This window comes from Clostridium sp. NkU-1, assembly GCA_001312405.1.
The window spans coordinates 1-57671 of the sequence record BBDR01000024.1 but is presented as its reverse complement, the minus strand read 5'-3'; the positions used below and the strand labels follow the sequence as shown (position 1 = coordinate 57671).

Below are 57671 nucleotides of genomic sequence, written 5' to 3'. Positions count from 1 at the left end.
GAGGGCTCACAACTTTGCATCCTTATCTTTCTTTCTTGTTACACAAAGTTATTTTATCATGAATCTGTCAGCTGATCAAATCTTTTTACATATAAAAACACCCCTTATTCTTTCAGTTCCCAGCAGTATAATAAACTCCCAGTCCTTGATTTATCCGTCTTTAAAATTATTTTTACTAAAGCCCCTTTTTGTTGATTTATCAAGAAAATATCAAGGCTTCCACAGGTGCAAGTTCTCCCGCAGAAGCCCTGACAGCACTCCTACATTACCTTGTTACATCAGAAGCCTCTCCACATCAAGCATCCCCCAGCCCTGCTGATTCATGGGAAGCCCAAGATCCACTGCCCGCTCCCTTAACATCAGCTTCACATCCCGGTTGCTCATATAGGGATATTTCTGAAGAAGAAGTGCAATTGCCCCGGAGACCAGAGGCGTCGACATGGAGGTCCCGCTTTTGGCAAGGTACTGCCCCGCTTCATTGGCACAGCTAATGATCCCCGCCCCCGGTGCGATAATTTCCGGCTTGCAGATACAGGCACCGGTGGGACCTCTGCCGGAATAGTCAATCATCCGGTTTCCCATTACATTGACCTCTTTATAATCGTCTGAGCACCCTACCGTGATCACTTTCCGGCTGATCCCCGGAGTTGTGATCGTGTTCATGCCCGGTCCCATGTTTCCTGCAGCCACACAGACCACCAGCCCGTCATCCCATGCCGCATTTACCCCCCGCACAAGAACAGAATTCTCTGTCATTCCTTTTTTTCGAAAAGGAACCAACGGAAATATTTACAATCCTGATCCCATACCTTTCTTTGTTGTCACGAATCCATTTAAGTCCGGCAAGCACATCGGAAGCATAGCCGTTCCCTTTTTTATCCAATACCTTAAGCATGATGATATGGCACTCCGGTGCAACGCCCATATACATTCCGTTAGAAGCGCCGCCGCTCCCTGCGATGATTCCTGAAATATGGGTTCCATGACCGTTATCGTCATAGGTATCCCTTCTGCGGTGTACAATATCTACAAACGCCGCCATTCTATGTTCAAAGTCCTCATGAAGATAAATCCCCGTATCGAGAACTGCAACTCCAATTCCACGTCCTGTAAAGCCCATACGCTGGGCAGCATCACAGTGTATTGCTTCTCTTACTTGATTCACAGTCCATTACCTGATTCCTTTTTTATTAGGATATTCCGGTTTGGCCCTAGTGGTTTCTTTTCCTCAGAAATACAATGGAAGATTTTAGCCAAATACCATTTACTTTCTGCCTGTCCCTTCCTATAATGGAGATAAAATAACAAATAAGGAGATTATTATCATGGAAAATCATCGATCCGATGCCACTTTGCTGACACAGAACCTGATCCGCATTGACAGTACGGATCCCGGTGCATACGAAAAAAATATTGGGAAATATATTTTTGACTGGCTTTCTTCCCTGTCTGTTCCCGTCATCAAAAAAGAGGTCCTCCCGGGCCGTTATAATATCATGGCAAAAATTAAAGGAGAAATTGACGACCCGGCCCTTGTTTATATCTGCCACATGGATACTGTGACCATTGGAGATGGCTGGACAAAAGACCCCTTTGGAGCAGAGGTCATAAACGGAAGGATCTACGGCCGGGGAGCCTGCGACATGAAATCCGGACTGGCCTGTGCCCTCTCCGCCTTTTCCGCCATGGCAAAGGAAGCGGCCTCCGGAAAAATCCCCAGGCATTCCTTTGTTTTCATCGGCACTGTTGATGAAGAAGACTTTATGCGGGGAGTTGAGGATGTGATAAAGGAAGGCTGGGTAACGGAAAAAAAGCTTTGTTCTGGATACAGAGCCTACCAACGGGCAGATGCAGGTTGCCCACAAAGGGCGCACCTGGTTTGAAATCACTGTTACCGGAGTGACCGCCCATGCAAGCACTCCCTGGAAAGGAGCCGACGCCATTGCCGCCATGCTGAGATCATTTCTGCCATACGCCGCAGGATAGGAGAATGCCCTTCCCATGAGGATTTGGGCATATCTACTGTCACATTCGGCCAGATCGAGGGAGGATACCGCCCCTATGTGGTTCCTGACCGCTGCAAGGTCTGGATCGACATGCGTCTGGTCCCTCCTACGGATACGGCTGCTGCCGTCTCCATGGTGGAACAGGCCATCAGGGAAGCCGCCGCCGCTGTCCCCGGAATCACCGCTTCCTATGAGATTACAGGCGACAGGCCCTATATTGAAAAGGATGAAAGCTCTCCTTTATTAAAAGCCCTGAAGGCCGCTGCAGAGGAAACTACGGGGGAGCCGGTGCCTGTTTCCTTTTTCCCAGGTTATACCGACACCGCCGTCATCGCAGGTAAGCTCCACAATCCTAACTGCATGTCCTACGGTCCCGGTGATCTGGAACTGGCCCATAAGCCGGATGAATTTGTTCCCTGTGAAGATATCCTGAGATGTGAGAAGGTGCTCACCAGGCTGGCACGTTCCATTCTCTTTTAAATATTTTCTGCGGGAAAATGATATTAAGAAAATCTTCATAATCTATTCAAACAATATACAAACTTTTCTAGAGTCGGTGTGCTATACTAATAACATAAGAAATGCACAATGTATCAAATATCCTTTCACCCTTTTTGAAATCCGAAAATCCTAAGAAAAATCTCCCCTGTGTCATGTGGCACAGGGATTTTTCTGTTCAACTGAAAAAAGCACGCTTTGCGGGTTTTTCTCAGCTGACGGGGCATTCGCCAAATGAATATGCAAGCATATTTGTTCGGCTCATTGGCCGCGCATAAATAAGAGAGGAGCTTCTGAATCCCCGGAAGCCGCCTCTCCTATTTTTATATTTTCTTACAAAATTATTAATATTTTATATTTTTCAAAACGTCACAGAAGTCAAAGGTAGCAAAATAATCCCTGGGAGTCTCTGCCCTACGGATCATCTGGACGGACCCATCTTCTTTTAAGAGCAGTTCTGCAGATTTTAATTTCCCGTTATAATTATATCCCATGCAAAGCCGTGAGCCCCCGTATCGTGGATGTAAAGCAGATCACCTATAGATATCTCAGGAAGATTCCGGTCAATGGCAAATTTGTCATTGTTTTCACAAAGAGATCCCACCACATCGTATTTATGGCTGCACACATCTCCCTCTTTCCCCATAACAGTGATATGATGGTAGGCCCCATACATGGCCGGCCTCATTAAGTTCACCGCACAGGCATCCACGCCGATGTATTCTTTGTGGGTATGCTTCTCATGGATGGCCCTTGTTACCAGTCCGCCGTAAGGCCCCAGCATAAAGCGTCCAAGTTCCGTGTAAATTGCCACATCCCCCATACCTTCCGGCACCAGAATTTCCTCATAGACCTCTCTGACACCTTCTCCAATGGCCTTGATGTCATTAGGCTCCTCTCCCGGACGGTAAGGAATTCCGATCCCGCCTGACAGGTTAATGAAAGCAATATGGGCTCCCGTCTCTTTTTTAAGCTTTACCGCAAGTTCAAAAAGCACCTTTGCAAGAAGGGGATAATATTCATTGGTCACCGTGTTGCTGGCTAAAAATGCATGAATTCCGAAATTTTTGGCTCCATTGTCTTTCAATATCCGGAAAGCCTCAAACATCTGCTCAGTGGTCATCCCATATTTGGAATCCCCCGGATTATCCATGATGTCATTGCTGATCTTAAATATACCGCCTGGATTAAAACGGCAGCTGATGGTCTCCGGAATATGGCCGATGGCTTCTTAAGGAAATCAATATGGGTGATGTCATCCAGGTTGATGATGCCGCCGATTTTGTCCGCATACTGGAATTCCTCTGCAGGCGTGTCATTGGAAGAAAACATGATATGGTCACCGGAGAAGCCCAGGCTGTCGGACATCATAAGCTCCGTCATGGATGAGCAGTCCGCTCCGCACCCATAATCCTTTAAAATATTCAGGATAAATGGATTAGGTGTGGCCTTTACCGCAAAATACTCCCGGAATCCTTTATTCCAGGAAAATGCCTCCTTTAACTTCCGGGCATTCTCCCTGATCCCTTTTTCATCGTATATGTGAAAAGGCGTTGGATATTCTTTCACGATTTCCTCTAACTTCTCCCTGGTAACAAATGGTCTCTTGTCCATAGCGTTTCTCTCCTCTCGTAGCTTACCATATGCAAAAAGAGCCTGTCTCCGGCACATCTGCTGGTAAGCTACATTGTACCGGGGATAGACTCCTTTGTCTACACTTTTTTTTGTATAAATATTCATAGTATGGGTAATCCGCAGTGCGCGCTCCCAAAGCCTGCGGCTTTACTCGCTCACGGGCATTTGCCCTATGAAATAGGCCACAGGAAGATTTTCTTATGTGCAAGCACAACGAAAATCTTCCTAAGTCCTATTTCGCACTGCTCATTGCTTTCGTGAAAATCAGTCTACGGTTACTACTCTCATAATGTTTGTATGTGCTGCCGGTTCATTCTTTCTCACCGGATTTACCACCCCGGCAGTAACCACTACCGTTTCATTTTCCTTTACAATGCCTTTTGCCTTTAACAGTTCCATGGAGGAATAAATCAAAACGTCAGTAGACTCCGCACGTTTTGCATGGAACGGCCTTACACCCCAGTATAACTGCATCTGGCGAAGGGCGGAAGCGCTTGGTGACAGGCCGATGATCTGGCTTTCCGGCCTCCATTTGGATAACATCCTTGTGGTAAAGCCGGTGATGCTTGGCGCCACGATCGCACTGGCTCCCAGATCATGAGCAGTAGCAACGGAAGAATAACATACGGCATTGGATACATTATGCACATTGACTGCAGAAACCTTACGCTCTCTGTATGCGCAGTAATCCAGATGCTTTTCTGTCTCCTCCACGATGGAAGCCATCATGGAAAGAGCTTCAACCGGATACTTGCCCATAGCGGTCTCGCCGGAAAGCATTACTGCATCCGTTCCGTCATAAACTGCATTTGCCACGTCCGTTACCTCCGCTCTGGTTGGGCGGGGATTGCGGATCATGGAATCCAACATCTGGGTTGCCGTAATAACAGGCTTGCAGGCTTCATTACACTTTTCTATGATTCTCTTCTGGATAAATGGAACCTCCTGGGCCGGGATCTCAACTCCCATATCGCCGCGGGCAACCATGATTCCGTCGCTGGCTTCGATGATTTCGTCCAGGTTTTCAATGCCTTCGGCATTTTCAATCTTGCGATAACAGCCATATTGGAACCATACTCATCCAGTATTTTCTTGATTTCGTAAATGGCATCAGCCGTACGGACAAAGGAAGCTGCGATGAAGTCAAAGCCCTGATCAATACCGAACTTTATATCCATTTTATCCTTATCTGTAAGCGCAGGAAGCTTTACCTTAACATTGGGCACGTTTACGCCTTTTCTCTCTCCCAGCTCGCCGCCGTTAATGATCTTGCATGTGATTTCCTTGCCCTTTACCTCAAGGACTACCAGCTCGATCAGACCATCGTCAATGAGGATACGGTTTCCCGGGATTACATCATCATTCAGGCCATCATAGTTGATATGCCCTATTGTTTCATCTCCAACGATTTCTTCTGTTGTCAGGGTATAGATTTCTCCCTCTTTCAGATTCACCTTTTTGCCGTCCTTCAAAAGTCCGGTACGGATCTCCGGTCCTTTTGTATCAAGAAGCGCCGCAATCGGAAGGTCAAGTTCCTCGCGAATGCTCTTTAATGAATCAAGACGCATCTTTTGCTCTTCATAATCACCGTGTGAGAAGTTGAATCTGGCCACATCCATGCCATGTTCGGCAAGTGCCTTCATCATTGCGCGATCGTTGGTATTAGGTCCCATGGTGCAAATAATCTTGGTTCTCTTCATTATTATCCTCCGTAGCTAGTTGGTCGTATCACCGTTTGTGGGGTTGGACGGTGTTACATGTTTATGTGTATATAAATGCTCGGAACAGTATTCATAACTGCCTTCGCATTTTGAACAATAACGGAATTCCAGGTTTGGAGCGTCCTTTTCGGTCCGCCCGCATACGGCGCACCGGTGGTGTGTCCAGCCCTGGGGCTTTATCTTCATCTGCTTATGAAAATTCTGCTTTCTTTTGATCTCTTTCGGATTGAACCGGCTTAAATTCCTTGTCAAAAGGAAAAAGAGGATAAAGTTCAATAAGGACATGAATATCGTGACTCGGGTCGCTATATTGCCAGTGATAAAGCCATACATGAAATAAATCCCGTTAAAAATGGCCAGCCACTTGGCTTTTATAGGCATCACGAAAAACAAAAGGAATTCCAGATCCGGAAATGTGGCGGCAAAGGCAAAGAACAGGGAATAATTGAGAAATTCCGTCGTAAGATACACCGTCTTTCCCATGAAAATATACACGACCAGCGCCGCCGCCACATGGCCGATGACTCCCATGAAGAAATAGACATTAAAACGGAATGCTCCCCAGATCCTCTCTAAATTCACTCCCAGCATATAGTATAAATACATGCTGATCAGGCTCATGAAAACGCCGCCGCCCGGCGGGTAAATCATGAAGGTGGCAATCCTCCACACCTGGCCGCCAAGTATCTTCCCGGCGTCAAGAGACAGGTACTGCCAGTAAAATCCCGGTGCAAGCATCTCCATTAAGAGTCCCACACCATACATGCCGATAATATAGTACATCAGATTCGGAATCGCATACTTTCTGAATCTGCGTTCAAAATTTAAAAAAAACTTCATGCTTTCCTCTTTTCTGCCCACGCCTTTCAGGTACAGCGCACCCCGTTTTACCGGGTGTAAAGGTATAGCCGCAGGATATTTCATCCTTTTCTATTTTTACCAGGTTCACTGGCATTAAAACAGATCCTTTTTGGAGAAAATCCACGCTACAATCAGCGTCAGGGCCAGCGTCAGGCCTAAAACAATGGCAAAACCATGGGGATTATCCGCAAAAGGCATGCCCATGGAATTAACATTCATTCCGTAAAAGCTTGCCACCATGGTCGGTATGGACATAACAATGGTAATGGTCGCCAGAAACTTCATTACAATATTTAAGTTGTTGGATATAACGGAAGCAAAGGCATCCATGGTTCCGCTTAAAATCCCGCTGTAGATGTTGGCCATCTCAATGGCCTGCTTGTTTTCTACAATGACGTCTTCCAAAAGCTCCGTATCTTCCGGGTACTTTTTGATTTTTTCATTTCTCATCAGTTTTTCAAGCACCATCTCATTGGAGCGCAAGGATGTGGTAAAGTACACAAGGCTCTTTTCCAGTTCCAAAAGCTCGATAAGCTCCCGGTTCTTAGTGGATTTGTGAAGCTTCTCTTCGACCACCCCGCTCTTTTTATCAATGATCCTTAAATATTGCAGATACAAAGATGCATTCTTATACAGGATCTGCAGGATAAACCGGGTTTTCATATACGTGTGGAAATCCCTGACCCTGCCGTCCATAAATGCATTGAGAACTGTGGTATCTTCCAGACAGACCGTAATAATGGCATCTTCCGTCGTTATGATACCCATTGGTATGGTAACATACCAGTCTTTGCCGCCACGTTCCTCTATGGTGGGAACGTCTACCAGGATAAGCGTGTAATGATCCTCTATCTGGATACGGGAACGCTCTTCCTCATCAAGAGGAGCCCTTAAGTCATCGGGATCGATTTTACAGGTATTGGCGATTTCCAGAATCTCTGTGGCAGTAGGATTGGTAAGGGCGATCCAGGAACCAGGAGAAAGCTCATCCTTTTGCTGAATCAGGCCGTCTTCTGTTTTATAAATCTGAATCATAGCTTTTCTCTCTTTCACTGAAAATCTAAATAAAAACATTGGCAGACTTTGACTTATACATTATAATTTCCCAGGCCATTTTTGTCAAATGAAAAGGAAACCCTTTTCGTGAACTTAAACAAATTTTACTAGTTTTAACATTTTTTTTAGCATGTTATGGCAATTGTATTATTTCTTATTTTATGTTAAACTGATGTTCGGTGAGTCAGCAACTTACTTTTACACAAAAGGAGGCAGGGGGAGACCCCGCACATATGATTACATATCGCACATTAGGAATCGATATCGGTTCCACTACGGTTAAAATAGCTATATTAAATGAAAATCATGATATCTTGTTCGCTGATTATGAGCGGCATTATGCAAACATACAGGAAACACTGGCAGGCCTTTTAAAGAAGGCCTATGATAAGTTGGGCCCTATGAATTTGCGCCCTGCCATCACAGGCTCCGGCGGATTAACTCTGTCCAGGCATTTAAAGGTTCCCTTTGTCCAGGAGGTGGTATCAGTCGCTACCTCTCTTAAGGATTATGCCCCGCAGACCGACGTGGCAATCGAACTGGGCGGAGAAGATGCAAAAATTATTTACTTCACCGGCGGCATTGACCAGCGCATGAACGGGATCTGTGCCGGCGGTACCGGGTCCTTTATCGATCAGATGGCAGCACTTTTACAGACCGATGCCTCCGGATTAAATGAATATGCGGCCAATTATAAGGCCATTTACCCCATTGCAGCACGCTGCGGCGTATTTGCAAAAACAGACATCCAGCCGCTCATCAATGAAGGGGCTACCAGGGAAGATCTTGCAGCTTCCATTTTTCAGGCAGTGGTGAATCAGACCATCAGCGGCCTGGCATGCGGAAAGCCGATCAGAGGCAATGTAGCTTTCCTTGGCGGTCCACTGCATTTCCTTCCTGAGCTTCAGAAGGCGTTTGTCCGCACCCTCCATTTATCCGGGGATGAGATCATCTCTCCGGAGCATTCCCATTTATTTGCCGCTATCGGTGCGGCCATGAATGCAGAGGAAACACAGGGAGGGGACATCTCCCTGGAGGAAATGATAAACCGCTTATCCTCCGGCATCCGAATGGAATTCGAAGTAAAACGCATGGAACCCCTGTTTGCGGATCAGGCTGATTTTGACGCATTCATAGAACGCCACAACAGCCACTGCGTTAAAAAGGGTGATTTATCCTCCTACCATGGAAAATGCTTTTTAGGAATCGATGCAGGCTCCACCACCACAAAGGTGGCCCTTGTAGGTGAAGACGGCACCCTGTTATATAAATTTTACAGCAGCAATAACGGAAGCCCTCTTGCAACAGCGATCCGGGCCATGAGTGAAATCAAGGAACAATTGCCAAAGGACAGCCAGATCGTATGGTCCTGTTCCACCGGATACGGAGAAGCCCTGTTAAAATCAGCGTTCCTGCTTGATGAGGGCGAGGTGGAGACCATCTCCCACTACTATGCGGCAGCCTTTTTTGAGCCAGAGGTAGACTGCATCCTGGATATCGGCGGGCAGGACATGAAATGCATCCGCATCAAAAACGGTACCGTGGACAGCGTCCAGTTAAACGAGGCCTGCTCCTCGGGCTGCGGCTCCTTTATTGAAACCTTTGCAAACTCCTTAAATTATCAGGTAGAAAATTTTGCACAGGAAGCTATATTTGCCAAGAACCCCACTGACTTAGGGACCAGATGCACGGTATTCATGAATTCCAACGTAAAGCAGGCCCAAAAGGAAGGGGCCGAGGTATCCGATATTTCCGCAGGGCTCGCTTATTCTGTTATTAAAAATGCCCTGTTTAAAGTAATAAAGATCACAAACGCCTCCGATCTGGGCCAGCATGTAGTGGTTCAGGCGGTACGTTTTACAACAATGCCGTTTTAAGAAGCTTTGAAAAGATTGCAGGCTGTGAAGCCATCCGCCCTGATATTGCAGGCATTATGGGAGCCTTCGGCGCCGCTCTCATTGCAAGGGAACGCTATGAGGAATCCAAAACAACCACCATGCTGAGCCTGGATAAAATTCTGGGACTGCATTACGAAACCTCCATGGCCCGCTGCAAGGGCTGCACCAACAACTGTGTGCTCACCGTTAACCGTTTTGACGGAGGCCGCCAGTTCATTACGGGAAACCGCTGTGAACGGGGCCTTGGCAAGGAAAAAGCAAAGAGGGAAATACCAAACCTTTTTGATTATAAAAACCGCCGTATGTTCGATTACGAGCCCCTTAGCCCGGATCTTGCGGAGCGGGGCACCATCGGCATTCCCAGGGTCTTAAACATGTATGAAACTACCCCTTCTGGGCTGTTTTCTTTAAGGAACTGAAATTCCGGACCGTGCTCTCCCCTCAGTCCACCAGAAAGATCTATGAACTGGGCATTGAATCCATACCAAGCGAATCGGAATGCTATCCGGCAAAGATCGCCCACGGCCACATTGAATGGCTGATCAAGCAGGGAATCAAAACCATTTTTTATCCCTGCATTCCCTATGAGCGGAATGAGACCCCTGAGGCGGGAAACCATTTTAACTGTCCCATTGTCACCTCCTACGCAGAGAACATCAAGAACAACGTAGAAGGTATTAAGACGGAAAATATCCGCTTTTTAAACCCGTTCATGGCCTTTACCAACGAAGAAATACTTACCGGACGCCTGACAGAGATATTTACAAAGGAATTCCAGATCCCGGCGTCTCAAGTTGCTGCTGCTGCCGAAAAGGGCTGGAAGGAGCTTATGGCTTCCAGGACCGATATGGAGAAAAAGGGCGAGGAAACCTTAAAATGGCTGGAAGACAACGACCGCCATGGAATCGTGCTTGCGGGCCGCCCCTACCATGTGGATCCGGAAATCAACCACGGCATTCCGGAGCTTATTACCTCCTATGGATTTGCAGTGCTTACAGAGGATTCCGTCTCCCATCTGGCTGAAATCGAACGCCCTCTGGTGGTTACTGACCAGTGGATGTACCACACCAGACTTTACCGGGCCGCCGCTCTCGTAAAAAAGGAGAGCCGCCTGGACTTAATCCAGCTCAATTCCTTTGGCTGCGGTCTGGATGCAGTTACCACAGACCAGGTTAATGACATCTTAACCGGGTCCGGCAAGATCTATACGGTATTAAAGATCGATGAGGTCAATAACCTGGGAGCCGCCAGGATCCGCATCCGTTCCCTGATCGCGGCACTGCGGGTGCGTGACAAACGCCACTACGAGCAAAAGGTGGTTTCCAGCGCTTACCACAGGATTATGTTTACCAAAGAAATGAAAAAAGATTATACCATCCTGTGCCCTCAGATGTCACCCATTCATTTTGACTTAATTGAACCTGCCATCCGTTCCTTTGGCTACCGGGTAGAAGTCCTTCAGAACGATAACCGCTCTGCCATTGATACCGGATTAAAATACGTGAACAACGATGCCTGCTACCCGTCCCTTATCGTGGTGGGCCAGATTATGGATGCACTTCTTTCCGGCAAATACGACTTAGACCGCACTGCGGTATTCATGAGCCAGACAGGAGGCGGATGCCGGGCTTCCAATTACATCGGATTCATCAGGCGGGCCCTGGAGAGATCAGGCATGGGACATATCCCGGTCATTTCCGTCAATGCAAACAACATGGAGACAAACCCGGGATTCACCATCACCCTGCCCATGCTGACAAAAGCCATGCAGGCAGTGGTATACGGCGATGTCTTTATGAGAGTTTTATATGCGACCCGCCCTTATGAGAAGGTGCCTGGCTCAGCCAATTCCCTTCATGAGAAATGGAAGGAACAGTGTATCAGGTCCTTGTCTAAGAAATCCCCGGACATGATGACCTTCTCCCGCAACATAAAGGGAATTATCAGGGATTTTGACAATCTTCCAAGAAATCCCGGCCAGAAGCCTAAGGTAGGAATCGTAGGAGAAATCCTTGTTAAGTTTTCTCCCCTGGCCAATAATCACATTGTAGAGCTTTTGGAATCGGAAGGCGCGGAAGCCGTTATGCCGGATTTGATGGACTTCCTTTTATACTGCTTCTACAATAATAACTTTAAGGCCCAGAAATTAGGCGGCAAGAAAACCACCGCAGCCTTATCCAATATGGGGATTTCCCTGTTGGAATATTTCCGCAGGACTGCAAAGAAGGAGCTGTTAAAGAGCAAACACTTCACAGCCCCTGCCCACATCGGAAATCTGGCAGATATGGCAAAGGATTTTGTTTCCATCGGAAACCAGACCGGCGAAGGCTGGTTTTTGACCGGAGAAATGCTGGAGCTGATCCACAGCGGCACCAACAATATTGTGTGTACCCAGCCCTTTGGCTGCCTCCCCAACCACATCGTTGGAAAGGGCGTTATTAAGGAGCTTCGGAAAGCTTATCCTGGCTCCAATATCATTGCCGTGGACTATGATCCAGGTGCAAGCGAAGTAAACCAGTTAAACCGAATCAAGCTGATGCTCTCCACTGCCCAGAAAAATATGCGCAAAGGGGAAACCCCATCGGAAACAGTGTAAAAAAGATACCGGGAAGAGACGAATCTTCTTCCCGGTATTTTTGAATTTCACATCAGCCACGTACTTTCTTTAATTCATATCTTTTGCATTGCGGGCTGAGATCCGGGTTTATAGAGCATATTAATTATGCTCCCAAAAGGACCTTCCATAAACTTTGGCAGCATAGCACAGACGCTGCGTTTGGGCGGTGTTCTCCCCTCTTCTCATATTTATATTGCCAGAATGGAATCCAGGCATTGGTTTTTCACTGCATTTTTCAGTTCAAAACAATAATCATGCAGATCGGCCTTTAGATAATCTCCCATTTCTTCCTGTCCATCATATACAGACCGAACCAGTTCATCAACCAGCCCTTCCATCTCCTGTTCCAATGAGACTGTATTGCTTCGGTTTACATAATTTATCAGCCGTTCCAGTTCACCCGGGGTATATTCCAGGGTATTAACCCTCTTACCAGCCATCCGGCAGCCCAGAATATTCCGCAGCACAATGCCTGCAAGGTTAAGGATCAGCTCCCCATGATCCAGGGAATAAGCTCTCAGCACATGGAGAACATACTCATCCGGCAGTTTTCCAAAGAAAACCTGTTCCAGGCTGACACACTTCACAAAGGCGCTTATGGCATCAATTCCCCGCAAAGAATTCACCGGATACAAAACCGGATAATCCAGGGTAATAATGTGATTCTGAGGCTGGAAACGGGGATCATAATACAAAAAGAAGGAGGGGATTCCCTTGACAAACGTATCATAATAACACCAGTCTCATAATATTTAAAATCCGGTATTATTTTATTATACAGGATCTGGGTTTCCTTCACATTTCTTAACACCGTCTCATATCCCAGTCTATAAACCATTTTTGCATCCGTCTTCCCATTTACAGAAATAAGCTCCTGTCTTTTTTCCGCATCTGCCTCGTACTCATGGATACAGTAAAGAACAGCTTCCATGAGCTGCCTTGCCTTTTCATAGGTAATGGAGGTGCTTTCCTTTCCCGTATATTTATCTGCTAATTCTGCCACGATTGGCATTAACTCCTCCGCCTCAAAGCTCATCGTCTTCTTCCTCATACAGGTCCGGACCAAAACGGGCGCGTCTGGCAAAGGCCTCCAATCCGGTATCCTCCAGATGATCAAGAGAGCCCTGGCATGGTCCGTCAAACTGGTCCTTCATAAATTCAATCAGTTCATCATCGGAAATTTCATCCAAGGATTCATTTTTATAAAGGTAGAACATATCCTGAAGCCTTCCCAGGGTATCCACATAATTATCCTGATAAATATACGGGGAATCACAAAACGCAAAAATCAGTTTCGGAAGATTCCCGCCCCGAATTCCACCCGCTCCTGTTCCTTTAATGCATCTTTTCTCTCCCCGATAAGCAAAGCTGCCTCCTCATCCGTTAAAGCAAGTCCGAATTTCTTTGTATAATCATTGGCCTCTTTTACCCTGGCGATCTGAAAGCTGTCACTTGCAGTCTGCAGCCACTTCCCATCATCCATAAAAACTCCTCCATTCTTTTGATAAATACAAAGTCTACTCCAGACAGGGCTAAATTACAAGACTTGAAAAAAAAGTCATTTTTGTGGTATTATTATTGCATAAGAGATAGGAAATTCCTGTCTCTTTTTTTATTTTATCTTCCCTTTGCGGTCCAGGCTATCTCTGACTCCAGTCCCCTATTTCCAGTCACAGGAACAGCTTCCAGAATATGGTGAGATTACGGTTTTCTTAACTTCTACGGCTTTTCTTACGCATTCTTACGCCTTTTTTACATCACTTGACCTTAGACCAACTCCATGGTTTAAAGTCATTCCATCAGCAAGACCTGCTGAAAAAAGTAACAAAAAGGGTTCTTATGAAAGGAGAACAAACATGAGAAAACAGAAACTTAAATGGCTGATTCCCTGCGCCGCAGCGATCTTTACCATAGGTGCATCCATGACCTCCTTTGCAGCACAGGTTGGACACAGGAAAATGACACCTGGGTATACTACGATTCCAACGGAGACGTAACAACCGAATCTTGGCGCAAATCCGGTGACAACTGGTTCTATCTAAACGAAGATGGCGAGCTGGCTACAAGCAGCTTAATCGAATCCGACGGCAATTACTATTATGTAAATTCATCAGGGGCCATGGTTGCAAATGAATGGCGTGAAATTAATGCCGACCAGGATGAAGAAGATGCGCCTGATACCTACTGGTACTATTTTGGCAGCAACGGAAAGGCCTTCAAGGCTCCTACCTCCGGCAAAACTTCCTTTAAATCCATAAAGGTTGCCAATGGAGAATTCCATAACTATTCCTTTGATTCAGAAGGAAGAATGCTGTTTGGCTGGGTCAATGAAGAATCCACACGCCAGACCGGTGACGACGCATGGAAGGACGGAATCTATTACTTAGGAGATTCCTCTGACGGCGCTCAGGCTAACGGATGGAAATCCATTGAAGTTGAAGATTCAGAAAATGAAAAAGACAACTTTAACGGTGCTTACTGGTTCTATTTCGGTACCAACGGCAAGAAGGTAAAGGATACCACCAAAACCATCAACGGCTTAAAATACCGCTTCAATGAAAATGGAGCCGCTGAATCCGAATGGTATGATTTAGCCTCCGCTTCAACAACAAGCTCTGGAAACCAGTATTACAATCTCCCAGAACAGTGCTGGCTTGCAAAAGGCTGGTTCAAGACTGTTCCAAGTGAAGAGGTTGATGCAGAAGCTTATGATGACGGTACAGAATACTGGTTCTATTCTTCTACCAACGGACAGCTGACAACAAGCCAGATTAAGTCCATTAACGGTTTAAGCTATGCCTTCAACGAAAAGGGCGAAATGCTTCAGGGTCTTTATAAACTGACCTTTGAATCAGGTAAGACAATCGCGACCTACGACGAGATCGAAACTGAAAGCGATTTCCCTGCAGTAGATGATGCAGCAGAGGTTTACTACTTCGGCACATCTCCAAAGGAAGGCGCTATGGCAACCGGAAAGACAACCATTGATATTGACGGCGAGAAATACACCTACAACTTCCGCAAGGCTGGAAGCAACAAGGGAGCCGGCTACAATACCATCACCGATGACAGCATCTACATTCAGGGCAGACTGATCAAGGCTGACAAAGATGAAAAGTATAAAGTAGTGGAATACAATGAGAAAGAGTACTTAGTCGGTACAAGCGGAAAGCTTGCAAAGAGCAAGACAAACATCCAGGATGGCGACGGTAAATACTACAAGACCAACAGCGATGGAACCATCAAAGAATCCAGCTACGATAAGATAAAATAATAACATATAATAAGGCGGCAGCATTGGAATTTCCATGCTGCCGCCCTTTTATTTCTTTATGAAGCTGCATACACTTTTGCCCCTTCATAGATCTCTTCCGAGTCCACATGGTCAATGACCTTCTCTCCCTCTGTCAGCCCTTCTTTTATGACCGCCTGGGATGCGGTCCTGTATTCGATCTTAACGGGCCGCTTTTCCGCCTTTCCGTTTTTAATCACAAAGACGTACTTCTGGTCATCCAGTTCAAAAACAGCGCTTGAAGGGATCACCAGCTTGTTTTCCCCCTGATACAGGGTAAAGCGGATATTGGCCCCATACCCTTCCTTTCCTTCCAGCTCCGGATTCTCCTCCATATCGATCTTCACATGCACCCTGTATTCATCCATTCCCAGGGCAGAGGTCCCTTTAGCTGCATAGTCATAGACCTGGCTTATGGTCCCGCTGTACATTTGGTCCTGATTCCTAAGCTGCAGGATCACTGTCACCTTATCTCCCGGGGAAAGATAGGGCGCAATGCTGGTAAGCACGTCAGACTCTGCCTGGACCTTTCCCCGCCCGCTTATGGTCGCTGCAGTTTCCCCTGCCTGTATGTAGGACATATCCTTCACCGGAAGGGAGGTAACGATTCCAGCCCTGTCCGCAGCCACCACACATTTTTTCAATCTGTCTTCCAGCTGCTCCATGGTAGTTTCCTGGGATTTGATCTGGGCCTTTAACTGTTCCTCCACGCTTTCATAAAACCTTCCGTTAATGGTAGTTTCATCAATGCCGCCCGCCTTTAAGCTCTCTAAAAACCGGCGGCTTTCCTCATACCTGCTCTTTGCCTGCTCCCATGCCAGAGAGGCGTATTCATAAGAAGCTCTGTCTTTCTCCCATTCGATTTTGGAAATGCTTCCGGCCGAATACAGGGACTGGGAAGCGTCAAAAAGAGTTTTTGCCGCCTGATAATCTGCCTCCTTTGCCGACACTTCCGCTCTTATGGAATCCAGATACTCCTGAGGGGATGACGTCATCACCTGTCCGATCCGGCTCTGCTCCAGCTTGGCCTTATACCCTGCCAGTGCGCTTTCACAAAGGGATTTTTCATGTAATAGGTCCTTGTCATCAATGGTAAACAGGATATCTCCTGCCTTCACCCCATCATTCTCCCTGACCATGACCTCCTTTACCGGCCCTGATACCTCTGAAACCAGGCGGTATTCCCCTCCCGCCGTAATGGTTCCTTCCTCTGTATAACGGTCTTCTACATTTTCACAGGAAGCCACCGCGGTCTGCACCGGGGTGCCCTTAAAACTTTTAACTGCAGTCCACCCTATGATCAGCACAAGGGCGATTCCTGCAGCCAGAAAGCACAATTTCTTTTTCCTGCCTTCCATTCGGATCTTCATAAGCTTACTCCCTTTCCTTTAAAATATCCGTGAGTCTTATCTTTCTTACAAACCGCGTCTGGGCCAGCAAAGAAGCCCCTGCCATTAAAAGACAGGTAAGAAACGCTATCCCATAGCAGGATGGCCGTATAGCCAGATCAATGGTATAGGAATCGGATATGACCAGATGCTCCAAAAGGTACTTTACCCCAATACTCCCAAGCACTCCTAAGACAATCCCCAGAATAAAGTAGACCACCTGTTCAAACAGGAGAATCCTTCCGATCTCCTTGTCCGTCCCTCCCATGATGATAAACGTTCCAAGCTCTGCGATCCGTTCCCTGATATTGATCATGGAAATATTATAAATGAGAATCCCTCCCGCCGCCACAGCCATAAGGGAAAACATCTGGACCATTGCCATCATGCTGCCCATCATATCCCGGTAGCTCTCGGTGATGCGGCCGGTATCCACCATCCAGGTCACCCGGCTGGTTTTTAAAAGTTCTTCCCGGACTTCATTAAGCCTTCCTTTTTCCACCTTTAATAGAATGGTTCCTGCCATTGGGACTGAATCAAAAAAACGGAAAAATCCCTTTGCCGACATATAGCAGCCGCCTCCCAGGCTCTCCTTTATGACAGCTTTTACCGGAACCTTTACCGCTTCTGCAGTCAGGCCGGGAACAGAAACTTCCATAACATCCCCTTCCTCCAGATGGAGCTTATCTGCAATCCGGCTGTTTATAATAATCCCATCCTCCGGCGGTTCATAAAACCGGCCGTAGAGATCCATGATCCTCCACATGTCAGATCCCCGGTTCAGTCCGTAAATCATGGCAAATTCCGACAGATTTTCATGCTTTAATTCCACTGCCTTCTGGATGACTGCTTCGCTCTTCCCCACGCCTCTGATTTCTTCCCCTGCCGATTCCCCCTGGAAGGGGGACACATAACGGTCCAGGGAAATTTGTATATCATAGGTCTGCACCTTGCTGAACTGATCGAGAAACATCTGATCTGCTACTCCATTAAAAGAAAAAAAGCACAGAAGACATGGAAAAAGGAAATGCAATGGCCAGGATAATCAAAAAACCGCGAAAAGGGTTCCTCACTACAGAGCGGAGCCCCATTTTTTTCCATGGCACCAAACCTGGAGGCCAAAAAAGCGGGCAGCCTTAAATTCCCTGCGGCAACAGGAGCCTTTGCCTCATGGCCTGGGCCGGAGTGATCTTTAAGATTCCCCTGACCCCTAAATAAACCGCCAGAAGTCCGGTCCCCACCGCGATGCCCATGCCGCTTATCCTTGTATTCATATAGCTGTGATAGACCGTGTCCGGCAGATTAAAAAAAGTCCACATATATAAGAAACATATACTTACCAAAAGGAACCGCCAGAATACTTCCGGCCAAAGCACCTAAAACCCCCACCTCGGCGCCTGGTAAAGGTATGCCAAAATCAGTTCCCCGTCTCTCATTCCAAAGGATTTCATAGTGCCGATAAGGCTCTGATCCCTGTCTATCATCTTTTTTAATACCACATAGAGCATGAACACGGAAATCGACATAAACAGGACAGGGAGTACCGTTCCCATGGAGTACAGCTCATTGATCTCTCCCTTTACCATATTATAGCTGACCTGGTCTTCCTTGGAAGAGAGAGAAATCAGGCCATACCCGGAAAGGCGGTCCATCAGCTGATAGCGCACGTCTTCATAGGTATATCCTTTTGCCAGCCGGAACCCCAGCTCATTCATGGAATCATTTTTCCCTGTCAACTCCTCCATCCTGTTTTTTTCTATACAGGCAATGTCGTAAATCTCACCGTCAGATCATGGCTCCTCCGGGAGGAATGGCATATATGTAATCCGGCCCGTAACAGGTTCCGGCAAGTTCACATCTCACGCTTTTCCCATCAATCATGAGAGTGAGAGGTGTTCCGTTTTCGTATCCATATAATCCGGCCATCCGGTTGCCCAGATAAATGCTGTCCTTTCCCGTCCCCGTCCCTTTTAACATTAATCTGTTTAAGGAATCCGAGGAATCGTAAGACAGCAGATGCACCGTTACGATCTCCGTCTGGGAAGGGGCAAACAGTCTGACATCAACGGCCATTTTTCCGGAAACCTCTTCAATCCCCGGAATCTCCTTTAACCGTTCTAAATCCACTTCAGAGATTCCTGAAACCTGGGCAAATACATCTGCATGGCGCTTCTGTCATAATAATGCTGCACCTGGTCCCCTAAGTTTCTCAATGTGTCCATCATAGCCACATAGACAAATATGCCGATGGCAATGATGAAAACCGCCCCAAGAAAAGACCCTGGATTTTGCCTGGCACACCGGACTACGTTCTTGCGGAAGCTTTTCACTACCAGACCACCTCCTCCGGCTTTAAAGGTTTTTCATTGACACGAATCCGTTCCAGACATCCATCCTTAAAATAAAAAACCCGGTCTGCAATCTCTGCAATGTTTTCATTATGGGTGATTAAAAGCACCGTCTTTTCATACTGCCTGTTAAAGTCTGACAACAGCTTTAATATCTGGCTTCCTGTGGCGCTGTCTAAGGCCCCCGTAGGTTCATCGCAAAGAAGGATATCAGGATTCTTGCACAAGGCCCTGGCAATGGCCACCCTCTGCTGCTGGCCTCCCGACAGCCTGCTTGGGAAATGGCCAGCCCTGTCCAAAAGCCCCACCTGCCCAAGCAGCGTTTCCGGGTCCAAAGGATCCTTAGAAAGCTCTGCCGCCAGCTGCACATTTTCCAGTGCAGTCAGTCCCGGCATCAAATTATAAAACTGAAAGATAAACCCGGCATGGGCCCGGCGATAGGCCGTAAGGCTCTTTAAGTCTCCCCAGGAAAGAGGCGTACCGTCGTAATAGACAGTCCCGCTGGTAACGGTTTCAATTCCGCCTAATATATTTAAAAGGGTGCTTTTTCCAGACCCGCTTGGCCCTAAAATCACAATAAATTCTCCCCGGAGAATCTCAAAAGAAACATGCTTTAAGGCCTGGACCCTGACCTCACCCACTTCATAATCCTTGCACACGTTTTCTGCTCTGATTAAAGCCTCCATAAATCCTCCCTTCCTTTCTCTTTTCCCATCATACACCCATGTTATTATCAATGCAATCACCTGTTCATAGAGTCAGGTGATTGTTTTTATCAACAGTCATCATTTATATAATCAAACGAAAAAAAGAGACAAAAGAAAGCACCGGAACCAAATGTCCGGCGCTCTTTCTATTATCCCTCTTCTATCACACCAAGTTCAAAGACCTGGTCCTGATCATGAAATATTACTGCTTCATTCCCCAATACACCTTTTCAGCCGTAACAGGCAATTCCCTTATTCTCACTCCTACCGCATTGGCTACTGCATCCGCAATGGCAGGAGAAGGCGTATTGATCACGATCTCACCAATGGACTTGGCTCCAAAAGGCCCTGTAGCTCATAGCTGCTTTCAAATTCCACCCGGATATCTCCCACATCCTGCCTGGTCGGAAGCTTGTACTGCATGAAGGAATTCTGCAGCATCTGCCCCTTGGAAGAATAAGTGATATCTTCGTACATTGCCATGCCAATGCCCTGGGCGATTCCGCCCTCGGTCTGGATCCTGGCCAGATTGGGATTAATGGCTGTTCCGCAGTCCACAACCGCCACATAGTCCAGAAGCTCTACCTCACCGGTCTCCTTATCCACTTCAACCTCAGCCATTCCCACCATAAAGGGAGGCGGCGATACAGGAGACGTATGGCTGGCTCCGGCAGTGAGCATGTCTTCATTAAAGCACATGACCCTGTTTCCTATATCCTTTAAGGATATTTCCAGCTCTCCCGACGGTTGGTAGACCCTATTTCCGTCAAATTCCAGGGAATCCTCCGGGCATTCAAGAAACTGGGCACCTTTTCTTATGATTTTTTTCCCGCATCTCCTTGCAGGCCTTTACCACAGCCATTCCGGTCAGATACATGGTGCTGGAAGCGTAAGAACCGGAATCATAAGGGGAAACATCCGTATCCGTTCCGTGGACCACGATCTCATCTAAATCGCATTCCAGGCAATCAGCAGCCACCTGGGCAAGGGTGGTGTCGCAGCCAGTTCCCATGTCGGAAGCTCCGATCATAAGGGTGTAAAAGCCATCGTCATTAAGGCGCAGCTCCACGGAAGCCACATCCAGTCCGGATATACTTGAACCCTGCATGGACATGGCTGCACCTACGCCCCGCACCTTTCCATTTCCCATATCAACCCTGGGATACTTCTCATCCCAGCGGATCATCTCCCTGCCCGGGCCATACACCGGTCTAAGGCACAGCTGTTTAAAGTTTCCCCATAGTAAGCAGGCATGACATCGCCTTCCTTTACCATGTTTAATTCCCTTAATTTTACGGAATCCATTCCAATCTTTTCCGCCAGCTCATTGACCGCAGATTCCACCGCAAATATACCCTGAGTGGCTCCGTATCCCCGGTAAGCCCCTGCGGACATGCGGTTTGTATAAACCACATCATATTCGAATCGGAAGGCTTTGGCCGTCCGGTAAAGGGGGATGGTCTTATGTCCGGATAAGCCTACTGTAGTAGGTCCGTGTTCCCCGTAAGCCCCTGTATTTGACAGCGTATACAAATCGATTGCCTGAAGGATTCCTTCCTTATTGGCTCCCACCCGCACATGAACTTCCATCTCATGGCGGGGAGAAGAGGCGATCTGAGACTCATACCGGCTATAGATCATCTTGGCCGGCCTGCCGGTCTTCATCGTCACGATTGCCGGATACACCTCAGCCACCACGGTCTGCTTTGCGCCGAAGCCGCCGCCGATCCGAGGCTTGATCACGCGGATCCGGGACTTTGGAATATCCAGGGCATGAGCAGGATCCTTCTCACATGAAAGGTGATCTGTGTGGATGCCACCAGATTCAAACGCCCATAAGCGTCCAGATAAGAATAGGCCCGGAAGGTTTCCATCATTGCCTGCTGGTTTGCCTTTGTATGGTAAACCTGTTCCACCACATAATCACATTGCTTTAATACCTCATCAACGTTGCCATGCTCTTCCCTTCCGGAAGCGCACAAATTCCTTTTATTATCCCCGCCCACCGGACAGAGCGTGAGCCAGTCTTCTTCCGGATGGACTAACACCGGATGATCCTTTGCCTGCTTAAAATCCAGTACCGGTTCCAAAACCTCATATTCTACCTTTAAAAGGCGCAGGGCATGATCCACCGCATCTTCCGTCTCACCGGCTACGATGGCCGCCGCATCTCCCACAAAGCGCATCCTCTGGTCCAGAATCAGCCTGTCATAGGGGCTTGGCTCCGGATAGGACTGTCCTGCCATTGTAAACCGCTTCTGTGGAACATCTTTATAGGTAAGAATACAGGCGATTCCAGCCACCTTTTCCGCCTTTTCCTTATGGATCTCCTTGATCAGCGCATGGGCATGAGGGCTTCTTAGGACTTTTACGATGAGACAGTCTCCGGGAGCCAGGTCATCGGTATACACAGGCTTTCCGGTTACCAGGGCCATGGCATCCTTCTTTTTCACAGAAGTATTTACCGTACGCATTTTATAATTCATCCCTATTTTCTCCTCTGCTTAAATATTTCTTTATCGCCCGAAGCTGTCCCATATAGCCGCTGCACCGGCACAAATTCCCGGCCAGATACTCTCTTATCCCTTCTTCATCAAACACTTCTTCCCTTTCCATTGCCAGCACATTCATAATAAGTCCCGGACTGCAGAATCCGCACTGTTCCACTCCTTCTTCCGCCAGATACGTTCCAAACAATTTGGCTTCCTTTTCCACGCCTTCTAAGGTCACCACCTCACAGCCGTTTGCCCTGGCAACTAAAAATGAGCAGGAAAGCCTTGATTTTCCATTGACTAACACCGTACAAAGTCCGCAGTTTTCCGTTTCACAGCCGCATTTCACGCTGTAGCAGGCCTTCCTTCTAAGCAGCTGGAATAAGGTAGTGTCATCTGCAATTTCCTCATACACCAATTTTCCGTTCAATGTAAATTCGACCTCCATTTACCGTCCCTCCTGATCCAGCGCTTCTAAAAGCCTTTTTATGTATATTTCAGCCAAATGCTTCCGGTAATCTCCGCTTCCCCTCATGTTGGTACCATAGGTAAAGCCTTCTGATGCCTTTTTGGCAAGCTCTTCCTTAAGACAATCCTGGCCTTCTAAAAGCACGACCAGCTCTGCCTTTGCCGGTCTTGCCCCTACGGAGACATAAAGCTTTCCAGCTTTTCGTGCCGCACAGCAGGCGATCACAGGAAAATCCGTTTTCGACATGCGCTGGGAGGCATAGCCCGCTTTCCTTCCATCCTTTTTTATATGAATGCGGACCAGGATATCCCTGTCACTCTTCATCCGGCAGAATTCGTCCAAAGGAACCATGCCTCCCTTGTACAGCTCCACATAGGTGTCAAGAGCCAGAAGGCAGGTGATAATATCAGAAAATCCGAACCGGCCAAACACGCTTCCTCCTATTGTCGCTCCGTTGCGGAACTGGACACCTACAATAGAACGGGTGCACTCTTTAAAAACGCCGTTAAAGCAGGCATTCAGACCTTCATGGGTTTCCAGCTGTCGAAGGGTGCACATAGCGCCTATGGAAAACTCGTCTTCCCTTTCCTCAATCCCGTCAAGCCCCAGCCCGGATAAATCCACCAGCGTCATCTTCACCCGGTTCTGTACCTTCAGCCACATCATGCCTCCGCCTATGACACTGCTCTTTTTCTGATTCAGCGCAAAGGCCTCCTCCAGGTTTTCTGCTTTTACATAATTTTTAAATCGAATCATTGGAACTATCCTCCTGGCTCTCAAGCTTTCCTCGTTGTCTGCTAGCCGGTTTTCCCTTATCTATCAGTAAAACGTCATTTTATTTATTAGTATTGATTATAAATAATGTATTATATATTAGAAAAACCGAAAAGAGTATATCATACTCCTTCCGGTCTTGACAATGGCTTTATGGGTTTTTTTATTAAATTCGTCAAAATTCGACAACAGGTTCTCCTATTAAGGCATGAACATATTCAGGGCTTTCATCAAGGCATTTCAAAAATCCTTCCACTGTTTCAGAAAAGCCGATCCCATGGGCCTTAAGCTTTCCCATATCCATGGTCAGATTTCTGGGATTATCCCTGGCCCCTGTTTCACGGGGAATCACAAAATCCCCTCTGTTTCCGTTTTTATCAAGCATCTGAAAGACCCTGCTTCCTATTTCATAGGCGGAAAGGGTGCTTTCACTTCCAAAATTATAGATTCCCCCAGGCAGCTCCATGGCAGGGTCTATATTTTTCACCACCTCCTGTACCCAGGTAATGCCGCGGTAATCGGAAACCGAAAGCCTGATGGGGCGGTTCTGCACCATGGATCTCAGCAGGCTGACTAAAAGGTTTGGGCTGCTTTTAAGGCCCCTGACCGGGAAATCATACATCCATGAAAGGCGTAGACAGATTCCCTCAGGTAAAATCTCCAGGATCTCATCCTCCGCCTGCTTTTTGTGGGTTCCATAAACATTGATAAGAGGGACTTCATCGGTTTCCTTATTTGGTCCTTTTTGCCTGCTGCCCCCATAAATCTGATCGGAACTCATAAAAAGCAGCCTGCTGCCGCTTTTCCTGCATGCTTTGGCCATGTTTACAGGTCCTCTCCGGTTCACCGCCTCAGAAAGCAACCGGTTGTCCTCACATACCCTGGTGTCTGATATGGCAGCGCAATGGATCACCGCATGAGGACTTTTATCCTTTATATATTCTGCCACTGCCTCTTCATCCCTAATATCCAGGTTCCTGCGGCCCACACGGATCACATCATACTCTCGTTCATAATATGCGGCAATTCTTCCTCCAAGGAAGCCCTCTGAGCCTGTAACCATTATTTTTTTTCTTCATCCTTTTCCCTCCCTTTTTTAACCGAATCAAGCAGCAAAGCGGATTACGAATATCCGCTTAACCAGTATACCACATCTTTTTCCTGGCTCCAACAGCCTGTGGGGTGCCGTGATTCCTATATGGGAAACCAGAAAACCCCCGCCCGGCTTGTCAGCCGGACGAGGGCTCTATCTATTATAATTGCTGGAATACAGCTTATTTCTCTGCAGCCTTTTTGGAAAATTCCGGTTTTAAAAGGAGACAGGCCAGAACACTTACGATACAGACGGAAGCCACTGGTTCCGCAAAGATAAAATGGAGCACAGCAGGGAAGTTTTCTTTAACTGAGTCGCTTAAATTCCCTACACCAAAGCCAAGACCAAGAGTGATGGCAAGGATCAGAACTATGGCGCCCATAGCAATACAGAACCGGTTAATGACCTTAGTCATTGCAATGATACCTACGTTCTGGCCAAACGCCGTATTTGGAAGAACATTGAAGATACCTGCAAATGCACAGCTGATAGCATCAGATATAATTCCGCCGGAAATCTCCTCTGCAGTAGCTTCACGTCCAAAAGCGGAAATGGTGATACCATTTGCATTGCCCATGGTTTCAAGACCTGCAACCACATATACCGCAAAGAACGGGAAAATAATGTCTGACCGGAACAGGGGCTTGATCATAAATGGCATCGGAACGCTGAACCATGCTGCATTGGCAACCGTATCAAAATTCACCATTCCCGAAAAAGCAGCCACAACATAGCCGACCACGATACCGATTAAAATAGCAGTAGCCTTTAACATACCGGTTGCAAAACGGTTAAGGAGAACAATGACCAGCAGCACGATGCCGCCAACCAGCCAGTACTTTCCTGCACCGATATCCGTTGCACCTGCACCGCCTACAAAGTAGGTAGCACCAGTCGTAAGCAGCTTAATACCAATGGTAATAAGAACCGCACCAACTACCAGCGGTGGAAAAAATCTTTTCAGCGGCTTTAAGAAAATGCCCATGATCAGCTCCACAATGCTTCCTACGATTACACCACCCAATACGTAACCCATGGCTTCAACCGGAGCGATCTGCTCCGCTAGCAGCTTTGCCCCAAGCCCCTGCATGGTCGGAACGAATGCAAAAGCGGTTCCCATAACGATAGGAAGGCGTGCACCTACCTGAATGATTCCCAGTTTCAGCGGATAAAGCTGAAGAAGAGTGGCAAGTCCGGATACAAACATGGCACACTGAATCATCATGATCCGCAATTCCGGTGGAAATGGAGCATCCTGTGTGCTCATAGCGCCGGTCAGAATAAAGATCGGAGCAAGATTACCAACGAACATTGCCATAACATGCTGAAGACCAAGAGGAACCGCCACTTTTAACGGAGGTCTGCCGTCTAGTTGGTAAATAAGATTGTATTGCTGTGAATTGTCCATATACTACACCTCCATAGTTGAATACAGCAGAATTTTGTGCTGTTTTGACAAAAAATTAGAATAATACAAAAAAAATTTTGGTCAAAAAAAAATGCTTAACAAAAAATATAACATACTTTTTTTTTAAGAAAAAAAATTGCCATAATAATTCAACTGATTTCGTCCACAATATAAAATGTAATAATCAATCAAGGAGGGTTTACCCATGCTAGTAAACGGAAAAAACGAATGTATCCAATGCTCCATCGATAACTGCACTTACCATGCAAAAAGCGAAGATTATTGCACTCTGGAGAAAATTAAAGTAGGAACTCACGAACAGAATCCTACTAGGAAAGAGTGTACTGACTGCGAATCTTTCAAGAACCAGGCATAACAGCCTAATTTAATTTCCTCCTGAAAAAACTGCGCGGCTTTTATGCCGCGCAGTTTTTCATGTGGTTTATTTACTTTACAAGATGTTCTTCCAGATTATCGTATTGCGAACTTAAGACAATGATATCAATACGTCTGTTTTTTTGCTCTGCCTTCTGCTGTTGAATTGTCTGCCACAGGTTTAAACTCTCCATAGCCCACAGCAATAAGCTTATCCGGCGAAAAATTACATTTATTAATAATAAGCTTTACAACATTTACAGCTCTTGCAGTAGACAATTCCCAGTTAGAAGGATAGTCACTGCGTTTAATGGGAACATTGTCGGTATGGCCTTCCACACGTATGTAATTATCAATGGTATTTAAGAGGCCTGCGACTTCAACTAAAGTATCCTCGCTCTGTTTTTTTAATCTCCGCACTCCCGGAGTCAAAGAATATAGCATTGTTTAATCTGATAACAAGACCGCGCATATCAATCATGGTTGATACCGATTGATCCATGCCTTGATCATGCAGTTTTGTATCAAGCTCAGTCTTTAAGTTTTCCAGCTTTTTGAGTTCATACTCCCCCATAAAGCTCTCCAGTTCGCTTTGCGTCTCAATATTTAAGGGACCGCCTGTCTGTGCTCCATTTCCACCGGAACCAGTACCTGACGACACCCCGGCAGCATAGCTTTTATCCATCATTGTTCCGGCAAACTGCTGGGAAATCTGCTGGGCTTTTTCGGCATCTATCTTACTGACAGCAAAAAGTACAATAAAAACTGCCAGCAACAGGGTCATCAGATCCGAATACGGCAGAAGCCAGGCTTCTCCGGCTTCCTCTTCCTGATGTACATTCTCTCTCTTTTTTGACATACGCGATCACCCTATCCCTTTTTATCTTGATCAGATGCTGTGTCCTGCTCAGATAATTTCTTCTGCAATGATTTCGGAAGAGCGGCAAGCAATTTTTCCCTGAGTATAAAGGGAGAATCACCATGTTGCATGGATAACACACCTTTTATAATAATTTCTTTCGCCATTACTTCCTGCTGGCTTTTTACCTTCAGCTTTTTTGCAAACGGATTCCATAGAACATATCCGGTGAAAATACCAAGAATCGTTGCAATAAACGCCGCAGCAATTGCTTCCGCCATTCTTTCCGTATCATTGATGGAAGACATGGCAGCGATCAAACCGAATACCGCCCCCAAAACACCCAGGGTAGGAGCATAGGTACCTGCTGATGAAAAAATACTTGCATTGATTTCATGTCTCTTTTCCATTGCAGCAATTTCCGTTTCTAAAATCTCTTCGATCAGTTCTTCCCCAGCGCCGTCAACAAGCAAACGGATGCCCTTTTTAAAAAAGGGTCTTGAAGTTCCTCTGCCTTGGCTTCCAGGGACAAAAGGCCCTCAGAACGGGCTTGTTTTGACAAAGTATACATTAAATCAATCATTTCAGCTTCAGTGCTTCCTTTTTGTTTTATAAAAAGGACTCTGAACAGCGATCCAATGGATTTAATATTCTTCCCTGGAAATGAATTCAAGATTGTAGCCACAGTACCCACAATAATAACAAAAAAAGGCTGCCGGGTTAAGAAGGACAGAAAAATCAATGTGCTTAAAAATCATAGCACCGACAACGGCGACAACGCCGACTATAACACCTAAGACGGTAGTTAATTCCATATTTTCTCCTTTGTGTATCTGATTTTATGGTTATCATGCGGCTGGACTCACCAATATCGATGTGCTCAGCCTGTTATAGTATAATATATTTGATACAGCTCTTGTATTAAATAATTGTTAAAAAAATGAAAAGGCTGCCATGAAAGAAATCACATCAGGTACAGCGCATAAATAACCCAATTCATGCACAATATCCGTTATAACTCCTCTCATGGCAGCCTCTTTTTTATATTCCTTTATTCATACAGCGGATATTTATCACAGATCTTTGTCACTTCACCTCTGATGTAATCAGCTTTACTTTCAAAATCCGTAGCAGCCAGCCAGATACACTCCGCGATCTTTTCCATATCCTCTTCCTTTAAACCTCTTGAGGTAACAGCAGGTGTTCCCACACGGACACCGGAAGTTACAAACGGGCTTCTGGGGTCATTGGGCACTGCGTTTTTGTTCAGGGTGAGATAAACCTCATCGCAGCGGTTCTGCAGTTCCTTTCCGGTTACCTCCATTCCTCTTAAATCGATCAGCATCAGATGGTTATCCGTACCGCCTGTCAGGATATTGAATCCCTGCCTGATCAGGCAGCAGCCAGGGCCTTGGCATTTTTCACTACCTGCTCCTGATAGGTCTTAAACTCAGGCTTTAAGGCTTCACCAAAGCAGACGGCCTTGCCGGCGATCACATGCTCTAAAGGACCGCCTTGGGTACCGGGGAAAATAGCCTTATTAAAGTTAAATTTATCCGCAGCTTCCTGATTTGCTAAAATCATTCCGCCTCTCGGTCCGCGGAGAGTCTTATGAGTGGTCGTTGTCACTGCATCCGCGTATGGGATAGGGCTGGGATGAATTCCGGCTGCAACAAGTCCGGCAATATGGGCATATCCACCATAAGACAGGCTCCTGCCTTGTCTGCAGCCTCACGGAATCTCTTAAAGTCAATGGTTCTTCCGTAGGCACTGGCACCTGCCACGATTAATTTGGGCTTGTGTAAAAGTGCAAGCCTTTCCATCTCATCATAATCAAGAAAGCCCTCATCATTTACGCCGTATGGGACAATATTAAAATACAAACCGGAAAAGTTGACGGGGCTTCCATGGGTTAAGTGACCGCCATGGTTTAAATTCATGCCCATAACCGTATCCCCTGGCTGAAGCATGGCAAGAAAGACCGCCATGTTGGCCTGAGCTCCGGAATGGGGCTGAACGTTGGCATAATCACAGCCAAATATCTGTTTCGCACGCTCTATGGCAATGGTTTCAACAATGTCCACATCCTCACAGCCGCCATAGTAACGCTTTCCAGGATAGCCTTCTGCATACTTGTTGGTAAGCACGGTTCCCATTGCCATCATGACCGGTTCTGAAACAATGTTTTCCGATGCAATCAATTCCAGATTTCTTCTCTGTCTTGCGCATTCTTTTTCAATGGCTTCTCCTACTTCCTTATCGTAGCCGGTGATAAATTTCATTACTTCATTTACCATGTCAACACCCTCGCTTTTCCTTTTTATTTTTACCACATTTCCGTTGTGGTAGATTATAAGACATTCTTCCTCACAATGTCAAGGATTTCTCATCTTCTATTTTGGCCTTTCGCATCTCTTCATACAGCCTGTCACACACTCTTTGGAATTTTATAATTTTTTTATCACGATCTGCAGTGTTTTATTTCCATTGTATTCATTTACGGAAGGATAATAGATTACATCCAGGGCCCGTCTGTCTCCCAGCTCTTCTAAAAAGGAATCGCCGTCAGCAAACAGCATGGCATCCATTGGCGTTCCCTGTTCCGTTGCAAGGGAAAATTTCACGGCATTCCTGTTTTTTTCCCAAAACCCGGACACTTCGGATGTAGAGGCCCTTTTGAGCAAACAAAGGCTTTTCATTCCCCTGGCCGAAGGGTTCCAAAAGCTCCAGTTCTTCGATCAAAGGCTCATTTATGTACTCCAGAGGCATGGGAACATCGATCCACACCTTTCGTATGAAATCTTCCTCCGTCAGCCTTGCCTGTTCATTTAAGCATTTCCTGAATTCATCACATTCTCTTTAAGAAGGGATAAGCCGCTGCCATCGGGTGGCCGCCGAATTTTAACAGCAGATTCTTCACCCCTACCAGGGCGTCAAACATATGGTAGGTATCAATGGAGCGGCCGGAGCCTTTGACGCACTCCTCCCCATCCGTAAGGACAAATGCCGGCTTCTGGAAATATTCCCGAAGCCGTCCTGCAATGATCCCCGCCAGGGATTCATGGCAATCCGGCAGGTATACCACCAGAACCTTATCCTCTCCATAAAGGGCTTCCACCTGTTCCACTGCCTCGCTGGTCCCTTCCTTTGTCATGGCCTTTCGCTGGTCATTTAACGCCTTTAATTCCAGTGCCATTTGATCCGCTTCCTCTTCCTTCCGGCAAAGAAGCAGGGACAGGGCCAGCTTGGCTGTCTGTAAACGGCCTCCCGCATTTAAACAGGGACCGATCACAAACCCGATCTGGTAGGCGGTTATCTGATCCTTATCCAGATCATTCCTCTCAATAAGCTTTAACAGCCCCAGGCTCTTTGTCCGCCCGATCCGTTTCAGCCCTTCCTTTACGATGATCCGGTTTTCATCCTGAAGCTTCATCACATCGCCCACTGTTGCAATGGCAGCGAACTCCACCATCTCAAGCCATTTCTCCATGGGCACATGAAATGCCTCATAAAGAGCCTGAACCAGCTTATAAGCCACCATTCCTCCGCAGATTTCAGGATAAGGATATTGGCACGCCTCCTGCTTTGGGTTTATCACCGCATCTGCGGGAGGCAGAATCTCACCGCCGCCGTCCTTCATAATATCATGGTGGTCTGTAATAAGAACCGTAAGTCCCAGCTCCTTTGCAAGCCTGATCTGCTCTACTGCGGCGATTCCATTGTCGCAGGTGAGTATGGTATCAATGCCATCCGCAGCAGCAGCCCGGATAATGGATTCATTGATCCCATATCCATCCTTTAGCCGGTCCGGGATCTCATAGTCCACCACAGCCCCTACCTGGGACAGGGCCTGGAACAAAAGATAGGTGGAGCAGACTCCGTCAATGTCATAATCCCCCACAATCCTTATGGGCTTTAACTGCCCCGTCTTTTCTTTAAGGATTGCCACAGTCCGGTCCATATCCTTAAGAAGGTGCGGGCTATACAGATCCTTTAACTCCCCGTTCAAGTACTTTTCCACTGCTTCATGACCCATCACATTCCGGTTTCTAATGATTCTCGCAGTGACCGGTGAAATGTGGTAGCATCTGGCCATCTCCTCAAAATCAGCCCTTTTTGTCTGAAGCATCCATTTCTCTTCTGCCATGTTTCGTTATCTCCCTGCAAACGGCTCTTTTAGCCAGTTCTTCTTTTTCATTTTCTGCTGTTCCGGCTGACCCGCCGCTTTCTTTTCGTTTTTTGGCCGCATCAAGCCGGCTCATTAAGCTGGTAATGGAATAGAGGATAGGGGCAAAATCACCGCGGTATGCATGCTCACAAGTAGATTTCACCTCAAAATTCTCACTTCCGATCTCCCGGAACAGGTATTTCTCATCATCAATGATGTGCTTAAGCCGCTCAATCAGCTGGTTGACGGAATTGGTCAAAATTCCGATCTCGTCTTCGGAACGGTAGGGAAGGTGTACCTCCAAATCTCCGTTGGCAACTTTCCTGGTTCCTTCCACAAGGGCCTTTACAGGCTTGTCAATGGCCATAATAATATAAATCACCAGAAGGGAAATAATCCCGCTGATCAGACAGATGGTTATGATTTTTTTCCTTCGCAAGCCGTTCATAAAGATTATCCCCGTGAATGCTGGCCGCTTCAGATCCTTTACGGTTGAAATCGGCTACCTTTAAAAGCCCGCTGCTGGCATCATCAAATAACTGCCTGGAATCCCCTATGATCATATCAAATGCTTCCTGGGTGTGGTTTTGGCGGCTGATGACCAGCAGGCGGCCGCTGCACTCTAAATACTTATTCCACTCTCCTTCCGCCTCCTCCATGAGCTTCCGGTCCGATTCACTGGAGATATAAAGCTCATAATCTTTAAAGCCGCGTGCAATATCTTCCCGGATCCGGGCCATGTCTTCCTCCAGCCGGTCCATATCCTTATTATCGGTGGTGATGACGTGGTTATATTCCTTTATGCGGTAGTCTGATGTCCTGGTATTCAGTTCTTCGGCAATGATAATGGCCGGTACCCAGGACTGGGAAATTTCCGTACTTGCTTCATTGATCTGCCTGGCTGTTATCACCGATTCCGTTCCCATAAAAATCAGTCCCATAATGCTGATCCCACCTAAAAGCAGGAGCTTTGTTTTAATATTAATATTTCTGATAAATTTCAGCTTCATAGCGCTTTAATTCCCTCCTCCTTAACCGGTAATCCGGTAATACGCTTTCCACAACCGCCCAAAATGCATGGGAATGGTTCATTTGAATGCGGTGTGCCAGTTCATGCACCACCACATAATCAGCCAGCTCTTCAGGAAGGAGCACAAGCCTCCAGTTAAAATTTAAATTCCCCCTGGCGCTGCAGCTTCCCCACCGGGTCGCCTGATCCCGTATTGCAATTTTCTCATAGTCCACCTTCATAACAGCAGACCACCTGGCCGCCTTTTCCTCCAGATACCCTCTGGCTTCCCTCCTGTACCAAAGCTTCACCGCCTCTTTTACGGCTGCTTCCTGCTCTTTCTCCTTATCGGATGCCATTGGCCCGGAAACCACCAGGCTATCCTTTGTGTCCTGTATACAAAAAGCATTCTTCTTATTATCAGGCTTCACATGAAGGATGCGGCTGTTTCCGTAAAGAAGCACCAAAGCCCCTTCCGCCCAATGAAAATCATTCTTCTGCTCTATGGCTTTTTGGAGCTTTTCCACCTGTGCAAAGACCCATTCTTTATTCTTCTGCACCAGCTCATGTCCAGCCCGAAAGAAGGCGCCGTGGAAGCCTTACGAAAACCTCTCCCTTTTTCGTGACCTGCAGGGCCATGGTTTGCCTGTCTGATTTTATGATTTTATAGGAACATGAGCTTCCATCATCAAAGGAAATCACGCCTGTTTCTCCTCTGCTGTCAGGACTTTCTGATTCCATATACCTGTTTCCCAACTTTTTATCTTCCTCTTTTCTCTTTCCTATGCCTAGCCCGTAACCCCAATTATAGCGAATAAATGGAAAAGAAACAATACATATCTGAAAGGCCCAAACGCAAAATAAAAGAACCCGGCAGGCAGGTTCCCTTCTTCCCTATGATACGAAACCGTCGGAAATTTCTTTCAGTCTTTCATAATCCATGATCCGGTATCCCTTATCTTTTTTTTAAGAATTCCGTCATCACAAAACTTCTTTATGACAAACAGTACATGGCGGTAGCTGATATTCATATACTCTGAAACATCCGTATGGGGTATGGTGTATCTCCCATTCTGCTGATATTTAAGAATAAAGGAAGCCAGCCTTTTTTCCAGGGAATAATTTAAGTATTCACTCAACCGGTAGCTCCTAACCATCAGCTTATTGGCAATATAGGACGCAAAGTAATAGGAAACTTCCGCATCCTTTTGGCAGATTTCTTTTAACCGGTCCAGCCCAAACTCCAGACAGACCACATCCTCCATCACCTTATTCTCCTTGATGTAATCCTCCTGGCGGAATAAAGAAAGCTCTCCAAGCCAGTCCCCCTTTCCTGCAAAATCAAGAATGGACCGGCGTCCGTTTTCATGGTCAATATAGATTTTTACCATTCCGGAAAGGATCAGATAGCAATGAGTGATCCTCTCATCCACATGAAAGATATTTTTTCCCGCAGGAAAATGCCTTTCTTCTCCGGCTGCCTCAATGCTTTCCGGTATTTCATATATACTGTATTTTTTTCACTTTTTGCCTCCTGATAAATCAAGTATTCCATATATGATAATTCTCATAGCCGGCAGCCTGTATTTTATGGTATCATATTCCCGAGGTGAAAACAATGAGCAGAAAAAAAAGAAACGACCTGGCCGTAACCATTATATCCTTTGTGTTTTTCGGCTTCGGAATATCGCTGCAGCTAAAGGCAGCCATCGGGCAAAGCGTTTTAAATGCAATGGCAGTAACATTATCTTACACAATTCAAATGAAGGTTGGCACCATACTCAATATGATCAATACGCTGTTCTTCATTTCCTATTTACTTTTAAGGCGCTCCCGTTTAAACTATAAGGATGCAATACAGATTATCGCGACCATTACAAGCGGATATATCATCAATCTGTTTCTGTATCACTTACTTTCTATTTTTACCGTTGAAAGCTATTTTTATAGAATCATGATTTATTTTTCCGGCCTTATAATCGCTTCCATCAGCCTGGGAGCCGTCCTTGCCATCGGAATCATAAAATTTCCCCTGGAAAGCCTGTGCCTTATTATCAGTGAGGCATATAAAAAGAAGTTCACCACTGTCCGCATGAGCTTTGATGTGATATTTTTGATCGTCACCTTGTGCCTGACCATAGTATCACATGCCCCTCTGCAAATAAGGGAAGGAACCGTTATCAGCATTTTTCTCCTTTCACCGCTGCTGGGAATCTGCTATGATTTTTTTCAAAAAAACATTTAACTATGGAGGAATAAATATATGTACCGGATTTTTTTACTGGATATTGACAATACTCTGCTGGATTTTGACGCTGCCGAAGAGCAGGGCTTTAAAAAGATGATCCAATCCTATGATTTGGAATATAATGATGAAATGCTGTCCCAATATAAAAAGATGAACCGCCACTTATGGGACTTATTAGAGCAGGGAAAGATAGGAAGAGATGAATTGCTTAATACCCGTTTCCATGAATTCTTCCGCCTTTATGACATGGAAATAAACGGAGAAGAGGCGGAAGGGCGTTACCGCGTTCATCTTGGTAATAACTCTGATTTAATCCCCGGCGCCAAGGAAACCCTGATCAGGCTGAAAGAAATGGGGAAGCAGCTATACACCGCATCAAACGGCGTTTATTCTACCCAGATCCAGCGTCTTAAAAACGCCGGTATCTTCCATCTTTTTGACGGAATGTTCATATCGGAAAAAGTGGGGTATGAAAAGCCAGCCCTCCAATTTTCCAGTACTGTTTTAAAAATATCCAAGACCTGGAAAAGGACAAGACCATTATGGTGGGAGACAGCTTATCTTCTGACATTCAGGGTGCAGTAGGTGCAGGCATTGATTCCTGTCTTTTTTGCCGCTCCCTTAAGCCCCTGCCCACCGGCGCGACCTACACCATTGGTGATATTTCCGAATTGTTAAACTTTTAACTCTTTCTTTTCCATGATTGCCCGGCAGTGCCTGCTGCCGGGCTTTCTGCTAGATCCCTTTCATAAACTTTGAGGGTGATTTCAAGGTATACTTTTTAAATACCGCACAAAAATGCTTGTAATCCGTAAACCCGGTTGCATCGGAAACCTCACCGATCCGGTATTGTCCGGTATTTAAGAGAGCAATGGCCTGGGAGATCCGGTACTTGTTTAAAAAAAATCCAGAAAGGTCTGCCCTGTCACCTCTTTGAATTTCCGGCTTAAATAGCTGGCGCTGACTCCCAGCTTATCTGATATGGATTCCACGCTCAGCTTATCCCCATATCCTGATTTGATTTCCCCAATCGCCCTGGATACATACTTGTTTTCTGAAAGGTCCAGCTGCATATAATATTCCAGGTTCATAACACCAGCATCTGATTCCGCCTGTTCCATCACATATTCCACCTGGCGGCTGCTTGCAATTTCCTCTCCCAGCCTTTTCAAAAGAACGGAAAGCTTCTCTTCATCCACCGGCTTTAGAAGATATTCGCTGACCCCGGCGGATATGGCCCTTCTTGCATATTCAAATTCCGCATAGCTTGTCAGAAGAATGCTTTTAAACTTTACGCTCCTGGAGGCTTCCTTTATCATCTCGATCCCGTCCATAAACGGCATGCAGATATCTGCAATGACCACATCCGGCTTATGCTCCAGTATCTTTAAAAGCCCCTCCTGTCCATTGGCCGCCTCAGCTACCACTACGCAGTCCATTCCTATCCAGTCCATGGTATAGATTAATCCCTTGCGGATAATATCCTCATCTTCTGCTATCATCACCCGTAACATTACATTTCCTCCCTTTGTGCCGGAAGGGTCACAACCAGCGTTGTGCCAAGCCCTTCTGCACTACGTATCTCTACCCCATACGGCCTTCCGTAAAGAATCCTGCACCGCCTGTGTATATTATAAAGCCCGGAATGCCTTTTGTTGTTCTCCTCCTGTTCCAAAAGAGCCTGAATATCACTTAAGACCCCTGGAGTCATTCCGATCCCGTCATCCCTGCAGATCATGATCAGGCGGTCTTCATGAATATAGGCCTTAAGCTCCACTTTTAAATTTTCCTGGTTGCCAAACCCGTATTTCACGGAATTTTCGATCATGGGCTGCAGCACCAGCCTGGGGATCCGGCAGGGCAATGCCTCTGCTTCCACATCAACCACATAAGAAAACCGGCGGTTAAACCGGTATTGTAAGATGGTAAGATAATTCTCCAGGTGCTCTAAATCCTCCTCCAGGGTCACCTCTGCCCTGCTGCCATCCAGACTGTAGCGCAGCAGGTTTGAAAGGCTGAACACCATTTTTCCGGCTGTCTCCGGCTGGATGATACACATATACCGGATATTTTCCAAAGTATTAAACAGGAAATGAGGGTTAAACTGGGATTCCAGCTGCTTATTCTGTGCGGCCGCCACCAGCTCCGTCATCTTTCTGTTGTTCTCCATCTGCAGCTTTAAGCTTGCAATGGTTTCCCGGTAGGCATCGGCTATGATCCGGAATTCATTTTCACTTTCTATCTCTATGGGAGCGTCTAAATTCCCATTCCTGGCCTTCTCCATAACATGAAGGAGACGGTAAAAATCCCTGGTCTTCCGCTCCGTTACCTTTTTCGTGCTGATCAGTACCCATATGGTCATCAGCACAAGGGCCGTTATAATGAGAGCGCTGCTAAGCCCCAGGGAAAACACGATGTTCTGGATATCTGTCACAGAATAGACCAAAAACATCCGATGATACGCCGGATGAACGGATATGAGAAACATCTTCTTTTCATAAGGCAGATACCTGCCTGCCGTCTCAAGCACCTTTAAAACCTGGCTGCTGCCGCTCACCAGATTATAATTGCTGCTTAAATATACCCAGCCAAACCGGTCTGCAATGATGGTCTGGCTATCCGACCGGTCAAGCAGCGGCTTAAACTGGCTGCTGTTAATGGTAAAAACCAGATATCCCGCCTTTTTATCTCCCTGGGCCACCCCAATGCCCATGGCAATATCCTTATCCGGGCCCTTCCAGGCCTCCATTAAACGCACCCTGGTTTTCCCCGGCTTCTCGTCCATTGCCCCAAACATTCCCCAGCGGATGTTCTCCCTGCCTGATAAGTAATCCGGAATATCCTTTCTGGTGGATAAAATCATCCGCTTCTCTCCGTCAAAAACATACAGCTCCGCCTTATATCCCAGCTGGTCGGACATCCGGTAAAATTCCTCAAACACGGCCGTCCGTCCAGCCTCGCCGGAACCGGCATCAAAAAGCAGATCAAAATCCGAAAGCGCCTTAAGCTTCTCCTCGTACCCTGAAAGGACTTTTTCCAATTCCTCCGCCACGAAAGCATTGTGGGACTCATTCCCGCTTTTCTTTCCATAGAGCAGGACCGCAAGAAAAACCAGGGTACAGATCAGGGTAAAGCCTACAGCCGGAATGATGGCATACCCCATGATCAGGTGGCGCAGCTCATCTTTGAAATACCGTCCCTTTTTCATGCTCCCTCCCTATTCTAATTCAGGGTGCCTTGAAAAACCTCTGAAAAACGCCTCATCCATTCCAGTTTGTTCTCCTTTACCACAGCTTCCTCATCATAAATAATGTGGATCGCCTGCTTATCCAGCAGATATTCCGGTTCCTCTACATCCGTCCTTACGGAACGCCTTCCAAGGCTTTCAGAAATAACCGTCTGGGCATCCTTACCCGTTACAAAATCCACAAACTGCTTAGCCTCCCACATATGGCCGGACCCCTTGATGATGCATACCACATCCGGTTTGGATATGACGCCTTCCTCCATATACACCACACGGACGGATATCCGGAAGCAATGTAATGGCTGCCCCCTCTTCAAAGGTAAGGCCCACCGTATAGCGTCCCTCGGCCACCCCCTGATATACCTCAGAGGAGCTTTGAAGCAGCTTGCCGTCAAGGTTTTTGCAAAATGCCTCCACATAATCCCAGCCTTCCTCCGGTTCCCCTTCTCCCATGGCATAAAGCATATTGATCAGATGCTCAAATGCCGAAGAAGAGGTGACAGGGTCACACATGGCAATCTTTCCGGAAAGCTCAGGCTTAAGAAGATCCCCATACCCTTCTATGGAAAGATCCCCGGCCAGGTTGGTATTCACCATAAGAATGCTTGGAACATCTGTAAACCGGGTCATGTTCCCTTCTTTATTCCTGTAATCTTCCTGGATCATGGATTCATTTTTGCTGATATAAGGCTCAAACAGCTCACTTTGGGCCATGGTAGTAGACAGGGAGCCTCCCCAGAAAATATCACATTCGGGTTCCTTCCTGTCCTCCGCCATTTTTAACAGTTCTCCCGTCCCTCCTGTGCATACCTCCACCTTAATCCCGGTCTGTTCCTCAAACTCCGATACAATGGGATTAATAAATTCCAGGGGATGAGGCAGTACACCACCAACTCCTCGTCCGCATGAAAATCTGCCGGCACTGTCCGGGAACTGCGGTCGCAGCCTGCCAGACAGGCAATGCACAAAAGGCCCCGGCACATCCGATCCAGCCTTTCATATCCCTGTTTCCTGCCCTTCAAGCTTATTATTATCATTTTAACACAGTACTACAGGATGTAAACACCCTTTGGATCAAAATCCAGACAAGCCTTTTCTCCCACTTCATAAATCCTGCGGTTAACCGGATTATAATCCGTAATCTGAATTTCCATATCTCCCACCATGACCTGATAATACTGGTAAGATCCCATAAAGGTGGATAAGGTGACCAGTCCTTCCAAAATGCCCTGCTCTGCCAGAATCGCTCCCTCCGGCCGGATTACCAGGGTTGCCTCATCCCCGGAACGGGCCCCGGCAAAATTATTTACCTGGAACTCCTTGCCTGCCACCGAGATCATGGCCTTTTCCCCTTCTTCAGACAAGACCTTTGCCTTTAAGAAGTTGGCTTCCCCAATAAAATCAGCCACAAATCTGGAAGCAGGATGATAATAGATCTCCCTGGGGCTTCCGATCTGCTCTACCTTGCCCTTGCTCATGATAATGATCTTATCGGAAATGCTCATGGCCTCAGACTGGTCGTGGGTCACATAGATTGCCGTGATCCCGATCTTCTGCTGAATCTTCCTTATCTCAGTCCTCATGGTCACCCGCAGCTTGGCATCTAAGTTGCTTAAAGGCTCATCAAAAAGCAGGACTCCCGGCTCAATGACCAGGCTCTGGCTAATGCCACCCTCTGCTGCTGCCCGCCGGAGAGCTGGTTCGTCATACGGGTTTCCATTCCCTCCATCTCCACCAGCTTTAATATGTTCATGACCCGTTCCCTGATCTCCTCCTTTGGAACCTTCCGGATCTTTAGGCCATAGGCCACGTTGTCAAACACATTGTAATGAGGCAGAAGGGCATAGCTCTGGAACACCATGGCAGTATCCCTTTTATTGGGGGTCAGATGGTTGATCTCCTCTCCTCCCAGATAAATCTCCCCTTCATCAGGCTTTCAAAGCCCGCGATCATGCGGAGGGTGGTCGTCTTTCCGCAGCCCGACGGCCCCAAAAGGGTGACAAAGGTTCCCGGCTCAATATCCAGAGTGGTATCCTTTACCGCATAAAACTCCTTGCCTGTCTTTGGATCGATGTATATTTTTGAAATGCGTTCCAGCTGAACGCCTTTTTTTCTGTTTTTCCATGTTATCTTCCTCCTGTTTCTTCTTAATCCTGGACTTCCTTCACTACCCTGCTGACGCCGAAGAATTTCATCATGGCATTCATAATGAGGACCGCGCCATAGGTAATGAGGATCAATATGGTTGCATAAGCGCAAGCCACACCGTAATTCCCCTTTTCCGCCTGCTCATTGATCTGGCAGGTGATCAGCAGAAAATCTGGGGTCACCAGCAGAATGATGGCAGAAATAGCGGTAATGCTGCGGACAAAGGCAGTTACCAGACCGCTGAAAAAGGAATCCTTGATAAGAGGAAGGGTCACGGACATGAACACCTTGGCAGAGTTTGCTCCCATGTCATAAGCAGATTCCTCTATGGATTTGTCAATCTGGCGCAGGGCGGATATCCCGCTTCTGGTGCCGGTGGGAAGGCTTCGGACAATAAATACGATGATCAGGATAAGTCCTGTCCCGTAAAGGCCGCTCATAAATCCGGAGCGGAACAATCCGTTTGCATACCCCCGGATATATCCGATACCAAGAACCGTTCCCGGAACTGCCATAGCCAGCATGGAAACAAACTCAATAAAACCCTTTGCCTTAAACTTCTTTTTAACCACAAGATAAGAAATGACCATGGAAAGAAAAGCCGTGAGAGGCGCAGCAATCAAAGACAGCACAAAGGAGTCCTTAAATGCCTTTAATCCGCTGGTCTTAAACATGTATTGAAACCACTTAAGCTTAAGCTGTAGTCCCTTCCCCACAGGGTAAACATAGCGCCAAATGGAACCATGATGTACATCAGCAGTACAAAGGCAGCAACTATACCGCAAAAACAGGTCAGCGGGACGGTCACACTCTTATCCTCAATGAGCATTCTCATTCGGGAAGCCTTTCCCGTTAAAGTAGCTGCTGTTTTCTTTTCCAGATAATACTTCTGGATCAGGAACAGTACCACTGTTAAAGACAGCAAGACCACTGACATAGCCGCCGCTCCCGTGGAATCATAAGCTCCCGTCACCTGTAAGTAAATGGTGGTAGCCAAAGTATCATAAGACCCGCCGATCAGCATAGGATTTGCAAAATCCGCTACAGACTCGATAAAGGTCACCAGGAACGCATTGCCAAGACCCGGAAGCAAAAGAGGAAAGGTAACACTGGAAAACACCTTCCATCTGGTGGCTCCCATATCCCTGGTGGCTTCTTCAAGAGAAGGATCAATGTTTTTTAACAGCCCCTTTAACATTAAGTAGCATACGGGGAAAAATGTCAGAGTCTGGACAATGGCAATTCCCTTAAGCCCATAGACATTGGAATCATATATATGAAACAAAGACCTGCTGATCAGGCCGCTTCTTCCGAAAAGCATGATCATGGACAGAGATAAAACAAATGGCGGGGATACCACTGGAAGCATGGAAACAAGCCCAAAAAGCCTTTCCAAAACCTTGGTTTTCAGCTTCACATACACCTCAACATAAGCAAACAGCAGCCCGATTGCCGTAGAGGCGATCCCCGTGATAAATCCAAGAACAAGGGTATTTTTAAAAGCATTCTGGAACCGCTCCAGGTTTAAAACCCTTTTAAACACATCAAGTGTAACAGTGCCCTCCGCATAAAAGCTGTCGATCAACAGCATAAACAGAGGATAAAGAATAAACAGTGCAAGAAAAATCAGCAGAACTGCGATCATACTGACCAAAACCGGATCTGAAAAAAAACTTTTTCCGCTCCAGCCGGGCACTCTGCAAACTGGCCATAAAAAAACCTCCTTTCGTCATTTCAGGCAGAAATCCTGGCTCCCATGATGTAAAAATGCTGCGTAATGGCCTCTTACGCATTACGCAGCATGTTTCTCCATACAGCCGGACGTTTATTTCCTGCCTTTTATCTCCTACTGTGTCAGGAAACGGTTGGCATCTGCCTTATCAGCAGAGCTTCCCAGGGCTTCAAAGAAATCTTCCACATATTTTGCACTGTTTTCCTTTGCATCCTCAAAATCATAATCAATGGTATTGTTCATATCCAGTCCAAACTTTACAGCCTCTTCCGGCTGTGTGGCGTTCTTTAAAACCAGGAACTGATAAGCGCCGTTTTCCTTTGCAAGATCCACGCACTCCGGTGACAGGCATATTCGATCCACAGCTTCGCTGCATTGGGATGAGCAGCGCCATTAAAAATCGCAGTTGCTCCTACCTCAAAGGAGGTTCCATCCTCTGGAACAATCAGCTGAATGTTGTCATATCCCTGAAGGATCTGGTAAATCCCGTCATGAAGGAAACCGATTCCAATGACGCATTCTCCAGGTCCAACCATCTTAGATGGGCCGGAACCTGATTTTGTATACTGTGCAATATTCTTGTCCAGCTTCTTAAAATATTCCATTGCCCCATCATGACCCTTCATCTGGACCATGGTATTGATCACCAGCTTTGCCGTGCCTGCCGTATTGGGGTTGGACAGCATGATAAGTCCCTTATACTCATCTTTTGTCAGATCATCAGGTCTTCGGAGCTTCCAGTCCAAGCCTCTCTAATTCTTCCGTATTCACCATGAATCCCAGAATTCCCTTATAAATACCATACCAGCTGTTTGTAGGATCCTTATACTGGTCTCCCATAAGATTCTTGGCATTCATTGCTTCATAAGGCATTAAAATTCCTGCTGCGACCGCCTCATTATAGGGGTCTGTGGTTCCGCCGAACCACACATCTGCGGAAGGCTTTCCTCCCTCCTCAGAAACCTTGGTATAAACCTCTGAGGTAGAAAGTCTCTGGAACTTTGTCTTAATGCCATATTTCTTTTCAAAATACTGGCATACTGCAGACAGATGCTCCTCTTCACAAGAGCCATACACAGTTAATTCCCCTTCTGCCTGGGCTGCCTTGATCAGTTCAGATAAGTCTCCATCTTCCCCTGAATCCTTTTTCTCTTCTCCAGCAGCAACCGTTGTCCCATCAGCCGTCGTCTCAGCTGCGGTCTCCGCCTTTGTAGCCGCTGCCTCCTGCTTGGAACCGCATGCGGTCAGGCTGAGAGCCGCCGTAAGCGCCAGCAAAAATGCCGTTCTTTTCTTCATAATAGATATCCCTCCGTTTTTTCTGTTACTTTACTATAACAAAAAAAATCCAAAGCAAATACCGAAAAACCAGTAATAATGTCGTGATTTTTGAACCCATTTAAACTTTTTTTTAGTAAAACTATACTATTTTTATTTTAAAAATCTTCCTTCCAATGCCAAAAACTGATCCAGGATCATCCGGCTGACCCTTGCCCCGAACACAGTAGCCGGATGATCCGGATAATACATGGCATCAGAAAATTCCTTGTGGAACATGACGATGGCATAAGGCCCATAAGGGGTATACACAAGACCGCCGTCATTTCTGCAGGCATCCATGCTTCCGCTTTTAGAGGCAACGGAAATCAGGATGTCATCCGTATTATCGCTGTCCATGTAAAATGGAGGAAAATTCTTAGTGATCATGCTGTTATAATGCTGCTTTTTAAAGATTTCCAGCATCTTTTCATCCGCCTTTGGACTGATCAGCTCCCCCTTTGCCAGCCGGGTAAAAATGCTGGCATAATCTCTCGGCGTGCTGGTCCCAAGCCTGTCATACCGCTCAAAGTGAAGGGGATTGTGGAGCACCGTATCCCTGCAGCCAAGAGCTTTGATACACCGGTTTATGGTATCCAGTCCCAAATAGTCTATCATCATATTGGTTGCAATATTATCACTTACAATAATCATAAAGCTGCCGCATCCTTTACCCTGAGCATTGCTCCCGGCTCCAGTGCAGGAAGCACGCCGCTTCCATCTACCACATGTTCTTCCTTGTATTCAATAATGTCCTCAAGGCTTTTATTTCCCTTTTCCACCTCATCAAACAGGCATGCCAGTATGTAGGTCTTTATGGTGCTTGCAGTCTCAAATGCCTCATCTGCGTGAACGGCAATCACATTTCCATGGAAATCATCCAGATAGATCCCCATCTTCCCATCATAACTCATGATCTCCGCTTCAATTCTTTTCTCTAACGTAAGTCTGGAATCCATTTTATCCGACCCTTTCTCTTAATTTATTAAATATAAAATCTCCAAAGCAGACTCTCCCATAGGAGAATCCAAAGATTTTTCTAATTTACAAAAATACTTCCCGACGCATACCAGCTTTCCGCAAGGTCAGCCCGGTAGTCCTCTGCCTGGGGATTTAAGCTGTTGATCACTACACCGCCGCTGCCAATTTTTCCCGTAGAATGGATGTAGGCCCCATTTCCCATATACATGGCGATATGCCCCGGAAAATACATCAGGTCCCCTGGAAGCATTTCATCCTTTGAAATCTCATATACAGGAAATCCCGGCTCTATCCTGGCATCCCGAAAGATAAGGATTCCGTTTAAAAGATAGCTTTCCGAGGTCAGCCCGGAACAGTCGATACCAGCGGTGGACCTTCCTCCCCAGCGGTACTGGGTCCCTAAATACTGCTTTGCCGTCTCTACCACGGACTTACGGAATGACGCCTCATCCACAATCTCCTTTTGCGGAAGCTCCCCCGTCCACAGTCCGGACTGGGAAAATTCCTTTGCCCTTAAAAACTGGTTCCTCATATAGCCTACCCGTCCATCCAAAAGCTCCACCTTGGCCCAGCCCTCCTCTTCCGAGTCAAAGGAAAGCACCTTGATAAGAGAACCCCTGAAAAGGCTTAAAAGGCGTACCCCCTGAACCTTTGGAAGAGAAACAATGTCCATGTAGACTCCATCCGTAACCATAAGCCCGCCGTCTTCCCAGCTATTCAGTTCTTCCAGGCTCACCATTTCCATATCCTCTTTCTTTATAAAACCGGAATAGCCGTAAAAGGTCCGCACCGGATAAAATCCCTGCTCCTCCGCCCCGGTTATCAAGAGCCCCATTCCATACAGCACTTCATCCGAAACAGCCGACACCATTTCTCCTAAGCTGTTCTCTTTTATCTCCGACGGGCCTTCCCAAATGGTGGCAACCGGTATATTTACAATTCCATAAGATTCCATGGCCATTTACTCCTGTCCTTCCTGTTATATTCCTTCCGGCACTTCATGGACCATTGCAGTGCAGTCCAAATAGTTTTCGCTTATCTTCTAATCGCAGACCAGGCTTCACACATAAAACGCTGTCCGGAAACCGTTCAAACCCATAAGCTTACTGATAAATACCGTATTTTTCATTATTATATGGTCAGATATGTGGAATGTCAATGAAACTGAAAAATATGACAAACAGAATATTGGGGCATTCCTGTCTGCTTTTTAAACACCCCTTCAAAATAAAGCGTTATCCGGAAGAAACTCCCAAATGAGCATTTCTTCCGGATACCGCCTTATTTAGTCTCTGTACAATTTTTTATATTCTTCCGCTTCCTTCCGGTTTGCCAGCACAAAATGATCCGGCCTTATCTCCCTCCAGGATGACTTTTCCCATGAGTAATCGTGAATAGAAGGATCGTAGACCAACAGCTTTTTCTCCTTCTCATGCTTCGGATCAGGCATGGGGATTGCGGAAAGCAGGGCCCTGGTGTAGGGATGGAGGGCATGGGTGATCAGCTCCTCCGTTTCCGCCATTTCAACGATCTCACCTTTGCGGATCACTGCGATCCGGTCCGTGATAAACCTCATGACAGATAAGTCGTGAGCAATAAAAAGATAGGTGATCTGCCGTTTTTTTCTTCATATCTCCAAGAAGGTTTAAAACCTGGGCCCTGACGGATACATCCAGGGCAGAAATCGGTTCGTCAGCAATAATAAAATCCGGATTCATAATAAGGGATCTGGCAATTCCGATTCTCTGCCTCTGCCCTCCGGAAAACTCATGGGGAAAACGGCTTGCAAATTCCGGAAGAAGCCCAACATCAAGAAGGGCCTGGTCTACCCGTTTTTTTCCGCTCCTTTTCCCCTAATCCTCTTTCCATGTTCATCAGCCCTTCGCTGATGATATAATCCACCTTGGCTCTTTCATTTAAGGAAGCCTGGGGATCCTGAAAGATCATCTGTATTTCCTTAATGACCTTCCGGTCCAGCTCCGCCGGGATTTTTCCATTGATCTTCTCACCCTTGTAAAGAATATCTCCTCCGCAGCTTGGAACGATCCTCATGATCGCACGGCCAATAGTAGTTTTTCCTGATCCCGATTCCCCTACCAGCCCAAAGGTTTCGCCTTTGTATATTTTAAAATTCACCTTTTTTACCGCTTCATATTTCTTTCTGCGCTCTCCAAAGGTCACATCAAGGTCCCTTACATCAAGCAGTACTTCACGTTCCATCAAAACAGCCCTCCGTTCCTGATTTTTCTGACCACAGGCGGCGGGTCTGCCTTAGGCGCCCTGGGATCCAGCAGCCAGGTCTTCGCTTTATGGGTAGGCGATATCTCAAAATAAGGCGGTCTTTTTATAAAATCGATTTTAAGAGCCTGAGGATTGCGGGGAGCAAAAGCATCTCCCTTTATCTCTGCATAAAGATTGGGAGGCGTGCCGGGAATGGAAAAAAGATCCGTTCCCTTTACCCCCACCTGAGGCAGAGAGGAAAGCAATGCCCAGGTATACGGATGCCTTGCATCATAAAAAATATCTTCACAGGTCCCTATCTCCACAATATCCCCGGCATACATGACAGCCACCCTGTCTGCGATGTTGGCTACCACCCCCAGGTCATGGGTGATCAAAATCACTGAAAGCCTGTATTTGTGCCGCAGTTCTTTAAGCAGGTCCAGGATCTGGGCCTGTATGGTCACGTCAAGAGCCGTAGTCGGTTCATCACAAATAAGGATCTGGGGATTGCAGGCAATGGCAATGGCGATCACTACCCGCTGACGCATCCCCCCGGAAAATTCATGAGGATACTGGTTAAATCTTTGTTCCGGGTCCTGAATTCCCACATCTGCTAAATATTTAAGGGTCCGTTTCTTCGCTTCCAAACGCCCCACCTTCTGATGAAGCAGCACCGCTTCCATGATCTGAACCCCAATGGTTTTTAAGGGATTTAAGCTGGTCATGGGATCCTGCATGATCATTCCAATCTCACGCCCCCGTATCTTTAACCAGTCCTTCTCCCTCTTTATGGCTGTTAATTCAATTTCCCCACTGTCATCAGCCCCGTAATAAACAGCCCGTCCGCCATCCACATATCCGTTTCTCTCCAAAAGCCCCATAAAGGATTTGGTGAAAACAGACTTTCCGCTTCCCGATTCTCCTACAATCGCCAGAATCTCTCCCTTATATAATTCCAGGGAAATCCCCCGTATGGCATGGAGGGTTTTTCCTCTTAATTCAAATTTGATGTCCAGATCGTTTACCTCTAAAATCTTCTCCTGATTCATGCTGTCCCTCCTTACATGTGATTCTTGGGATCAGCGGCATCCGAAAAGGCATTGCCGATGATATAAAACGATATGGTGACAAAGGATAAAATAATAGTTGGGTAAACCAGCTGGTAACGCAAAGCAGGGGTAGTAATCAAAGCCCGTCCCTCGTTGATCAGATTGCCAAGACTGGGAATATTCACCGGAAGTCCTAAACCAATGTATGTAATAAATACTTCATTTCCAATGGCAGCCGGAATGGTTAATGCCATACGCAGCATGATCACCGACACCAGATAAGGAAGCAGGTTTCTTAAAATGATCCGGCTGACAGGAGTCCCCAGACAGCGGCTGGCAACATTATAATCCCTGTCCCGGATAATAAGGATCTGATTCCTGATGAACCTGGCCATCTGAATCCAGCCGGTCAGGCACATGGCAAACACCAGGGTCTTCACACTGGGCTTTAAAATATAAGAGATCAAAATCAGGACAATGGTATTGGGAATGTTGTCAATGATATTGTAAATTTCCGTAAGAATGAAATCCGCCTTTCTCACATATCCCCAGATCACGCCCACGGTTATGCCAATAACTGCCTCCGCTAAAGCCACGGACAGACCGATGATCAAAGAGGTCCTGGTTCCCGCCCAGATCCTTGCCCAGAGATCCTGTCCAATGGAATTGGTTCCCAGAATAAAGTCTTTTCCCGGAGGAACATTGCGGTACTGCATCCCCTTTGCATCATTGATGATCATATTGGGATCATACTGTCCCGGCAGATAGGGCTGGATAAATGTAAATGCCAGGAGAAGAATCAAAAGCACCAGAAGGACAAAGGCTCCCCTGTTCTTTAAAAAGGCGCGGAAGGTGCTGTACCAGTAGGAATAATTGCTGTATCCTGTTTTCTCCGCTTCTCTTTCATTAAAGCCTGCAAAGGAAAACAACGATCCTTCCTCCATGGTTTCCATGAATTCCGCTTCCTTTGTATGACGGTAAGAGAACTGCTTCATCATCTGTCACCTTCTTTCTTTCCCAGGCTGATCCTGGGATCCAATAATACCATGAGAAGGTCACCCAGTAAAAGCCCCATAACGCCTACGCAGGCATAGAGTAAGACAATGCCCTGGACCATGGTATTATCGTGCTTTTTAATCACCGTAACAAGAAGCCCTCCCATTCCCGGAATGCTGTACAGGGATTCAATATAAATGGACCCGATCACAGTATTTAAAAATGCGGTGGGGATATACTGGGCCAAAGGAACAAAAGCATTGCGGAAAATATGCTTAAACATGACTCCGCCCTCTGACATCCCCTTTGCCTTCGCTAATTTTACATAATCCTTATTGCTTTCATCCACCATATACCTTCTCAGCCACATGCCGTAAAAGGCTATATTTCCAAGGGACATGGATAGAACCGGAAGGACCCAGTATTTCGGATCATTGATCTGGAATAACAATCCCACCCCCATCAGCTTGGTGCCGTAGAGCTGGATATACAGAAAATAAACAGCCGCCGGAACTGCCTGGATGCAGACAACAAACAAGGTTCCGATCTTATCGAACCACCTGTATCTATACCGCGCCATCAGGGCACCCATGGGAAGTCCCACAAGAAGAGAGACTGCCATGGACCAGACTCCCAGTTTCACAGAAACAGGAACCTTGTCCTTTAAAATATCCGACACAGGAACATTGGAACGGTAAATCCTGGACACGCCCAGATTCCCGTGAAGAAGGTCTTTAAAGAAGCGGATCACCTGAACCGGAAGAGGATCCGTAAGACCCATCTCCTTTAATCCCACCTGGATCTGCTGAGGGGTCATCTTATCAAAATTCTGGAAATATCCCTCAATGGGCATCAGACGAAGCAGACAGAACACCACGGTCAGGATGATGATCAGTGTAAGAAATGAACGTGCGATTCGTTTACCTAAATACTTTAACATCTGTTTCTCGGCTCCTTTGTGTTTTCTTTTAAAAATACCCTCGGAAGAAGACGTAGCTCCGGCACATCCTTTTCAGACGGTATTTTTCCGCCGGACCATATGCTTTACAGCCAATGATCCGGCGTATATACCTGCCGTTTATTTCTTCAGGCAGTGAGCCATGCTCTTTAGCCTGCTATAAGGGATTACTTCCCGTTTGCTTCCCTGTTAGCCTTATACTCATCCATGGAAACGTAATGGTCCAGTAGATGCTGGCCTTTATACCTTAAGTTTGATACGCCAAAAGGTGCATACTGGCCTTCAAATACATCCAGCTTGCAGGCTACATATTTGCTGACTGAAATGCTGAAAGGCAGTACAAATCCATGGTTTACCAAACTCGCTTCCGCTTTGGCAAATGCCTCATAGCGGGCGTGATATCCACCTTGATATCCTTGGCTGCCTCTACCAGAGAAAAGTATTCCGCTGCCGCATCTGCGGAAGGGGTCCCCTCTTCAATGGCCTTTGCAATATTTCCATACTTATATCCAAGGTCATATCCCTCCTCGCCCTTTGCCTGGTAGAATGGATCAGTCCAGGTTTCCGGATCTGCATAATCAGCACCCCAGTTACATTTCATCAATGCAAACTTGCCGTTTCGGCGCACTTCCGTTAAAAACCCATCCGCAGGACCGGCCTCCACAATGATATCAATAAAGTCCGTGCCAAGCAGGCTTTCCATCTGCTGTTCCACCACCTGGCATTCCTTATCCCAGTTGACCTCGGAAGGGTTATAGGGCATCAGAACCTTTACCGGGAAGGTAACCCCCTCAGCCGTAAGCTCCGTCTTTGCCAGGTCACGGTATTCCTTTGCCTTTGCTTCGTTAAAAGTCTGCCCAAGGGATGCCATATCGCCCACTGTAGTGTAATCCGCTCCATCTGCGTTGAATGTAAAGTTGGCCGGCGTAATGGAATTGATCACAAAATCATCAGGAGCCGCAGGCTCCAGAACCGCCACTTCTTTTGTCTTATTTAAGCCTGCAAATAATGACTTGCGGAAGTTTTCATTATTCACCGCTTTTCTCCAGTTATCCGGCTCATACTGGGCATCAAACTGAGGATTAAAGTTAAAGCAATAGAAATAAGAATAGCTGGTTTTCGGCCTTTCACGGCTGACCAGGTTCTTGGTATCCTCGCTGCTCATCCAGTTGTCCAGAATGTCTGAGGAAATCTCCGCATAATCGATTTCCCCGCGCTTTATCATTTCAGGTCCAATGGTATTGTATTCCGCATTATAGATTTCCTGGATTTCATTTATGTAAACCATATCCGCATCATAATTTGCGGCATTCTTTTTGAATACATGCTTCTCCTGGGGAGAAAATTCCTCCAGATAAAACCCACCGTTATAGTACATCTTATCCACGCCCGTACCAAAATCCTTTCCCAGTTCCGCAAGCTGCGGGCCATAAGCCGGCATATATACTACGTAAACCAGGGAAGAAAGAAAATACGGAACCTCTTTCTCCAGGGTGTAGGTAAGGGTATGTTCATCAACCGCCTTTACACCTACCTCTGAAAAATCAATTGGTTCCCAGACCGTTCCGTCCTTATCCGCTCCGCCGTTATATGCCAGTCCATTATAATATTTCTCCGCATTGGCTATGACACCAAAAAGGTTCTGTACATTTGCACTTTCATACTCAGGGGACAGCTCATATTTCATGGCATCAACAAAATCCTGGGCAGTCACATCCGCAGCCTCAGTGCCGGTATGATCCACCCATTTTGCCTCCCTCAGCTTAAAGGTCCATGTCAGCGTGGCCTCGTCATAGCTCCATTCTGTTGCAAGCCCCGGCTTAATCTGTCCCTTGTTATCATATTCAATCAGGGTGTCCACACAGTTTGCCCCTATTTTGTGATCAACTTCCGCTGAGGAAGTAAGATAATTAAGGGTCGTCGCCTCAGAACCATACAGCTTGGTATAGACAGCAGAAGTTCCACTCTCCGCTGCTCCGTTTTCATTCCCTGGGGCCTTAGAGCCATCTCCTGTGGTCTTATTCCCGCTACAGCCGCTCAATGCCGCAGAAGCAGCCAGAACTGCGCATAGCACCGCAGCCATCAGTCTTCTTTTTTTTCATAAATTCTCCTCCACTTTCCTATTATTTCTAACCCGAACGGGATTAGTACCTTTTCATTACATCAGTCACAAAATGCCGCCACCTTGCTGATTCCCATTCCAGGATCTTCATTCATAATAATCCTGGGTCCGTCAAAAACAGGTCCTCCTATGTATGGATCTTCCCTGCAAAGAGACGGTCCATCCAGATCTACCCGGGTAATGATCCCCTTTCCGGCTGCCAGATGAGCTGCCGCGGTCACTGCGATCTTGCTCTCCAGCATACATCCGATCATGCACTCCATTCCAAAGCTTTCCGCAATGGCGCAGATCTTTAAAGCCTCATAGATACCCCCGGTCTTCATAAGCTTAATATTAATGAGATCCGCCGCCCGTTCCCTGATGATCCTTAATGCATCCTCCGGAGAAAAAACGCTCTCATCCGCCAGGATGGGCGTATACACCTGGCTGGTAACAAGCTTCATCCCCTCAAAGTCATGGGCATTTACCGGCTGCTCCACCAGATCCATGCCAATTCCCATATCTTCCAGAGTCCTTATGATCCTGACTGCTTCCTTGGCAGACCAGCCTGATTTGCATCAATGCGCAGCCTGATATCCGGCCCCACTGCCTGACGGATGGCCTGAATCCGCTCCACATCCTTTCTGCTTTCTTTTCCCACTTTGACTTTCAGGATACGAAAGCCCTGTGAAACCGCCTTTAGGCTGTCAGAAACCATCTCTTCCACACCATTGACGCTAATGGTCAGATCCGTTTCGATCTCCTCACGCCCGCCTCCCAGTATCTTATATAAGGGCTTCCTGCAGGACTTTGCAAAAAGGTCATAAACAGCCATGTCCACCGCGGCCTTAGCAGAACTGTTCTTCAGTATGCAGCCATGAAGTTTTTTCATGATCCCATCCAGGTTTTCAATCTCCATGCCAATAATTGCCGGAGCAATGAACTCCTCAATGGCGGACAGGATGGAGCCACGGGTATCCCCTGTGATCACCGCAGTAGGAGGCGCCTCACCAAACCCAGTCTGACCGTCATCCGTTGTGATCCTCACCACAATATCGTTTACACTGTCAACCGTTCTTAAAGCCGTTTTAAATGGTGTTACAAGAGGAATATTGACCTTTGCTGTTTCTATCTTTACAATTTTCATTCATTTTCCCTCAATTTCCTGGATTTTCTTATTGGCCTGCTTAAATAAGTCCAGGGAAATCTCAGCCATGGCCCTTTCAAAGGCAGGAGTATCCGTCTCATTTCCGCAAAAGCAGACCAAAAACGGCTCCTTTCCATAGACGATCCCCACATCATGAGTGATCCCCGTATCTTCCCCGGTCTTGTGGGCAATCTCCGGACTATCCGAAAGAGCCTGCAGATAAAATGGGATCTTACTGCATAGCTGCTGTTTTTTTAGAATTGAAATCATTGTTTCACTGGACTGCTTATCGATAAGAATTCCGTCATACATCATTTTCAGAAGCCTGCCTGTTTCACAGGCAGTTATGTAGTTCTGGATTCCCCGGCTGACTTTTCCATATCATACATTTTTCTCTGGAGAAGGGTCTGCCGGAACCCAAGCCCCTGGATCGTTTCGTTGATCTCCTCCATTCCAAGAATATCAATCAAAACATTGGTTGCCGTATTATCACTAAAAATGATCATTAAGGTGACCAGGTCCATACCCGTTACCAGAATTCCCTCGTGAAGATAAGTAAGAGCGCCGCAGGAAGGAACGCAGTCCTCCCTTTTCACTGCAAACAGTTCATCCACCTGGAAGGTTCCTTTTTTTCTCTTCTCAAATGCAGCCGCCATGACAAACAGCTTGATGACGCTTGCCGCCATCATGGGTTCCTGTCCGTGATAAGCAAACCCGTCTCCTGTCTTCAAATTTTCATATAGAAAACTGATTTTTCCAGGAAGCTGTTCCAGCTTCTTTATTATTTCGTCTTTCATACCTATAAATAAACTCCCTGCTGGCCTGATTTGACGGCCTGATATAAAAAAAGAGGCACTGCACCTATTGTCTACAGCTACCTCATCGCACCTGATTTTATCTCCCCCAAAGCCCTAAGCTTAGTATAATAAATTCTGAAAAAAAATCAAGCTATTATTTGTATAAATACGGACTTCCAATGAAATCCACCGAAGCAGATATGAAAAAAAGAACAGTTTCATGATTAAATAAAACTGTTCTTTTCATGCGCCGGACAAGATTCGAACTCGCGGCCTTCTGGTCCGTAGCCAGACGCTCTATCCAGCTGAGCTACCGGCGCATTTATGATACATGGTTAATATACACCCATTTGCTGATTTTGTAAAGTGATAAATTAATTGTACAGCTATTTGTCTCCGGTTTTTTTTAAAGGCTATCCAATTTACAATTACAGAACTACGGTAACTTTTGTTCCAATGTTAATTTTGCTTTCTAAAAGAATCTCTCCGCCATGCCGTTCTATAATCGCCTGTATGATGGACATCCCCAGGCCGTTGCCGGGAATCTGTTGTAAGCGGGAACGATCCGCTCGAAAGAACGGCTCGAATGCCCGTGCCGCATCTTGTTCTGTCATTCCAATACCTGTATCACATATTAATACAGAGATTTTTCCGTCAGGAGTATTTTGAAGTTTCGCCTCCACCGTGCCGCCGTCCTTGTTATACTTGACAGCATTTTCAAAAAGGTTGTAAAAAGCGGATCTCAGCAGCATACGGTTGCCTGTAATCAAACAGTCATTTGGGGGAAGGATACAACAGAGATTTTTACTTTGAATAGCCTCCTTGAGTTCTTCAGCTATCTCACAAAGCAAAGTACGGAGAGAAATTTCGTCATCCAATTCCGTTTTTTCCTGAGAGGATAATAAAAGCAAATCACTGACAATACAAATCATCCGGTCGACATTTTGCTCCATAACCAAAATGGTATCCTTATAGTCGTCAGTGCTTGGTAAATCGTCCAGCTGTAACACCTGTAAAGTAGTCTTCATTGTGGCAAGCGGCGTTTTTAACTCATGGGCTGCGCTGGCTGAAAAGCGTTTTTGTTGCTCAAAAGAGTTCTTAAGCCTGTCAAGCATACCGTTAAATGAAGCAGTGATGCTGCCCACCTCATCTTTAGCAGTAGTTTCTTCAATGGACTTGCTTAAATTATGCTCGTTGATATCGTGTATGGTTTCACTTAGTACCGTAAGAGGCCTCAATGCCCGCCCCATAATCCAATAGGTGACACCAAGACCAAAGATAATAATTACAATTAGCACTGTAATGCTTTGAAAAGAAAATCCTCTTTGTGCGGCCGTGATTTCCATTTGAACCGAGAGGTTATTAAAAGTATCGGCATTCACATCCTGGTTGCTGTCTATTGGAGCGTTATCCAGAATTACTTTGTTCATCTTCCCATAAGAACCTTCCTCTAATTGCGGAGCAACAAAGTAATAGTTTGCGCTCAGAATTGAAACTATTGTCAGTACGGTTGTAAGCAGTACAAGAAGAAGTCCTACCAAGAGAGTAATTCTAAGCCTGAGAGAAATTTTATGCATCCTGGTTCCCCTCTCTTATGACATAACCCTGCCCCCGGATATTTTTTTATGCAGTCTCCCCCGCCAGCTGACAACTTCTTTTTCAGCGAGTGCATGTGATATTTAAAGGAGTTGGAAAATAAATCAACCTCGCTGTCCCATACATGCTCAATGATTTCTTCGGCACTGATAACCTTTCCTATATGGAACATCAGGTACTCCAAAATGGAATACTCTTTATTGGTAAGGTTTATGGGTAAACTGTCTACGGAAACAGCCTTACCAAGCATATCCAGTTCAAGACCGCCGCAAATTAAGAGACTTTCCTTATAAGTAAAAGACCAGCGCAAAAGATTCCGTATTCTGGCAGTAAGTTCTTCAAAATCAAAAGGCTTTGCTAAATAATCATTTGCACCGCAGTCCAGCCCCTGTACCTTGTCCTCGATCTCGCTCCTCGCGGATAAAATCAATACCTTCAACTCGGTGTCTGTTCCGCGAAGCGTCTTCAAGACTGTAATGCCGTCCACCTTTGGCATATTAAGATCGAGTATAAGAAGGTCATATTTATTTATCTCAAGATATTCCAACGCTTCCTCCCCATCATAGGTTTGGTCTACCGCGTAGCCCACTTTTTTAAGTCCTTTGGCAATTGCTGAGGACAATAATTTTTCATCTTCTGCCAACAGTATTTTCATAACTTCTCACCTTCTTTAATGCCTCAAAACCGCACAATATCTGTGCGGCTTTGAGATAATTTTACCATTTGTCCGGTTATTCTTCAACAACCACTTTTTGAAAAAGTTCAGCACCGTCTGGTATCGATGGCATCTCATCCTCATCATAGACTTTCAGGTCTGCGTCAGCAGATACGGTTACATCTACAACTTCTTTGTTCAGCATGACAGCATCTTCAGGAATACCCGGCATTTCACCTTCGTCATAGGTTTGGATATCAGCAATAATACTGCCTATTGTTCCCTTCAGTTCGTGGCTGGCTGCGTATGCGCTTACCCCTGTGGTTGCGACTAAAGCCATTGCAAAAGCTGGAATCATAGTTCTCTTTAATTTCATTTTTAAAACCTCCATTAATTTTTTTTATTTTGTTTCCCGGCTACATCTTGAGTATACATGGATGAAGGTTAGATGAAAGTTAGGTTTAAAAAATACTTTTTTTCTTTAACGCTGATACTCTTCATAAATATCTTTGCTTTCTCTAATGATTTCAAAAAAACACGGCAAAAACCTTTGACCATGGCAAATACAAAATGCTTACAATTGAGCCTAAGGGATTACTGTCTTATTATTGGTATGACGTGGCAACGCTATACAGGACGCAGCCGGCCGCCTTACCGGCAAAGCCCGTCTAAATTGATCATTTACATATCCCACATTTTTGTATATGTAGTGCTATCATATCCAAACTTCACTTTTTCTACCGCTGATAAAAGTACAAAGTCATTTGTTAATCCATTTAAATTGCTATTTAATGAATTAAGAACCACTGTTAAATTGGCGTCTGCTGTTAGGCTCTATACTCGTATCAATGCGCTCCACCAGTGTGTGTGTAAGCTGCTGTATTAATTTTATTTTGATCATTGATATACATGTTAGCAAGCACGAAAAAGGCACCCTTTACAGGATGCCTTAAATTTTGAGAACCCTTATAAAATAAGGGTTCTCTGTACGTGCGTGAGAAGATTCGAACTCCCGACACCTTGGTCCGTAGCCAAGTGCTCTATCCAGCTGAGCTACACACACATATTCACTTTTTTTGCCTTATCAGGCAAATGCCGGCGACCGGAATCGAACCGGTACGGGAGGTAAGTCCCGCAGGATTTTAAGTCCTGTGCGTCTGCCTGTTCCGCCACGCCGGCATTCTCATGATTTGCGCGAACAATGAACCAAGCGAACATGCAAGCATGCAGTTGGCGACTGCCGCGACAACGAACAAAATTCGCAAAGCGTATTTCATCTCGTTATCATGGAAATGGGACCTATAGGGCTCGAACCTATGACCCTCTGCTTGTAAGGCAGATGCTCTCCCAGCTGAGCTAAGATCCCATATACGATGCAGTAAATATTATACAACTTACTTGCTGGTTTGTAAAGCCTGTACTTTTTTGTACAGAACGACCCGGATGGGATTCGAACCCACGACCTCCGCCGTGACAGGGCGGCGCTCTAACCAGCTGAGCCACCGGGCCAGATTATCAAATATTTAGTTCAGTGTCAGTGGACCTTCGGGGACTCGAACCCAGGACCGACCGGTTATGAGCCGGTTGCTCTAACCAACTGAGCTAAAGGTCCTAAACATTATAATCTGCGGATATATTAAATTTTCCAAAAGCCGATGATCGGACTCGAACCGATAACCTGCTGATTACAAATCAGCTGCTCTGCCAATTGAGCCACATCGGCATTAAATGACCCCAACGAGATTCGAACTCGTGTTACCGCCGTGAAAGGGCGATGTCTTAACCGCTTGACCATGGGGCCAAAG

The 57671-nt window shown here is 46.3% G+C and carries 55 protein-coding genes, 8 tRNA genes and 11 pseudogenes; 9 read left to right on the top strand and 65 right to left on the bottom strand.

Annotated elements, in window-relative coordinates; all coding sequences use genetic code 11:
- Positions 1-273 precede the first annotated feature (273 nt).
- Positions 274-756 (bottom strand): S8 family serine peptidase, encoded by a 483-nt coding sequence (locus JCM10519_RS33275; protein ID WP_347845241.1) that lies wholly within the window; start codon positions 754-756, stop codon positions 274-276.
- Positions 707-1165, bottom strand: a complete 459-nt coding sequence (locus JCM10519_RS33270) for a S8 family serine peptidase (protein WP_347845240.1) — start codon at positions 1163-1165, stop codon at positions 707-709. Before JCM10519_RS33270 ends, JCM10519_RS33275 begins: the two co-directional genes overlap by 50 nt.
- Before the next feature lie 160 nt (positions 1166-1325).
- Here JCM10519_RS33270 and JCM10519_RS33265 point away from each other — a divergent pair, with 160 nt between their 5' ends.
- From JCM10519_RS33265 to JCM10519_RS33255, 3 genes are read left to right on the top strand one after another with little or no spacing between them, the layout of a single operon-like run.
- Positions 1326-1883 (top strand): M20/M25/M40 family metallo-hydrolase, encoded by a 558-nt coding sequence (locus JCM10519_RS33265; RefSeq protein WP_347845239.1) that lies wholly within the window; start codon positions 1326-1328, stop codon positions 1881-1883.
- Positions 1849-1986 (top strand): peptidase dimerization domain-containing protein, encoded by a 138-nt coding sequence (locus JCM10519_RS33260; protein ID WP_347845238.1) that lies wholly within the window; start codon positions 1849-1851, stop codon positions 1984-1986. The genes JCM10519_RS33265 and JCM10519_RS33260 overlap by 35 nt, the downstream gene beginning before the upstream one ends.
- Entirely contained in the window at positions 1923-2486 is a 564-nt protein-coding gene (locus JCM10519_RS33255; RefSeq protein ID WP_347845247.1) for a M20/M25/M40 family metallo-hydrolase, read from the top strand. Before JCM10519_RS33260 ends, JCM10519_RS33255 begins: the two co-directional genes overlap by 64 nt.
- Positions 2487-2848: 362 nt before the next feature.
- Here JCM10519_RS33255 and JCM10519_RS23180 read toward each other — a convergent pair.
- The 4 genes and pseudogenes from JCM10519_RS23180 to JCM10519_RS23165 form a co-directional block, all read right to left on the bottom strand.
- Positions 2849-4118, bottom strand: a pseudogene (locus JCM10519_RS23180) (diaminopimelate decarboxylase).
- Positions 4119-4403: 285 nt separating this feature from the next.
- Positions 4404-5839 (bottom strand): annotated as a pseudogene (pyk, locus tag JCM10519_RS23175) (pyruvate kinase).
- Between the two features lie 15 nt (positions 5840-5854).
- Complete coding sequence (locus JCM10519_RS23170; protein WP_054742189.1) at positions 5855-6700, bottom strand: hypothetical protein; 846 nt, start codon at positions 6698-6700, stop codon at positions 5855-5857.
- Positions 6701-6814: 114 nt separating this feature from the next.
- Positions 6815-7756, bottom strand: a complete 942-nt coding sequence (locus tag JCM10519_RS23165) for a CorA family divalent cation transporter (protein WP_054742188.1) — start codon at positions 7754-7756, stop codon at positions 6815-6817.
- Positions 7757-8010: 254 nt separating this feature from the next.
- Here JCM10519_RS23165 and JCM10519_RS23160 point away from each other — a divergent pair.
- A pseudogene (locus JCM10519_RS23160) lies at positions 8011-12271 on the top strand (acyl-CoA dehydratase activase-related protein).
- 209 nt (positions 12272-12480) lie between these two features.
- Here the strand turns inward: JCM10519_RS23160 and JCM10519_RS23155 are convergent.
- The 3 genes and pseudogenes from JCM10519_RS23155 to JCM10519_RS23145 form a co-directional block, all read right to left on the bottom strand.
- A complete protein-coding gene (locus JCM10519_RS23155) occupies positions 12481-12987 on the bottom strand; it encodes a DUF6179 domain-containing protein (protein WP_347845237.1) in 507 nt (168 codons plus the stop codon).
- Entirely contained in the window at positions 12915-13328 is a 414-nt protein-coding gene (locus JCM10519_RS23150; RefSeq protein ID WP_054742185.1) for a DUF6179 domain-containing protein, read from the bottom strand. Before JCM10519_RS23150 ends, JCM10519_RS23155 begins: the two co-directional genes overlap by 73 nt.
- Positions 13318-13775 (bottom strand): annotated as a pseudogene (locus JCM10519_RS23145) (DUF6323 family protein). The gene JCM10519_RS23150 and the pseudogene JCM10519_RS23145 overlap by 11 nt, the downstream one beginning before the upstream one ends.
- A gap of 393 nt (positions 13776-14168) precedes the next feature.
- Between JCM10519_RS23145 and JCM10519_RS23140 the strand changes: the two are divergent.
- Positions 14169-15566 carry a cell wall-binding protein gene (locus tag JCM10519_RS23140; RefSeq protein ID WP_347845236.1) on the top strand — a complete coding sequence of 466 codons (1398 nt, stop codon included), beginning with the start codon at positions 14169-14171 and terminating at the stop codon, positions 15564-15566.
- Between the two features lie 56 nt (positions 15567-15622).
- Here JCM10519_RS23140 and JCM10519_RS23135 read toward each other — a convergent pair whose 3' ends face one another.
- From JCM10519_RS23135 to JCM10519_RS23080, 11 genes and pseudogenes are all read right to left on the bottom strand, one after another.
- Positions 15623-16954, bottom strand: a complete 1332-nt coding sequence (locus JCM10519_RS23135) for an efflux RND transporter periplasmic adaptor subunit (protein ID WP_054742183.1) — start codon at positions 16952-16954, stop codon at positions 15623-15625.
- 4 nt (positions 16955-16958) lie between these two features.
- Positions 16959-17945, bottom strand: a complete 987-nt coding sequence (locus tag JCM10519_RS23130) for an FtsX-like permease family protein (protein WP_054742181.1) — start codon at positions 17943-17945, stop codon at positions 16959-16961.
- 403 nt (positions 17946-18348) lie between these two features.
- A complete protein-coding gene (locus tag JCM10519_RS23120; RefSeq protein ID WP_054742178.1) occupies positions 18349-18708 on the bottom strand; it encodes an FtsX-like permease family protein in 360 nt (119 codons plus the stop codon).
- A 49-nt stretch (positions 18709-18757) separates the two neighbouring features.
- Positions 18758-19099, bottom strand: coding sequence for a hypothetical protein (locus JCM10519_RS23115; protein WP_054742175.1), 342 nt, complete (start codon positions 19097-19099; stop codon positions 18758-18760).
- Positions 19090-19302 carry a hypothetical protein gene (locus JCM10519_RS23110; RefSeq protein ID WP_054742173.1) on the bottom strand — a complete coding sequence of 71 codons (213 nt, stop codon included), beginning with the start codon at positions 19300-19302 and terminating at the stop codon, positions 19090-19092. Before JCM10519_RS23110 ends, JCM10519_RS23115 begins: the two co-directional genes overlap by 10 nt.
- Complete coding sequence (locus JCM10519_RS23105) at positions 19302-20006, bottom strand: ATP-binding cassette domain-containing protein (RefSeq protein ID WP_054742199.1); 705 nt, start codon at positions 20004-20006, stop codon at positions 19302-19304. Before JCM10519_RS23105 ends, JCM10519_RS23110 begins: the two co-directional genes overlap by 1 nt.
- Before the next feature lie 223 nt (positions 20007-20229).
- Positions 20230-22501: pseudogene (locus tag JCM10519_RS23100) on the bottom strand (molybdopterin cofactor-binding domain-containing protein).
- 1 nt (position 22502) lies between these two features.
- Positions 22503-22967 (bottom strand): 2Fe-2S iron-sulfur cluster-binding protein, encoded by a 465-nt coding sequence (locus JCM10519_RS23095; protein WP_054742171.1) that lies wholly within the window; start codon positions 22965-22967, stop codon positions 22503-22505.
- Entirely contained in the window at positions 22968-23744 is a 777-nt protein-coding gene (locus JCM10519_RS23090) for an FAD binding domain-containing protein (RefSeq protein ID WP_054742169.1), read from the bottom strand.
- Positions 23745-23937: 193 nt separating this feature from the next.
- Complete coding sequence (locus tag JCM10519_RS23085) at positions 23938-24825, bottom strand: sugar nucleotide-binding protein (protein WP_054742167.1); 888 nt, start codon at positions 24823-24825, stop codon at positions 23938-23940.
- A gap of 211 nt (positions 24826-25036) precedes the next feature.
- Positions 25037-26263 carry a solute carrier family 23 protein gene (locus tag JCM10519_RS23080; RefSeq protein WP_054742165.1) on the bottom strand — a complete coding sequence of 409 codons (1227 nt, stop codon included), beginning with the start codon at positions 26261-26263 and terminating at the stop codon, positions 25037-25039.
- Positions 26264-26468: 205 nt separating this feature from the next.
- Between JCM10519_RS23080 and JCM10519_RS33250 the strand changes: the two genes are divergently transcribed.
- On the top strand, positions 26469-26639 hold the full coding sequence (locus tag JCM10519_RS33250; RefSeq protein WP_347845235.1) for a DUF1540 domain-containing protein: 171 nt from the start codon (positions 26469-26471) through the stop codon (positions 26637-26639).
- Between the two features lie 125 nt (positions 26640-26764).
- Here JCM10519_RS33250 and JCM10519_RS23075 read toward each other — a convergent pair whose 3' ends face one another.
- From JCM10519_RS23075 to JCM10519_RS23040, 13 genes and pseudogenes are all read right to left on the bottom strand, one after another.
- Positions 26765-27058, bottom strand: a complete 294-nt coding sequence (locus JCM10519_RS23075) for an OmpA family protein (RefSeq protein WP_347845234.1) — start codon at positions 27056-27058, stop codon at positions 26765-26767.
- Positions 27018-27497: a flagellar motor protein MotB gene (locus tag JCM10519_RS23070; RefSeq protein ID WP_054742160.1), complete on the bottom strand. Its 480-nt coding sequence runs from the start codon at positions 27495-27497 to the stop codon at positions 27018-27020. Before JCM10519_RS23070 ends, JCM10519_RS23075 begins: the two co-directional genes overlap by 41 nt.
- Positions 27498-27508: 11 nt before the next feature.
- A pseudogene (locus JCM10519_RS33245) lies at positions 27509-27988 on the bottom strand (MotA/TolQ/ExbB proton channel family protein); the annotation flags it as partial.
- A gap of 153 nt (positions 27989-28141) precedes the next feature.
- Complete coding sequence (locus JCM10519_RS33240) at positions 28142-28312, bottom strand: hypothetical protein (RefSeq protein ID WP_347845233.1); 171 nt, start codon at positions 28310-28312, stop codon at positions 28142-28144.
- Positions 28313-28548: 236 nt separating this feature from the next.
- Positions 28549-29794: pseudogene (gene glyA, locus JCM10519_RS23060) on the bottom strand (serine hydroxymethyltransferase).
- Between the two features lie 150 nt (positions 29795-29944).
- Positions 29945-30085, bottom strand: coding sequence for a hypothetical protein (locus tag JCM10519_RS33235; protein WP_347845232.1), 141 nt, complete (start codon positions 30083-30085; stop codon positions 29945-29947).
- A complete protein-coding gene (locus JCM10519_RS33230; protein ID WP_347845231.1) occupies positions 30063-30284 on the bottom strand; it encodes a hypothetical protein in 222 nt (73 codons plus the stop codon). Before JCM10519_RS33230 ends, JCM10519_RS33235 begins: the two co-directional genes overlap by 23 nt.
- Before the next feature lie 61 nt (positions 30285-30345).
- On the bottom strand, positions 30346-31644 hold the full coding sequence (recJ, locus tag JCM10519_RS23055; protein WP_347845230.1) for a single-stranded-DNA-specific exonuclease RecJ: 1299 nt from the start codon (positions 31642-31644) through the stop codon (positions 30346-30348).
- On the bottom strand, positions 31604-32032 hold the full coding sequence (locus tag JCM10519_RS33225) for a HAMP domain-containing protein (protein ID WP_347845229.1): 429 nt from the start codon (positions 32030-32032) through the stop codon (positions 31604-31606). The genes recJ and JCM10519_RS33225 overlap by 41 nt, the downstream gene beginning before the upstream one ends.
- Positions 32022-32675, bottom strand: coding sequence for an MCP four helix bundle domain-containing protein (locus JCM10519_RS33220; protein WP_347845228.1), 654 nt, complete (start codon positions 32673-32675; stop codon positions 32022-32024). The genes JCM10519_RS33225 and JCM10519_RS33220 overlap by 11 nt, the downstream gene beginning before the upstream one ends.
- Positions 32647-33234 (bottom strand): SprT family zinc-dependent metalloprotease, encoded by a 588-nt coding sequence (locus JCM10519_RS23045; RefSeq protein ID WP_347845227.1) that lies wholly within the window; start codon positions 33232-33234, stop codon positions 32647-32649. The genes JCM10519_RS33220 and JCM10519_RS23045 overlap by 29 nt, the downstream gene beginning before the upstream one ends.
- A gap of 4 nt (positions 33235-33238) precedes the next feature.
- Complete coding sequence (locus JCM10519_RS33215) at positions 33239-33415, bottom strand: hypothetical protein (protein WP_347845226.1); 177 nt, start codon at positions 33413-33415, stop codon at positions 33239-33241.
- A gap of 182 nt (positions 33416-33597) precedes the next feature.
- Positions 33598-34107: a cyclic nucleotide-binding domain-containing protein gene (locus JCM10519_RS23040; protein ID WP_347845225.1), complete on the bottom strand. Its 510-nt coding sequence runs from the start codon at positions 34105-34107 to the stop codon at positions 33598-33600.
- Positions 34108-34292: 185 nt separating this feature from the next.
- Between JCM10519_RS23040 and JCM10519_RS23035 the strand changes: the two genes are divergently transcribed.
- The 3 genes from JCM10519_RS23035 to JCM10519_RS33210 are packed head-to-tail and all read left to right on the top strand — an operon-like array spanning position 34293 to position 35608.
- Positions 34293-34919: a hypothetical protein gene (locus tag JCM10519_RS23035; RefSeq protein ID WP_054742158.1), complete on the top strand. Its 627-nt coding sequence runs from the start codon at positions 34293-34295 to the stop codon at positions 34917-34919.
- Positions 34920-34937: 18 nt separating this feature from the next.
- A complete protein-coding gene (locus JCM10519_RS23030; RefSeq protein ID WP_347845224.1) occupies positions 34938-35507 on the top strand; it encodes an HAD family hydrolase in 570 nt (189 codons plus the stop codon).
- Positions 35435-35608, top strand: coding sequence for an HAD hydrolase-like protein (locus JCM10519_RS33210; protein ID WP_347845246.1), 174 nt, complete (start codon positions 35435-35437; stop codon positions 35606-35608). The genes JCM10519_RS23030 and JCM10519_RS33210 overlap by 73 nt, the downstream gene beginning before the upstream one ends.
- A gap of 210 nt (positions 35609-35818) precedes the next feature.
- Here JCM10519_RS33210 and JCM10519_RS23025 read toward each other — a convergent pair whose 3' ends face one another.
- The 32 genes and pseudogenes from JCM10519_RS23025 to JCM10519_RS22900 all read right to left on the bottom strand — a co-directional run bounded on the left by JCM10519_RS23025 (position 35819) and on the right by JCM10519_RS22900 (position 57667).
- Positions 35819-36436 carry a response regulator gene (locus JCM10519_RS23025; RefSeq protein WP_347845223.1) on the bottom strand — a complete coding sequence of 206 codons (618 nt, stop codon included), beginning with the start codon at positions 36434-36436 and terminating at the stop codon, positions 35819-35821.
- Complete coding sequence (locus JCM10519_RS23020; protein WP_054742156.1) at positions 36436-38130, bottom strand: histidine kinase; 1695 nt, start codon at positions 38128-38130, stop codon at positions 36436-36438. The genes JCM10519_RS23025 and JCM10519_RS23020 overlap by 1 nt, the downstream gene beginning before the upstream one ends.
- A 14-nt stretch (positions 38131-38144) precedes the next feature.
- The gene (locus tag JCM10519_RS33205; RefSeq protein WP_347845222.1) at positions 38145-38432 is read right to left on the bottom strand and encodes an ABC transporter substrate-binding protein; all 288 of its coding nucleotides are present in this window, start codon (positions 38430-38432) and stop codon (positions 38145-38147) included.
- Positions 38359-39150, bottom strand: coding sequence for an extracellular solute-binding protein (locus JCM10519_RS23015; protein ID WP_347845221.1), 792 nt, complete (start codon positions 39148-39150; stop codon positions 38359-38361). Before JCM10519_RS23015 ends, JCM10519_RS33205 begins: the two co-directional genes overlap by 74 nt.
- A gap of 68 nt (positions 39151-39218) precedes the next feature.
- A pseudogene (locus JCM10519_RS23010) lies at positions 39219-40299 on the bottom strand (ABC transporter ATP-binding protein).
- A gap of 17 nt (positions 40300-40316) precedes the next feature.
- Positions 40317-40991, bottom strand: coding sequence for an ABC transporter permease subunit (locus JCM10519_RS33200; RefSeq protein WP_347845220.1), 675 nt, complete (start codon positions 40989-40991; stop codon positions 40317-40319).
- The gene (locus JCM10519_RS33195; RefSeq protein WP_347845219.1) at positions 40970-41962 is read right to left on the bottom strand and encodes an ABC transporter permease subunit; all 993 of its coding nucleotides are present in this window, start codon (positions 41960-41962) and stop codon (positions 40970-40972) included. The genes JCM10519_RS33200 and JCM10519_RS33195 overlap by 22 nt, the downstream gene beginning before the upstream one ends.
- 201 nt (positions 41963-42163) lie before the next feature.
- Positions 42164-42382, bottom strand: a complete 219-nt coding sequence (locus JCM10519_RS33190; protein ID WP_347845218.1) for a hypothetical protein — start codon at positions 42380-42382, stop codon at positions 42164-42166.
- Positions 42337-42795: an extracellular solute-binding protein gene (locus JCM10519_RS33185; protein WP_347845217.1), complete on the bottom strand. Its 459-nt coding sequence runs from the start codon at positions 42793-42795 to the stop codon at positions 42337-42339. Before JCM10519_RS33185 ends, JCM10519_RS33190 begins: the two co-directional genes overlap by 46 nt.
- Positions 42770-43345: an extracellular solute-binding protein gene (locus tag JCM10519_RS33180; RefSeq protein WP_347845216.1), complete on the bottom strand. Its 576-nt coding sequence runs from the start codon at positions 43343-43345 to the stop codon at positions 42770-42772. The genes JCM10519_RS33185 and JCM10519_RS33180 overlap by 26 nt, the downstream gene beginning before the upstream one ends.
- 132 nt (positions 43346-43477) lie before the next feature.
- A pseudogene (locus JCM10519_RS22995) lies at positions 43478-44259 on the bottom strand (serine hydrolase).
- Positions 44260-44402: 143 nt separating this feature from the next.
- A complete protein-coding gene (locus JCM10519_RS22990) occupies positions 44403-45299 on the bottom strand; it encodes a C40 family peptidase (RefSeq protein WP_347845215.1) in 897 nt (298 codons plus the stop codon).
- 330 nt (positions 45300-45629) lie between these two features.
- Positions 45630-46564, bottom strand: a pseudogene (locus JCM10519_RS22985) (ATP-binding cassette domain-containing protein).
- A complete protein-coding gene (locus tag JCM10519_RS22980) occupies positions 46564-47616 on the bottom strand; it encodes an oligopeptide/dipeptide ABC transporter ATP-binding protein (RefSeq protein ID WP_054742150.1) in 1053 nt (350 codons plus the stop codon). The pseudogene JCM10519_RS22985 and the gene JCM10519_RS22980 overlap by 1 nt, the downstream one beginning before the upstream one ends.
- An 11-nt stretch (positions 47617-47627) precedes the next feature.
- Positions 47628-48614, bottom strand: a complete 987-nt coding sequence (locus JCM10519_RS22975) for an ABC transporter permease (RefSeq protein ID WP_347845214.1) — start codon at positions 48612-48614, stop codon at positions 47628-47630.
- Positions 48611-49552, bottom strand: coding sequence for an ABC transporter permease subunit (locus JCM10519_RS22970; protein ID WP_054742148.1), 942 nt, complete (start codon positions 49550-49552; stop codon positions 48611-48613). The genes JCM10519_RS22975 and JCM10519_RS22970 overlap by 4 nt, the downstream gene beginning before the upstream one ends.
- Before the next feature lie 185 nt (positions 49553-49737).
- Positions 49738-49929, bottom strand: a complete 192-nt coding sequence (locus JCM10519_RS33175; RefSeq protein ID WP_347845213.1) for a hypothetical protein — start codon at positions 49927-49929, stop codon at positions 49738-49740.
- A complete protein-coding gene (locus tag JCM10519_RS22965; RefSeq protein WP_347845212.1) occupies positions 49923-51653 on the bottom strand; it encodes an ABC transporter substrate-binding protein in 1731 nt (576 codons plus the stop codon). The genes JCM10519_RS33175 and JCM10519_RS22965 overlap by 7 nt, the downstream gene beginning before the upstream one ends.
- Positions 51654-51733: 80 nt before the next feature.
- A pseudogene (locus tag JCM10519_RS22960) lies at positions 51734-52818 on the bottom strand (dipeptide epimerase).
- Positions 52819-53133 (bottom strand): serine hydrolase, encoded by a 315-nt coding sequence (locus JCM10519_RS33170; RefSeq protein ID WP_347845211.1) that lies wholly within the window; start codon positions 53131-53133, stop codon positions 52819-52821.
- 29 nt (positions 53134-53162) lie between these two features.
- Positions 53163-53615 (bottom strand): serine hydrolase, encoded by a 453-nt coding sequence (locus JCM10519_RS33165; protein ID WP_347845210.1) that lies wholly within the window; start codon positions 53613-53615, stop codon positions 53163-53165.
- Between the two features lie 246 nt (positions 53616-53861).
- Positions 53862-53935 (bottom strand) — tRNA-Arg (locus tag JCM10519_RS22950).
- A 108-nt stretch (positions 53936-54043) separates the two neighbouring features.
- Entirely contained in the window at positions 54044-55045 is a 1002-nt protein-coding gene (locus JCM10519_RS22945) for a HAMP domain-containing sensor histidine kinase (RefSeq protein WP_347845209.1), read from the bottom strand.
- A gap of 104 nt (positions 55046-55149) precedes the next feature.
- Positions 55150-55866: a response regulator transcription factor gene (locus tag JCM10519_RS22940; protein ID WP_347845208.1), complete on the bottom strand. Its 717-nt coding sequence runs from the start codon at positions 55864-55866 to the stop codon at positions 55150-55152.
- Positions 55867-55942: 76 nt separating this feature from the next.
- A complete protein-coding gene (locus JCM10519_RS22935) occupies positions 55943-56242 on the bottom strand; it encodes a hypothetical protein (RefSeq protein WP_054742140.1) in 300 nt (99 codons plus the stop codon).
- Between the two features lie 613 nt (positions 56243-56855).
- Positions 56856-56929 (bottom strand) — tRNA-Arg (locus JCM10519_RS22930).
- Between the two features lie 30 nt (positions 56930-56959).
- Positions 56960-57045 (bottom strand) — tRNA-Leu (locus JCM10519_RS22925).
- 114 nt (positions 57046-57159) lie between these two features.
- Positions 57160-57232 (bottom strand) — tRNA-Val (locus tag JCM10519_RS22920).
- A 69-nt stretch (positions 57233-57301) separates the two neighbouring features.
- A tRNA-Asp gene (locus JCM10519_RS22915) sits at positions 57302-57375 on the bottom strand.
- A gap of 29 nt (positions 57376-57404) precedes the next feature.
- Positions 57405-57478, bottom strand: a tRNA-Ile gene (locus JCM10519_RS22910).
- Positions 57479-57516: 38 nt separating this feature from the next.
- Positions 57517-57589, bottom strand: a tRNA-Thr gene (locus tag JCM10519_RS22905).
- A 6-nt stretch (positions 57590-57595) separates the two neighbouring features.
- Positions 57596-57667 (bottom strand) — tRNA-Glu (locus JCM10519_RS22900).
- Between the last annotated feature and the right edge of the window lie 4 nt (positions 57668-57671).

Bases quoted from the DNA above. Each gene is read 5' to 3' on its own strand.
- JCM10519_RS33275 (WP_347845241.1), bottom strand. From the start codon at position 756: ATGACAGAGAATTCTGTTCTTGTGCGGGGGGTAAATGCGGCATGGGAT.
- JCM10519_RS33265 (WP_347845239.1), top strand. From the start codon at position 1,326: ATGGAAAATCATCGATCCGATGCCACTTTGCTGACACAGAACCTGATC.
- JCM10519_RS33260 (WP_347845238.1), top strand. From the start codon at position 1,849: ATGCAGGTTGCCCACAAAGGGCGCACCTGGTTTGAAATCACTGTTACC.
- JCM10519_RS23170 (WP_054742189.1), bottom strand. From the start codon at position 6,700: ATGAAGTTTTTTTTAAATTTTGAACGCAGATTCAGAAAGTATGCGATT.
- JCM10519_RS23165 (WP_054742188.1), bottom strand. From the start codon at position 7,756: ATGATTCAGATTTATAAAACAGAAGACGGCCTGATTCAGCAAAAGGAT.
- JCM10519_RS23150 (WP_054742185.1), bottom strand. From the start codon at position 13,328: ATGAGCTTTGAGGCGGAGGAGTTAATGCCAATCGTGGCAGAATTAGCA.
- JCM10519_RS23140 (WP_347845236.1), top strand. From the start codon at position 14,169: ATGGCTGATTCCCTGCGCCGCAGCGATCTTTACCATAGGTGCATCCAT.
- JCM10519_RS23135 (WP_054742183.1), bottom strand. From the start codon at position 16,954: ATGAAGATCCGAATGGAAGGCAGGAAAAAGAAATTGTGCTTTCTGGCT.
- JCM10519_RS23130 (WP_054742181.1), bottom strand. From the start codon at position 17,945: ATGTTTCTCGATCAGTTCAGCAAGGTGCAGACCTATGATATACAAATT.
- JCM10519_RS23105 (WP_054742199.1), bottom strand. From the start codon at position 20,006: ATGGAGGCTTTAATCAGAGCAGAAAACGTGTGCAAGGATTATGAAGTG.
- JCM10519_RS23095 (WP_054742171.1), bottom strand. From the start codon at position 22,967: ATGGAGGTCGAATTTACATTGAACGGAAAATTGGTGTATGAGGAAATT.
- JCM10519_RS23090 (WP_054742169.1), bottom strand. From the start codon at position 23,744: ATGATTCGATTTAAAAATTATGTAAAAGCAGAAAACCTGGAGGAGGCC.
- JCM10519_RS23085 (WP_054742167.1), bottom strand. From the start codon at position 24,825: ATGGTTACAGGCTCAGAGGGCTTCCTTGGAGGAAGAATTGCCGCATAT.
- JCM10519_RS23080 (WP_054742165.1), bottom strand. From the start codon at position 26,263: ATGGACAATTCACAGCAATACAATCTTATTTACCAACTAGACGGCAGA.
- JCM10519_RS33250 (WP_347845235.1), top strand. From the start codon at position 26,469: ATGCTAGTAAACGGAAAAAACGAATGTATCCAATGCTCCATCGATAAC.
- JCM10519_RS23070 (WP_054742160.1), bottom strand. From the start codon at position 27,497: ATGTCAAAAAAGAGAGAGAATGTACATCAGGAAGAGGAAGCCGGAGAA.
- JCM10519_RS33240 (WP_347845233.1), bottom strand. From the start codon at position 28,312: ATGGAATTAACTACCGTCTTAGGTGTTATAGTCGGCGTTGTCGCCGTT.
- JCM10519_RS33235 (WP_347845232.1), bottom strand. From the start codon at position 30,085: ATGGATGCCATGCTGTTTGCTGACGGCGATTCCTTTTTAGAAGAGCTG.
- recJ (WP_347845230.1), bottom strand. From the start codon at position 31,644: ATGGCAGAAGAGAAATGGATGCTTCAGACAAAAAGGGCTGATTTTGAG.
- JCM10519_RS33225 (WP_347845229.1), bottom strand. From the start codon at position 32,032: ATGGCCATTGACAAGCCTGTAAAGGCCCTTGTGGAAGGAACCAGGAAA.
- JCM10519_RS33220 (WP_347845228.1), bottom strand. From the start codon at position 32,675: ATGAAGCTGAAATTTATCAGAAATATTAATATTAAAACAAAGCTCCTG.
- JCM10519_RS33215 (WP_347845226.1), bottom strand. From the start codon at position 33,415: ATGGAATCAGAAAGTCCTGACAGCAGAGGAGAAACAGGCGTGATTTCC.
- JCM10519_RS23035 (WP_054742158.1), top strand. From the start codon at position 34,293: ATGAGCAGAAAAAAAAGAAACGACCTGGCCGTAACCATTATATCCTTT.
- JCM10519_RS23030 (WP_347845224.1), top strand. From the start codon at position 34,938: ATGTACCGGATTTTTTTACTGGATATTGACAATACTCTGCTGGATTTT.
- JCM10519_RS23025 (WP_347845223.1), bottom strand. From the start codon at position 36,436: ATGTTACGGGTGATGATAGCAGAAGATGAGGATATTATCCGCAAGGGA.
- JCM10519_RS23020 (WP_054742156.1), bottom strand. From the start codon at position 38,130: ATGAAAAAGGGACGGTATTTCAAAGATGAGCTGCGCCACCTGATCATG.
- JCM10519_RS33205 (WP_347845222.1), bottom strand. From the start codon at position 38,432: ATGGAGGAAGGCGTCATATCCAAACCGGATGTGGTATGCATCATCAAG.
- JCM10519_RS33200 (WP_347845220.1), bottom strand. From the start codon at position 40,991: ATGTTTAAGACCAGCGGATTAAAGGCATTTAAGGACTCCTTTGTGCTG.
- JCM10519_RS33195 (WP_347845219.1), bottom strand. From the start codon at position 41,962: ATGATCGCAGTTCTGCTGATTTTTCTTGCACTGTTTATTCTTTATCCT.
- JCM10519_RS33180 (WP_347845216.1), bottom strand. From the start codon at position 43,345: ATGAAGAAAAGAACGGCATTTTTGCTGGCGCTTACGGCGGCTCTCAGC.
- JCM10519_RS22990 (WP_347845215.1), bottom strand. From the start codon at position 45,299: ATGGAATCTTATGGAATTGTAAATATACCGGTTGCCACCATTTGGGAA.
- JCM10519_RS22980 (WP_054742150.1), bottom strand. From the start codon at position 47,616: ATGAATCAGGAGAAGATTTTAGAGGTAAACGATCTGGACATCAAATTT.
- JCM10519_RS22975 (WP_347845214.1), bottom strand. From the start codon at position 48,614: ATGATGAAGCAGTTCTCTTACCGTCATACAAAGGAAGCGGAATTCATG.
- JCM10519_RS22970 (WP_054742148.1), bottom strand. From the start codon at position 49,552: ATGTTAAAGTATTTAGGTAAACGAATCGCACGTTCATTTCTTACACTG.
- JCM10519_RS22965 (WP_347845212.1), bottom strand. From the start codon at position 51,653: ATGGCTGCGGTGCTATGCGCAGTTCTGGCTGCTTCTGCGGCATTGAGC.
- JCM10519_RS33170 (WP_347845211.1), bottom strand. From the start codon at position 53,133: ATGATGTATGACGGAATTCTTATCGATAAGCAGTCCAGTGAAACAATG.
- JCM10519_RS33165 (WP_347845210.1), bottom strand. From the start codon at position 53,615: ATGAAAGACGAAATAATAAAGAAGCTGGAACAGCTTCCTGGAAAAATC.
- JCM10519_RS22945 (WP_347845209.1), bottom strand. From the start codon at position 55,045: ATGAACAAAGTAATTCTGGATAACGCTCCAATAGACAGCAACCAGGAT.
- JCM10519_RS22940 (WP_347845208.1), bottom strand. From the start codon at position 55,866: ATGAAAATACTGTTGGCAGAAGATGAAAAATTATTGTCCTCAGCAATT.
- JCM10519_RS22935 (WP_054742140.1), bottom strand. From the start codon at position 56,242: ATGAAATTAAAGAGAACTATGATTCCAGCTTTTGCAATGGCTTTAGTC.